The 56,592-nt window shown below is 56.7% G+C and carries 54 protein-coding genes, 1 pseudogene and 1 CRISPR repeat array (1 of these 56 only partly in view); of the genes and pseudogenes, 37 read left to right on the top strand and 18 right to left on the bottom strand.

Annotated features, from left to right (window positions below):
- A protein-coding gene (locus INT33_RS03445) for a sirohydrochlorin chelatase (RefSeq protein WP_193091104.1) crosses the window boundary here: on the top strand, nt 1-738 show its 3' portion. It extends 126 nt beyond the left edge of the window; only the last 738 of its 864 coding nucleotides appear in the window; the start codon falls outside the window, past its left edge; its stop codon occupies nt 736-738.
- A 79-nt stretch (nt 739-817) separates the two neighbouring features.
- Entirely contained in the window at nt 818-2,407 is a 1,590-nt protein-coding gene (locus INT33_RS03440) for an ABC-F family ATPase (protein ID WP_193091103.1), read from the top strand.
- Nucleotides 2,408-2,409: 2 nt separating this feature from the next.
- Here the strand turns inward: INT33_RS03440 and INT33_RS03435 are convergent, their stop codons facing one another.
- From INT33_RS03435 to INT33_RS03410, 6 genes are all read right to left on the bottom strand, one after another.
- On the bottom strand, nt 2,410-3,015 hold the full coding sequence (locus tag INT33_RS03435) for a cell division protein ZipA C-terminal FtsZ-binding domain-containing protein (protein ID WP_192536626.1): 606 nt from the start codon (nt 3,013-3,015) through the stop codon (nt 2,410-2,412).
- A gap of 252 nt (nt 3,016-3,267) precedes the next feature.
- Entirely contained in the window at nt 3,268-4,386 is a 1,119-nt protein-coding gene (locus INT33_RS03430; RefSeq protein ID WP_193091102.1) for an alkene reductase, read from the bottom strand.
- Nucleotides 4,387-4,557: 171 nt separating this feature from the next.
- Nucleotides 4,558-4,929: a hypothetical protein gene (locus tag INT33_RS03425; RefSeq protein ID WP_193091101.1), complete on the bottom strand. Its 372-nt coding sequence runs from the start codon at nt 4,927-4,929 to the stop codon at nt 4,558-4,560.
- A 143-nt stretch (nt 4,930-5,072) separates the two neighbouring features.
- Entirely contained in the window at nt 5,073-5,813 is a 741-nt protein-coding gene (locus INT33_RS03420; RefSeq protein ID WP_018917043.1) for a sulfite exporter TauE/SafE family protein, read from the bottom strand.
- 24 nt (nt 5,814-5,837) lie between these two features.
- Nucleotides 5,838-6,518 (bottom strand): transglycosylase SLT domain-containing protein, encoded by a 681-nt coding sequence (locus INT33_RS03415; protein ID WP_193091100.1) that lies wholly within the window; start codon nt 6,516-6,518, stop codon nt 5,838-5,840.
- 88 nt (nt 6,519-6,606) lie between these two features.
- A complete protein-coding gene (locus tag INT33_RS03410) occupies nt 6,607-8,025 on the bottom strand; it encodes an aminotransferase-like domain-containing protein (protein WP_193091099.1) in 1,419 nt (472 codons plus the stop codon).
- A gap of 138 nt (nt 8,026-8,163) precedes the next feature.
- Here INT33_RS03410 and INT33_RS03405 point away from each other — a divergent pair, with 138 nt between their 5' ends.
- On the top strand, nt 8,164-9,615 hold the full coding sequence (locus tag INT33_RS03405; protein ID WP_192536620.1) for an NAD-dependent succinate-semialdehyde dehydrogenase: 1,452 nt from the start codon (nt 8,164-8,166) through the stop codon (nt 9,613-9,615).
- An 11-nt stretch (nt 9,616-9,626) separates the two neighbouring features.
- Nucleotides 9,627-10,898, top strand: a complete 1,272-nt coding sequence (gene gabT, locus INT33_RS03400; protein WP_192536619.1) for a 4-aminobutyrate--2-oxoglutarate transaminase — start codon at nt 9,627-9,629, stop codon at nt 10,896-10,898.
- A 9-nt stretch (nt 10,899-10,907) separates the two neighbouring features.
- Here the strand turns inward: gabT and INT33_RS03395 are convergent, their stop codons facing one another.
- Nucleotides 10,908-12,488, bottom strand: coding sequence for a cryptochrome/deoxyribodipyrimidine photo-lyase family protein (locus INT33_RS03395; protein WP_192536618.1), 1,581 nt, complete (start codon nt 12,486-12,488; stop codon nt 10,908-10,910).
- 93 nt (nt 12,489-12,581) lie between these two features.
- Between INT33_RS03395 and INT33_RS03390 the strand changes: the two genes are divergently transcribed.
- The 7 genes from INT33_RS03390 to INT33_RS03360 all read left to right on the top strand — a co-directional run bounded on the left by INT33_RS03390 (nt 12,582) and on the right by INT33_RS03360 (nt 17,395).
- Nucleotides 12,582-12,884 carry an antibiotic biosynthesis monooxygenase family protein gene (locus INT33_RS03390; RefSeq protein WP_192536617.1) on the top strand — a complete coding sequence of 101 codons (303 nt, stop codon included), beginning with the start codon at nt 12,582-12,584 and terminating at the stop codon, nt 12,882-12,884.
- Nucleotides 12,885-13,226: 342 nt separating this feature from the next.
- A complete protein-coding gene (locus INT33_RS03385; protein WP_192536616.1) occupies nt 13,227-13,475 on the top strand; it encodes a hypothetical protein in 249 nt (82 codons plus the stop codon).
- A 91-nt stretch (nt 13,476-13,566) separates the two neighbouring features.
- Nucleotides 13,567-13,950: a hypothetical protein gene (locus INT33_RS03380; protein ID WP_192536615.1), complete on the top strand. Its 384-nt coding sequence runs from the start codon at nt 13,567-13,569 to the stop codon at nt 13,948-13,950.
- A gap of 70 nt (nt 13,951-14,020) precedes the next feature.
- Nucleotides 14,021-14,482 (top strand): hypothetical protein, encoded by a 462-nt coding sequence (locus INT33_RS03375; RefSeq protein WP_192536614.1) that lies wholly within the window; start codon nt 14,021-14,023, stop codon nt 14,480-14,482.
- Nucleotides 14,483-14,590: 108 nt separating this feature from the next.
- Nucleotides 14,591-15,133, top strand: coding sequence for an STM3941 family protein (locus tag INT33_RS03370; protein ID WP_193091098.1), 543 nt, complete (start codon nt 14,591-14,593; stop codon nt 15,131-15,133).
- A gap of 110 nt (nt 15,134-15,243) precedes the next feature.
- Nucleotides 15,244-15,666 (top strand): hypothetical protein, encoded by a 423-nt coding sequence (locus INT33_RS03365; RefSeq protein WP_192536611.1) that lies wholly within the window; start codon nt 15,244-15,246, stop codon nt 15,664-15,666.
- A 400-nt stretch (nt 15,667-16,066) separates the two neighbouring features.
- Nucleotides 16,067-17,395 (top strand): FAD-binding oxidoreductase, encoded by a 1,329-nt coding sequence (locus tag INT33_RS03360; protein ID WP_193091097.1) that lies wholly within the window; start codon nt 16,067-16,069, stop codon nt 17,393-17,395.
- 404 nt (nt 17,396-17,799) lie between these two features.
- Here INT33_RS03360 and INT33_RS03355 read toward each other — a convergent pair whose 3' ends face one another.
- Both INT33_RS03355 and INT33_RS03350 read right to left on the bottom strand, forming a co-directional pair.
- On the bottom strand, nt 17,800-19,398 hold the full coding sequence (locus INT33_RS03355; RefSeq protein ID WP_192536609.1) for a hypothetical protein: 1,599 nt from the start codon (nt 19,396-19,398) through the stop codon (nt 17,800-17,802).
- A gap of 49 nt (nt 19,399-19,447) precedes the next feature.
- Nucleotides 19,448-21,037, bottom strand: coding sequence for a hypothetical protein (locus INT33_RS03350; protein ID WP_192536608.1), 1,590 nt, complete (start codon nt 21,035-21,037; stop codon nt 19,448-19,450).
- A gap of 316 nt (nt 21,038-21,353) precedes the next feature.
- Here INT33_RS03350 and INT33_RS21095 point away from each other — a divergent pair.
- Nucleotides 21,354-21,466: pseudogene (locus INT33_RS21095) on the top strand (antibiotic biosynthesis monooxygenase family protein); the annotation flags it as partial.
- Between the two features lie 68 nt (nt 21,467-21,534).
- Here INT33_RS21095 and INT33_RS03345 read toward each other — a convergent pair.
- Both INT33_RS03345 and menA read right to left on the bottom strand, forming a co-directional pair.
- Nucleotides 21,535-23,241: a hypothetical protein gene (locus INT33_RS03345; protein ID WP_193091096.1), complete on the bottom strand. Its 1,707-nt coding sequence runs from the start codon at nt 23,239-23,241 to the stop codon at nt 21,535-21,537.
- 29 nt (nt 23,242-23,270) lie between these two features.
- Nucleotides 23,271-24,203, bottom strand: coding sequence for a 1,4-dihydroxy-2-naphthoate octaprenyltransferase (gene menA / locus INT33_RS03340; protein ID WP_193091095.1), 933 nt, complete (start codon nt 24,201-24,203; stop codon nt 23,271-23,273).
- Between the two features lie 184 nt (nt 24,204-24,387).
- On the opposite strand from menA, the gene INT33_RS03335 reads away from it, so the two are divergent.
- Genes INT33_RS03335 through menH form a run of 4 tightly spaced genes read left to right on the top strand, consistent with a single transcriptional unit; the run spans nt 24,388 to nt 28,794 of the window.
- Complete coding sequence (locus tag INT33_RS03335; RefSeq protein WP_193091094.1) at nt 24,388-24,879, top strand: DoxX family protein; 492 nt, start codon at nt 24,388-24,390, stop codon at nt 24,877-24,879.
- Between the two features lie 50 nt (nt 24,880-24,929).
- On the top strand, nt 24,930-26,258 hold the full coding sequence (locus INT33_RS03330) for an isochorismate synthase (RefSeq protein ID WP_193091093.1): 1,329 nt from the start codon (nt 24,930-24,932) through the stop codon (nt 26,256-26,258).
- 3 nt (nt 26,259-26,261) lie between these two features.
- The gene (gene menD, locus INT33_RS03325; protein WP_192536603.1) at nt 26,262-28,013 is read left to right on the top strand and encodes a 2-succinyl-5-enolpyruvyl-6-hydroxy-3-cyclohexene-1-carboxylic-acid synthase; all 1,752 of its coding nucleotides are present in this window, start codon (nt 26,262-26,264) and stop codon (nt 28,011-28,013) included.
- Nucleotide 28,014: 1 nt separating this feature from the next.
- Nucleotides 28,015-28,794 carry a 2-succinyl-6-hydroxy-2,4-cyclohexadiene-1-carboxylate synthase gene (menH, locus tag INT33_RS03320; RefSeq protein WP_318782728.1) on the top strand — a complete coding sequence of 260 codons (780 nt, stop codon included), beginning with the start codon at nt 28,015-28,017 and terminating at the stop codon, nt 28,792-28,794.
- Between the two features lie 11 nt (nt 28,795-28,805).
- On the opposite strand, the gene INT33_RS03315 is transcribed toward menH, so the two are convergent.
- Nucleotides 28,806-30,254: an anion permease gene (locus INT33_RS03315; RefSeq protein WP_319643912.1), complete on the bottom strand. Its 1,449-nt coding sequence runs from the start codon at nt 30,252-30,254 to the stop codon at nt 28,806-28,808.
- A gap of 313 nt (nt 30,255-30,567) precedes the next feature.
- Here INT33_RS03315 and frdA point away from each other — a divergent pair, with 313 nt between their 5' ends.
- From frdA to menE, 7 genes are read left to right on the top strand one after another with little or no spacing between them, the layout of a single operon-like run.
- A complete protein-coding gene (frdA, locus tag INT33_RS03310) occupies nt 30,568-32,355 on the top strand; it encodes a fumarate reductase (quinol) flavoprotein subunit (RefSeq protein ID WP_192536601.1) in 1,788 nt (595 codons plus the stop codon).
- Entirely contained in the window at nt 32,352-33,119 is a 768-nt protein-coding gene (locus INT33_RS03305) for a succinate dehydrogenase/fumarate reductase iron-sulfur subunit (RefSeq protein WP_192536600.1), read from the top strand. Before frdA ends, INT33_RS03305 begins: the two co-directional genes overlap by 4 nt.
- Nucleotides 33,112-33,507, top strand: a complete 396-nt coding sequence (locus INT33_RS03300) for a fumarate reductase subunit C (protein ID WP_192536599.1) — start codon at nt 33,112-33,114, stop codon at nt 33,505-33,507. The genes INT33_RS03305 and INT33_RS03300 overlap by 8 nt, the downstream gene beginning before the upstream one ends.
- 2 nt (nt 33,508-33,509) lie before the next feature.
- A complete protein-coding gene (frdD, locus tag INT33_RS03295; protein ID WP_192536598.1) occupies nt 33,510-33,917 on the top strand; it encodes a fumarate reductase subunit FrdD in 408 nt (135 codons plus the stop codon).
- 40 nt (nt 33,918-33,957) lie between these two features.
- Complete coding sequence (gene menB / locus INT33_RS03290; RefSeq protein WP_192536597.1) at nt 33,958-34,818, top strand: 1,4-dihydroxy-2-naphthoyl-CoA synthase; 861 nt, start codon at nt 33,958-33,960, stop codon at nt 34,816-34,818.
- Nucleotides 34,818-35,759: an o-succinylbenzoate synthase gene (menC, locus tag INT33_RS03285; protein ID WP_192536596.1), complete on the top strand. Its 942-nt coding sequence runs from the start codon at nt 34,818-34,820 to the stop codon at nt 35,757-35,759. The genes menB and menC overlap by 1 nt, the downstream gene beginning before the upstream one ends.
- Before the next feature lie 31 nt (nt 35,760-35,790).
- On the top strand, nt 35,791-37,209 hold the full coding sequence (menE, locus tag INT33_RS03280; RefSeq protein ID WP_192536595.1) for an o-succinylbenzoate--CoA ligase: 1,419 nt from the start codon (nt 35,791-35,793) through the stop codon (nt 37,207-37,209).
- Between the two features lie 109 nt (nt 37,210-37,318).
- Here the strand turns inward: menE and INT33_RS03275 are convergent, their stop codons facing one another.
- Both INT33_RS03275 and INT33_RS03270 read right to left on the bottom strand, forming a co-directional pair.
- The gene (locus INT33_RS03275) at nt 37,319-38,176 is read right to left on the bottom strand and encodes a PhzF family phenazine biosynthesis protein (protein WP_192536594.1); all 858 of its coding nucleotides are present in this window, start codon (nt 38,174-38,176) and stop codon (nt 37,319-37,321) included.
- On the bottom strand, nt 38,173-38,364 hold the full coding sequence (locus tag INT33_RS03270) for a DUF1127 domain-containing protein (protein WP_192536593.1): 192 nt from the start codon (nt 38,362-38,364) through the stop codon (nt 38,173-38,175). The genes INT33_RS03275 and INT33_RS03270 overlap by 4 nt, the downstream gene beginning before the upstream one ends.
- Before the next feature lie 156 nt (nt 38,365-38,520).
- On the opposite strand from INT33_RS03270, the gene INT33_RS03265 reads away from it, so the two are divergent.
- The 13 genes from INT33_RS03265 to INT33_RS03205 all read left to right on the top strand — a co-directional run bounded on the left by INT33_RS03265 (nt 38,521) and on the right by INT33_RS03205 (nt 52,455).
- Nucleotides 38,521-39,954 (top strand): aminotransferase-like domain-containing protein, encoded by a 1,434-nt coding sequence (locus INT33_RS03265; RefSeq protein WP_192536592.1) that lies wholly within the window; start codon nt 38,521-38,523, stop codon nt 39,952-39,954.
- Nucleotides 39,955-40,206: 252 nt separating this feature from the next.
- A CRISPR array of direct repeats spans nt 40,207-40,479; the repeat unit is 29 nt; unit sequence CCGTTCCCCACAGGCGTGGGGATGAACCG.
- A gap of 118 nt (nt 40,480-40,597) precedes the next feature.
- Nucleotides 40,598-40,876 (top strand): type II toxin-antitoxin system RelE/ParE family toxin, encoded by a 279-nt coding sequence (locus INT33_RS03260; RefSeq protein WP_192528222.1) that lies wholly within the window; start codon nt 40,598-40,600, stop codon nt 40,874-40,876.
- Nucleotides 40,877-41,023: 147 nt separating this feature from the next.
- On the top strand, nt 41,024-41,308 hold the full coding sequence (locus tag INT33_RS03255) for a HigA family addiction module antitoxin (RefSeq protein WP_225735997.1): 285 nt from the start codon (nt 41,024-41,026) through the stop codon (nt 41,306-41,308).
- Between the two features lie 388 nt (nt 41,309-41,696).
- Nucleotides 41,697-42,071 (top strand): type II toxin-antitoxin system HicB family antitoxin, encoded by a 375-nt coding sequence (locus tag INT33_RS03250; protein WP_225735996.1) that lies wholly within the window; start codon nt 41,697-41,699, stop codon nt 42,069-42,071.
- 240 nt (nt 42,072-42,311) lie between these two features.
- A complete protein-coding gene (cas3, locus tag INT33_RS03245) occupies nt 42,312-44,990 on the top strand; it encodes a CRISPR-associated helicase Cas3' (RefSeq protein ID WP_192536591.1) in 2,679 nt (892 codons plus the stop codon).
- Between the two features lie 83 nt (nt 44,991-45,073).
- Entirely contained in the window at nt 45,074-46,771 is a 1,698-nt protein-coding gene (casA, locus tag INT33_RS03240) for a type I-E CRISPR-associated protein Cse1/CasA (RefSeq protein WP_193091092.1), read from the top strand.
- Nucleotides 46,768-47,463, top strand: a complete 696-nt coding sequence (gene casB / locus INT33_RS03235; protein ID WP_192536589.1) for a type I-E CRISPR-associated protein Cse2/CasB — start codon at nt 46,768-46,770, stop codon at nt 47,461-47,463. Before casA ends, casB begins: the two co-directional genes overlap by 4 nt.
- Before the next feature lie 69 nt (nt 47,464-47,532).
- Entirely contained in the window at nt 47,533-48,627 is a 1,095-nt protein-coding gene (gene cas7e / locus INT33_RS03230) for a type I-E CRISPR-associated protein Cas7/Cse4/CasC (protein ID WP_192536588.1), read from the top strand.
- A gap of 11 nt (nt 48,628-48,638) precedes the next feature.
- On the top strand, nt 48,639-49,421 hold the full coding sequence (gene cas5e / locus INT33_RS03225) for a type I-E CRISPR-associated protein Cas5/CasD (protein WP_192536587.1): 783 nt from the start codon (nt 48,639-48,641) through the stop codon (nt 49,419-49,421).
- Nucleotides 49,421-50,119 carry a type I-E CRISPR-associated protein Cas6/Cse3/CasE gene (cas6e, locus tag INT33_RS03220; RefSeq protein ID WP_192536586.1) on the top strand — a complete coding sequence of 233 codons (699 nt, stop codon included), beginning with the start codon at nt 49,421-49,423 and terminating at the stop codon, nt 50,117-50,119. Before cas5e ends, cas6e begins: the two co-directional genes overlap by 1 nt.
- 3 nt (nt 50,120-50,122) lie before the next feature.
- A complete protein-coding gene (cas1e, locus tag INT33_RS03215; protein ID WP_192536585.1) occupies nt 50,123-51,043 on the top strand; it encodes a type I-E CRISPR-associated endonuclease Cas1e in 921 nt (306 codons plus the stop codon).
- Between the two features lies 1 nt (nt 51,044).
- Nucleotides 51,045-51,341: a type I-E CRISPR-associated endoribonuclease Cas2e gene (gene cas2e / locus INT33_RS03210; protein ID WP_106375122.1), complete on the top strand. Its 297-nt coding sequence runs from the start codon at nt 51,045-51,047 to the stop codon at nt 51,339-51,341.
- 574 nt (nt 51,342-51,915) lie between these two features.
- Nucleotides 51,916-52,455 carry a DUF1176 domain-containing protein gene (locus tag INT33_RS03205; RefSeq protein ID WP_192536584.1) on the top strand — a complete coding sequence of 180 codons (540 nt, stop codon included), beginning with the start codon at nt 51,916-51,918 and terminating at the stop codon, nt 52,453-52,455.
- A gap of 173 nt (nt 52,456-52,628) precedes the next feature.
- On the opposite strand, the gene INT33_RS03200 is transcribed toward INT33_RS03205, so the two are convergent.
- A complete protein-coding gene (locus INT33_RS03200) occupies nt 52,629-53,087 on the bottom strand; it encodes an Lrp/AsnC family transcriptional regulator (protein ID WP_192536583.1) in 459 nt (152 codons plus the stop codon).
- 125 nt (nt 53,088-53,212) lie between these two features.
- Between INT33_RS03200 and INT33_RS03195 the strand changes: the two genes are divergently transcribed.
- Nucleotides 53,213-54,142: a nucleoside recognition domain-containing protein gene (locus INT33_RS03195; RefSeq protein WP_192536582.1), complete on the top strand. Its 930-nt coding sequence runs from the start codon at nt 53,213-53,215 to the stop codon at nt 54,140-54,142.
- An 80-nt stretch (nt 54,143-54,222) separates the two neighbouring features.
- Here the strand turns inward: INT33_RS03195 and INT33_RS03190 are convergent, their stop codons facing one another.
- From INT33_RS03190 to INT33_RS03180, 3 genes are all read right to left on the bottom strand, one after another.
- Nucleotides 54,223-54,915, bottom strand: a complete 693-nt coding sequence (locus INT33_RS03190) for a uracil-DNA glycosylase family protein (RefSeq protein WP_192536581.1) — start codon at nt 54,913-54,915, stop codon at nt 54,223-54,225.
- Between the two features lie 34 nt (nt 54,916-54,949).
- Nucleotides 54,950-55,699: a phosphatidylcholine synthase gene (pcsA, locus tag INT33_RS03185; RefSeq protein WP_018917070.1), complete on the bottom strand. Its 750-nt coding sequence runs from the start codon at nt 55,697-55,699 to the stop codon at nt 54,950-54,952.
- Between the two features lie 157 nt (nt 55,700-55,856).
- Nucleotides 55,857-56,465 carry a DNA-3-methyladenine glycosylase I gene (locus tag INT33_RS03180; RefSeq protein ID WP_018917071.1) on the bottom strand — a complete coding sequence of 203 codons (609 nt, stop codon included), beginning with the start codon at nt 56,463-56,465 and terminating at the stop codon, nt 55,857-55,859.
- Nucleotides 56,466-56,592 lie beyond the last annotated feature (127 nt).

Here is a 56,592-nt window from a genome sequence, read left to right as displayed (position 1 = left end):
TCCAATAAGATCCCCGCTGATCAACTCGATGGTACGCCCGCGCTTACCCTTGGCCCTGCGGCTGAGCGCAGCGCTGAGCAAGGAGCCACCGAGATCATCGTGGTGCCGTTCTTTTTTGGTCCAAGCAAAGCTTTGACCGGCTATCTACCCGAGCGCATGGCGACACTGCAGGCAACGTTCCCACGCGTTAGCGTACGCGTCGCCCAGCCGCTGGTAGACGAGCGGGGTGGCAACGATCTGCGTTTGGCTCACCTGTTGGCTGACAACGTGCGTGAGCACCTTAACGGCAAGCCGACTCGCGTTGCTCTTGTCGACCACGGCAGCCCGATTGCTGAAGTGACCGCTGTTCGTAACCGGCTGGCCGGGCAGTTGAGTGCCCTTTTGGCAGACGACGCCGTGTGTGTAGCGGCAGCGTCAATGGAGCGGCGCGAAGGTGAGGAGTACCGCTTCAATGAGCCTCTTTTGGAAAATCTGCTGAACTCCAATGAGTTTCAGGCCGGGCCGGTGATTCTGGCCATGCTGTTTTTGTCGCCTGGCCGCCACGCGGGTGAGGGCGGCGATATCGATGAAATTTGTTGCGCGGCACAAAAGCGTCATTCAGCGCTTAGCGTAGTGACCACAAAGCTTGTAGGTGAGCATCCGGACGTTGTGGATATTCTCTATTCCCGGTTGTGCCAAGCAATTGATGGCGAACGTTTTCTGCTCGAGCTGCCTGCGCTGACCCATACGTCACGTTAGGCGATAGGTGTAACCACGCCCAAGAGCGCGTAGAATCGCGAGCCTTTGTACGCGCAATTCGCCAACCAGGGTCCACATCTTGATCGCTACCGCCAATATCACCATGCAGTTTGGGGCCAAGCCCCTGTTTGAAAACGTTTCCGTCAAATTCAATAACGGCAATCGCTACGGTCTGATTGGCGCCAACGGTTGCGGTAAATCGACCTTTATGAAGATCCTGGGCGGTGAGCTTGAGCCCTCTTCGGGTCAGGTAATGCTGGATCGCAGCACGCGGCTGGGTAAGCTGCGCCAGGACCAGTTCGCCTATGAAAACGAGCGGGTCATCGACACCGTGATCATGGGTAACACCGAGCTTTGGAAGGTTGCCGCCGAGCGTGAACGTATCTATAGCCTGCCGGAAATGAGCGAAGAAGACGGTATGGCCGTGGCCGACCTTGAAGTACGCTTTGCCGAGCTTGACGGCTACACCGCCGAAGCCCGCGCGGGCGAACTGCTTCTGGGTTTGGGGATTCCCATTGAGCAGCACACCGGCCCAATGAGTGAAGTGGCTCCCGGCTGGAAGCTGCGCGTGCTGTTAGCCCAGGCGCTGTTTTCAGACCCTGATGTGCTACTGCTCGACGAGCCTACCAACCACCTGGATATCAACACCATCCGCTGGCTGGAAGATATTCTGACGGCGCGTAACAGCACCATGATTATCATCTCGCACGACCGTCACTTCTTAAACAGCGTATGTACGCATATGGCGGATCTGGATTACGGTGAGATTACCCTGTTCCCGGGTAACTATGATGACTACATGACGGCGGCAACCGCCGCGCGTGAGCGTCAGCACTCGGATAACGCCAAGAAAAAAGCCCAGATTGCTGAGCTTCAGCAGTTTGTCAGCCGCTTCTCGGCGAACGCCTCAAAAGCCAAGCAGGCGACCTCACGGGCGCGCCAGATCGATAAAATCAAGCTCGAAGACATCAAGCCTTCCAGCCGGGTAAGCCCGTTTATCCGCTTTGATCAGAACAAGAAGATTCACCGTAATGCGGTCAACGTTGACGCGATTACCAAAGGCTACGATGACGGTGCGCCGCTGTTCGACCGGTTCTCAATGACCGTCGAAGCCGGTGAGCGTATCGCAATCATCGGCCCCAACGGCATCGGCAAGACAACCTTGCTGAAAACCCTGGCAGGTGAGCTGCGCCCCGATAAAGGCGAAGTGAAGTGGACCGATGCGGCCGACGTTGGCGTATTTGCTCAGGACCACGCCGATGACTTTGCCGTTGATATGACGCTCTTCGAGTGGATGGGGCAGTGGACGCAAGGCGGCGAGCAGGTGGTACGCGGTGCGCTGGGGCGCATGCTGTTCTCAAGCGACGATATCGGAAAATCTATCAAGGTTATTTCCGGTGGTGAGCAGGGGCGGATGCTGTTTGGCAAGCTAACCCTGACCAACCCTAACGTGCTGCTGATGGATGAACCGACCAATCACCTGGATATGGAGTCTATTGAGGCGCTTAACCTGGCGCTGGAAAACTACCCAGGCACGTTGCTGTTCGTAAGCCACGACCGTGAGTTCGTCTCAAGCCTCGCCACGCGCATTATCGATATGCAGCCAGAAGGCATTGTCGACTTCAGCGGCAGCTATGACGACTACCTGCGTAGCCAAGGCGTTGTGTAAGGCTAGCCAATAATCTGCTGGTAAGTCTCTTCGGTAGCGCTTTGATGCTGGGTATCCAACACATCGGCGTTAAACAGCGCTGCCGCTTCTTTCGCAATCGCCACATAGGCAATCATCTGTTGATTGCGGCGTTTGCGTAAAGGTGGCTTAACGATCAGGCTGATGCCTTTGATAGCATCGTCAGCGCTTTCGTCTCTGAATAGATCCGGCAGCTCGCCAGGTAAGAAGGCATTGGCAATGGTAATGGGATTGGCGGGTTGTTGCCCGGCGACCAGAAATATCTTCTTTAACGGGTCGTAGTCGGCATTGATCTGTTTAAGCCACTGGGTAAGCGTCTGCTCGGTGGCTTGCCCGGGTTCCGCAAAAATAATAAATAAAGAGTGCTGAGAAACCTTGGCGGCAGGTTTGGCATGGACAGGGGCGGGCGCGGGCGCTGGTTCGGGCACGTCGCTCACGGCCACTTTCTCTTGCGACTGTTTTTTCAAGGCGGCTTGCGCCTTTTTGCGCTGCCGAATGGGGCGAACGATAAACACGAAAAGAGCCAACGCCACGCAGCCCAATAGCATGGAACCCAGTGCCAGTAGTGTTGCCAGCGATGTATTTTCCAAAACTTGCCTCTCCTTGTTTTTCGATCATCGATACCACCGTCTCCATGGACTATTTCATGATGGCTATTCCATGGCAACAATGGCTGGTTGAGCCGCAAAATGGCGCGAGTAAAGCAAGCGCCTGCCTGGGCACCAACTGATCTATGTTGTGCAACCTCGTAGACTACCAGCCTTTTCCGCCGTTGAAGCATAAAAAAGCACTACCGAAGTAGTGCTTGAGATAGTGCTTTCCAGCCAATTAACGCTTAGGGCCTAGCCAATACGGTCATAACCGTTATCCATGAACGGGTAGTCGGTATAGCCTTTCTCGTCACCACCGTAAAACGTGTCGTGATTGGGTTGGTTAAGCGTAGCCCCTAAACGAAAGCGCTCGGCCAAGTCAGGATTGGCAATATAGGGTCGCCCGAATGCCACCACATCGGTGGTTTTATCGTTAATACGCGCTTCGGCGTGTTCGGCATCGTAGTTACCGCAGTAGATCAGACTGCCGGTAAAGCGCTCACGCATTTGCTCACGAAAGCCATCAGGGAACTGAATGTCGCCACCCGCCCAGTTAGGTTCGTTCAAGTGCAGGTAGGCAAGGCCGCGCTTGGAAAGCTGTTCTGCCATGTAGAAGGCCATCTCTTTCGGCTCATCATCGGTCAGGCCGAACAGTTCGATGAACGGCGTCATTCGAATGCCTACCCGATCCGCACCGTATACTTCAATGACCGCATCAATAACTGCTAGCGGGAAGCGGGCGCGGTTTTCGATTGAACCACCGTATTGATCGGTACGCTGGTTGGTGCCCGTCGCCAGAAATTGGTTGAGCAGGTAAGCGTTGGCCGCGTGTACTTCCACCATGTCAAAGCCAGCGCGCTTGGCGCGTTCGGCGGCCTTGCGGTAGTCGTCCACAATGCCGGGAATTTCGTCGGTTTCCAGTGCACGGGGCGTGCTGGTGGGGTGCTGCCCGGCGGTACCGTCTTCAAACTCAACAAAGCACTGGGCGCCTTCGCCTTTCAATGCGCTAGGTGCCACTGGCTGCTCGCCGTTGGGTTGAACCATTTCATGCGAAACGCGCCCAACGTGCCACAGCTGTAGCGCAATGCGCCCGCCCTTGGCGTGCACGGCATTCACTACCCGCTGCCAGCCAGCTTCCTGTTCGTCGGTCCAGATGCCCGGTGTGTAAACATAGCCGCGGGCGGTCGGGGAAATATTGGTCGCTTCGCTGATAATCAGCCCTGAGCCAGCGCGCTGACCGTAATAGGCTTCCTGCAGCTTGCCCGGCACGCTGTCCGGTGTGCGGGCACGCGTCAGCGGCGCCATGATAATGCGGTTAGGGATAGACAGGCTGCCCAGTTCCAGTGGTTGAAAAAGCGCTTCAAATGCCATTCAGCCAACTCCTTTTGCGTGATTGGATAACAATACAGGTAAGAATAGACCAGTTTACTAGTAAGTGCCACCCACCGTTTTATGCTCCGATACATAAGACCGCACGCATAAAAACAAAACCCCACCTTAAAATAAGATGGGGTTTGGATAATGTATGGAACAAGGGTTTAGTTAGCTACGCTGCCAAAACCAGCGGCGTTTAGGAGGCACTGCCATCATTTGAAGCGCGGTATTGAGCGGCAGCATGATGGCCGCTAGCTGGCGGTAGCACAAGGCGCTACTCAGCACGCCCGGACACTGCTTTAACAACAGCTCGCATTGCTGTGAGGCAAAAAATATCTGCTCGACCGTGGGCGCAGCAAACAGCGGTTTGGCCTGTTGGCTGCAGCGTATCAGCTCGCGCGATAACATCGAAAGCATTCCCGCATCCAGCCAGCAGGGAAGCGGGTCATCCAGACGGCCTGCGATCGAGTGTTGAATCGCTTCAAACGAGGTTCGCAAAAACACGATGGTTTGGCGAAGCTGTCGCTGTTCACTGGTCATGTCGCTTACCTGCGTATTATTACTGGCTAAATGATTTCATAAAGAGATTGTTTCTCATTTTCATCTATCGAAACGATAGCGCCAGACAATTGCCCTGTCAATCAAAGGTGCGAGCTTTGCGTATTGCCCAGCATCTTTAATGTTTAACGGCTAAGCAGGTAAATCCCTTGGGCAAAATAGAACACGCCAATACCGGTGACAATCCAGCGAGTCCATGTGCGGAAGTTGGCATCGGTCAGGCGATGCAGAATGCGTGTGCCCGTTTGGGTACCTAGGATGGCAAACGGCGCTGCCAGCAGTACCATGCCCCATTCCCCAGTGCTAAGCGAAAGTGCGGCACCCAGGTAAAAGAGAATTTTAATACTATGGGCAACCACCTGGATCATCGCCTTGGTGGCCACGACCTGGCGGCGATCCATATGCGAGCGGACGAAGAAGATATCAATCAGCGGCCCCGAAACCCCGGCGGCAATGGTTAACCCGCCAGACGCCATGCCGCAACACAGCGCATGGCTTTTGCGATTAGCGTCCAGATGAAACCAGCGCTTGGGCATCCACACCAGAACCGGCATCAGGCCGATCAGGATCGAGACGGTGGCCGCATTGGGGCTGTAGTTGAACAGCAGCAGTAGGCCCGCCGCACTCAACACGCCCAGCGTCATAAACGCAACGATCCGCCAGACGATAAACCGCCGCGATAGCCAAGCGCGTGAACCGTTGGCGGTAAGCTGGATCACGCCATGCACCGCCATGGCAGTGCCCGCAGGAAAAATAATCAGCAGGAACCACAGCAGCACCAGGCCGCCCGCCATGCCGAAGATGCCTGACAGCATCGAGGTTAAAAAGACAACAAAGACAAACGCTGAACCGATGAGTAGTGACATGTTAGGGCTTCTTAACGTCGGTAATTAGCTACGGCAAAAGGGCCAGACCTGATAAAAACGGCGGCATTGAAACTCGGCTTCGCAGGCGTTGAGCTGGGTCTGGTAACGGCTTGTGCGGGTAGCAATCTGTTGCCCGGCGCGCAATACATGCGGCTTATTGCGGTAAGTGCCGCGCCGATAACCGCCAGCCCCTTCGTGATAGGCGTAGTAGAGGTGTTCTGGGTTGGTCAGCGAAATGCCCGCCTGCTGCTGGGAGCGGCGGTTATACCAGCCGATAAAATCGGTGGCATGCTTCATGCTGGTACGCCGCGCAAACAGGCTGCCGGCCTGGTCGCGGTACTCTCCCCATACCGGGTCCTGGGCCTGGGCATAGCCCTTGGCTGAAGACGGGCGAGGGCCGGGAATAAAGCCAAGGTAGTATTTGCGGTCGGGGCGCACATGGCTTTTAAAGGAAGATTCCTGCTGAATGAACGCCATCTGAGTAGCAATTGAGGTGCCCCATTTTTCCTGAGAATCCCGCGAGTAGTCGTACCAGGTGGGCTGTTCGCGAAATATCTCGCAGATATTGCTCTGATCCTGCGGAGGGTTGGGCGCAAACGTTGCGCAACCTGAAAGCAGTAGAACGGTGCCTATCAGTAACCAGGTGCGTAATGTTATGCACCAAGATAAAGTCGCAGCGGGAAAACTATCAACAGGGCGAAGCATGATGAGTTCCTTGTGGATAATATTGTCGTCACTGACTCTTTTATGATTGTTGATATCAGCTTTTTTATAAACGCCTAGCTATAAGCGGCTAGCGTAACAGGTTTTCCAGACAGCGGCGCAGCCGCTGAGCCTCGCGGGCCAGCGTCTCACCTGAAAGCATACCCACCCCCATGACCAAACCAACGCGTGGGTCATGCGCGGCGCACACCGGGCTTAAAGGGCGCACGATCAAATGCTCCTTAAGCAGTGCCTGGGCAAGCTTTACGTCATCAATAGGCGGTTCAAATTCCACACATAGACTGATGGCGCTACTGGGCGGTGAAATACGCTTCAGTCGAGGCAAGGTACGCAGCTGGTCATGCATTACCTGTTGGCGGCCCAGGTAATCACGCTGAATACGGCGGCACCAGGCATCAAGATCACCGTCAAAGATAAACTGGGCAAGCACCGCCTGATCCAGCATGCGCCCTTCACGAAACAGCTCGCTACGCAGCCGATTCATAGGTTCGGATAGCTGGCGGGGCACCACCAAATAGCCTAGCCGTAGGCCGGGGAACATCATTTTGGAAAAAGAGCCCACCAGAAAGTGACGCTCAGACTGTGGGTCAAACAGCAGATTGGTATGGTCGTCGCGACTGAACTCGTAATCATCTTCAATGATGTACGCAGGCGCTAACGCATCACACAAACGTTGCTTATCGTGAGCGCTGGTAGGCACGCTGAGCGGGTAGTGATGGGAACCTGTGAAATAAGTAAGCTGCACAGGAGCAGATGCCGCGGGCAGGCTATGTCCCTGACCGGGCTGCCACGGCAACATTTCAATATTTAACCCTGCAGCGGTAAATACGTTGCGCGCTCCCCAGTAGCAGGGGGATTCCATTACTGCAGTATCTCCCACATCCGCCAAAGCCACGGCGCACAGCTCAATGCCGTTGTGCGTACCATCGGTAATAATAATCTGATCAATATCGCAGCGAATATTGCGCCAGCGCTCCAGAAAATCGCGTATCGCACGCTTTAACGGCCCGTAGCCGCCGGTCGAGTAGGAGAGCAACAAGGCGTTTTGTGGCACGGTGACGCTAGCATAAAGCTGGCGCCATTTGCGCATGGGAAACTGGGCGATATCGGGAATGCCTGGCACAAAGGCGCCACTTTGAACCAGGCTGGCGCCGGGCCAACGAAGCACCCGCGAAGCACGAGCCGATAGCCGAGCCTTGGTTTGAACAGGAGTATTGTAAACCGCTGGTTTACAACTCCAAGTTCCTCTGCCATGAGATGTTGTTAGCAATTCTTCCTTTACAAGCGTGGCAACGGCCAGAGACAGCGTATGCCGAGCAACATCCAAGTTTATTGCCAACCGCCGATGTGACGGCAGGCGGGTTTGATGAGGCCACTCCTGAGTGACTGCCTGCCTTAAGGCCTGCTCTATTCGTGCCTGTTTACTCAAGTTTTCTGGCTGCTGCGTATAACGCTTTAAAAGTTGCTGTAAGGCTAATTGGTCATCCATTGTCACTCTCTGGTCTCAGGTATATATCCTTTGATCACCAGTAAATCAGAAAAGTGGTCTGGTTGAACGGGAAAGTGGTGCATTCGCCATAGGGCAGTTCCCTGTTAGCGTGTTGAAATACGTTGATAGGAGCATTGTATGAGCTTTATTGAAAAGTGGTTGCACGAAGCCGTCCCCGCCCTGGTAGGCGGCGAGTGGCGCAAGGGCACAGAGACCTTTGCCGTGGACAATCCCGCCACCGGCGAGACCATCGCCCGCGTTGCTGAATTAAACGCAGAGGATACCCGTGATGCGGTCGCCGCCGCTTATGAAGCAGGTAGCGCCTGGCGCGCTACCCCGGTAAAACAGCGCTCGGCCCTGCTGCGCCGCTGGTTTGAATTGATCACTGAACATGCCGATGACTTAGCGCGGCTGATGACCTTGGAGCAGGGCAAGCCGCTTTCGGAAGCCAAGGGCGAGGTCACTTACGGCGCCTCGTTTATCGAGTTTTTCGCTGAAGAAGCCAAGCGTATGGCGGGTGAAACCCTGCCCAGCCACGGCGCCGACAAGCGCCTGTTAGTACTACGCGAGCCGGTCGGCGTTGTTGCCGCGATAACGCCCTGGAACTTCCCGCTGGCGATGATTACCCGCAAGTGCGCCCCGGCGCTCGCCGCCGGCTGCACCGTGGTGATTAAGCCCGCTGAAGCGACGCCCTTAACCGCACTGGCCGCGGCTTATCTTGCCCTGGAAGCGGGCCTGCCTGCAGGCACCATCAACGTGGTGACCGCCTCCAAACCAGCGGAAGTCGGCGAAGTGCTCACCACCGACCCGCGGGTGCGCAAGGTATCGTTCACCGGCTCCACACCAGTGGGTAAGCGCCTACTCGCCCAATGCGCCAGCACCGTGAAGAAGACCGCCATGGAGCTGGGCGGCAACGCGCCGTTTATCGTGTTTGACGACGCCGACGTGGACGCTGCCGTGGACGGTGCCATCGCCTCCAAATTCCGCAACGCCGGGCAAACCTGCGTGTGCACCAACCGCTTTCTGGTCCAGGACGGCATTTACGATGCGTTCATCAGTAAGCTCACCGAGCGGGTGAAAGCCCTCAAAGTGGGCGATGGTCTGGCAGACGGCAGCGTGATTGGTCCGCTGATCAATCAGGCAGCGGTCGACAAGGTGCAGCGCCATGTGGACGACGCCATGCACAATGGCGCCCGCCTTATGTGCGGCGGCGAGCCTCATGCAGCCGGTGAGCGCTTCTTTACACCCACGGTGCTCGCCGATGTGACGACCGCCATGGCCGTGGCCGATGAAGAAACGTTTGGCCCCGTCGCGCCCGTGTTCCGGTTTACGCGCGATGAAGAGGCCATCCAGATGGCCAACGATACGCCGTTTGGCTTAGCAGCCTACTTTTACGCCACCGACTACCGCCGTATCTGGCGCACCATGGAAGCGCTTGAGTACGGCATGGTCGGCGTCAATGAAGGCTTGATCTCGACCGAGCTGGCGCCGTTTGGCGGCGTGAAGGAGTCTGGCCTTGGCCGTGAAGGCTCCCACCACGGTCTCGATGAATTTACTGAATTGAAATACGTCTGCGTCGGCGGCTTATAAGGGGAATGAGCATGACCAATCACGAACTGAACGAACTCAAAAACCGCTATGTGGCCAACGGCGCAGCGACCCTGAACACGGCCTTTGCCGAGCGTGCTGAAAACGCCGAGCTTTGGGATGCCGACGGTAACCGCTGGATCGACTTCGCGGGCGGCATCGGCGTTTTGAATCTGGGCCATCGCCACCCGAAAATCGTGGCCGCCGTTGAAGCGCAGCTGCACAAGGTCATGCACACCAGCGCCGCGGTGATCTCTTACGCGCCATATGTGCAGCTGTGTCAGAAGCTGTGTGAACTGACCCCGGTGCGCGGCCCCGAGCGTAAAGCCATGCTGGTCAACACCGGTGCCGAAGCGCTGGAAAACGCCGTGAAAATCGCCCGCGCCGCCACTGGCCGCACCGGCATCATCACCTTTGACGGCGCCTTCCACGGCCGCACCATGATGACACTCGCCATGACCGGCAAGGTGTTGCCCTACAAGAATGATTTCGGCCCGATGCCGGGCGATGTGTTCCGTGCCCCGTTCCCGAACCCACTGCACGGTATCAGCGAAGAAGCGTCACTCGATGCCATTCGCACGCTGTTCAAGACCGATATCGCCCCGCACCGCACAGCGGCCATCGTGATCGAGCCGGTACAAGGCGAAGGCGGTTTCTATATTGCTTCACCCGAATACCTACAGGCGCTGCGCGCGCTGTGCGACGAGCACGGCATTCTGTTGATTGCCGATGAAGTGCAGTCCGGCTTTGCGCGCACCGGCAAGCTGTTTGCGCTGGAACATAGCGGTATCGAGGCGGATATTTTGACCACCGCCAAGAGCCTGGCCAACGGCATGCCGCTGTCTGCGGTCGTGGGTAGTGCCAAAGTGATGGACGCCTCCGGCCCCAACTCGCTCGGCGGCACCTACAGCGGTAACCCGCTCTCTTGTGCTGCGGCGCTGGCGGTCATTGACGTGATCGAGGAAGAAAACATCCTTGAGCGCAGCGCGCAGATGGGTCGTCTGTTGGCGGAACGTTTTGGCGTCTGGGAAGAGCGCTTCCCCGCCGTGGCACACGGCCGCCAACTGGGCGCCATGGCCGCGTTCGAGCTTTTGGATAGTAACGGCAAGCCCGACACCGCGATGACCCAGCAAATTTGCGCGAAAGCGCGTGAGAAAGGGTTGATCCTGCTTTCCTGTGGCTTCTACGGCAACAGCATCCGTATTCTGGTGCCGCTGACCGTATCTTCCGAGGTGCTGGAAGAAGGCTTGAGCATTATTGAGCAGTCGCTGGAAGCGCTTAGCTAATACGCCGCGTTAGGCATCTTCAGACCCGCCTTCGTCAAACAGCGAAAGCTGCTGGCGACTGGCGGGTTTTTTCGGTTTGGAGTGGCGTTTTGGGGGGCGGCGCTGGCTGGCCAATTTATCCACAATGGCCTGGCTGGCTTCTTTAGCCTCGGGCGTTCGCCTGAGCTCGTAAAGCATCTTTTTCCAGTGGCGAGCTTCGGCTTCAAAATCGTAGGGCAGGGGATAGTGCTCGCCGGGCTGAAAGCCGAAGCGCTTTTGCAGGCTTTGGGGTAGCGCCCAAGGCGTGGCGCGCCACTCGATGGGCAGAACGGTCAGCTCCGGCACCCAGCGAGCGACAAATTCACCGCTCGGGTCGTTGTCCTCTGCCTGTTTGATGGGGTTGTAGACCCGCAGCGCGTTGGTGCCTGTGGCACCTGCCTGCATCTGCACTTGAGGATAGTGAATGCCGTGCTCGAAATCGGTGAACAGGCGCGCCAGATACAGGGCGGGCTCATGCCAGTGCAGCCCGAGGCCAAAGGTGGCGTGGGAAATCAGCATGGCGCGCATGCGAAAGTTGATCCAGCCGGTGTGAATCAGGCAGCGCATGCAGGCATCCACCAGCGGAACGCCGGTCTGGCCCTGTTTCCAGGCGATCAAGTTGGGGTGCGCGGGGTCGCGTTCGCGCAGGCCGCGTAGCGCCGGGTGCAACGTGCGCGACTCTATGCCGGGCTCGCTTTCAAGCTTCTGAATGAAGTGGCAGTGCCAGTGAAGCCGCGAGGCAAAAGCACGCAGCGAGCGACTCCAGGCAGAGTCCACACCATGCTTTTTACGCTGGCGGCGCAGCGACTGCACCACTTCGCGCATGGATAGCGTGCCCCAGGCCAGATGCGGCGAAAGCCGCGAGCCGAATTCCTCGGCCAGTAAAGGCTTAGAGATAGAGCCCCGATAACGCCGCCCACGCTGGGTAATAAAGCTGTACCACAGCGCCCGACCGGCATATCGGCCGCCGGGCTGGCGCTCAGGGCAGGGCGTAGTGTCAAATCCGAGCGTCAGGTCATGAAGCTCGCTGACTTCAATATGATGAAAGGCTTCCCAACCCTGGGCTACTCGGGCATTCGGCGGCGCCGGGCAGGTCGGCGCGGTCATCAGCGCCTCCCACTGGGCTTCCCAGGCGTCGCGGTCAGCCACACGGGATTTCAATCCGCGCACCACGCCATGCTGGCGCGCTTCATGCCAAGGAATATTGTGCTCTCTACACCACGCCTTGACCTTGAGATCACGGGCAAAGCTCCAGGCGTTGCCGGTTTCTTCATGGGAGTGCAGGGCGAAATCGCCATAGTGCGTTTTGAGAGCGGCCAACAAATCACATATATCGCCTTGCCACAGGCATAGCGGCAATCCTCGGATTTTAAGCGCTTGGGTCAGATCCAAAAGCGAATCGGCGGCAAACTGCCAGTGGCGCAGCGCGCTGTCCGGCGCCTGCCACTGCCCGGGTTCGATGGCAAAGACAGGAAGCACCGGCCCTGCCGCGGCGGCGTTTGAAAGCGGCGCATGATCGTGTATGCGTAAATCGCGTTTGAACCAAACCACCTGGATGCCGGTCTTTGCCATAACGCCCCCTTAGGCTACCTTGGGCTATCCGTGCCCGATTGACGACGTTACCATCAAGCACTGCAACGCCACCATCTCAAAAGGAGTAAGCGCATGTATATCGCCATGAACCGTTTCCGGATTGCCCCAGGCCGCGAAGAGGACTTTTTAGACGTGTGGCGCAACCGTGATTCGCATCTGGATGAAGTGCCGGGCTTCAAGGAGTTCAAGATGCTCCAGGGTGCCAGCCAGGAAGACCACACCGTGTTTATTTCCCATAGCGTGTGGGATTCAGAAGACGCCTTCCGTGCCTGGACTCAGTCGGAGGCGTTTCGTAAAGCTCATGCAGGTGCAAAATCGCCGGAAGGTATCTACCTTGGCCCGCCGAAGTTTGAAGGGTATGAAGTGGTGCTTTGAGCCTTGAGCTCCAATCGCGCATTCGATGCTGCCGCTTATGAGCGGCAGTGTTGTATTGGGCTTGCCCGAAATGTGGATGAGCGAAGGCCTACGACCTATGGCTGGCGGCTGTCATCGAATTTACGCGTGACCTAAGGTAAGTTTGTGAATAAAGTATGATTGAATCGAGTAAAACAAGCGGGCACGCGAAGAGTGGATAGGCTGCCTGAAGATTTGAAAATATGATATTTATCAAAAATTTATTGTTTTCTTCGCTGATGGCATAACCCCAATAAACGCGCCAGCACGTTCATTGAGGTTATGCAGACGGGTATATAATCACTGTTAAATGCGGGGAGAGATATGACATCCAAGGAAGAAGCTCAAAATTTCATCGATGAATTAACAGCGAAAGTCGGGGAGCCTGAGGAATTTACTTTTCTTATCCCCGGTTGGGAACCAGTTGATTCAAAGCAGGGCCTTTGGTGGATAACGAGCCAGCTTTGGGAGGGCTTTTATGTTGCCTACCAGATCGACTCAAAAAAGAAGCTGGTATACCTGAAATCTTGGGAATTTGGTGAAGACGAACCCGAGTGGCCGATCTCTGTCTGAGGCATTTAACCAGTGCAGGCACAGCGACGCCCATTACATTGCGCCTTCGGCTCCATTCCATGGGCGCGCATGCTGCAAGCGTTAAAGGCCTATGAGAATTGAACCATTTTCCAAGCTTGATGATGTTTCCCTAAATGCAACCCGTGACGATTTGAGCCGTCTGCTTGGTGCTCCATTGGGCACCAAAGTTAATCGGATAGGCTTGGAGGAATTTGATTATAGGGATCGGATTTTTCGATTTGAGCCAAGTGGGTTTTTGAGTGAGGTGACCATAAAGGCTGAGCGAGTAGAGTTTGACCAAGTGAGTGTTCAGTTTACTGCGCTATCAGGTTTTATCTTCTCTAATGATCCTCAATCATTTGAAAAGCACGGGTTCATAGTGAGTCCAGCTTACGGAGTAGCTTTCGATCCGGAGCACCACCCTTGGGTTACAGTTCTAACCAGAGGAGGGCTGGACGGATGGACAAAGCATTAACAAGCCGCGTAAGTCGGACGCCCCTGACTGGCCGCCGCTTCGCTCCGCGTTGGGCCGCAAGTGAAAAATCATGAGTGAATTCTGGGTTGGTGTTGCCGCCAGTTTGATAGCCGCGGGATTGGTGTATGTCACCAGGCGCTTTCTATGGCCAGTGCTGTGGGAGCGTGTCTTTTACCGCGGCGTTAATCTCAGCGGCGTCTGGCAAATCGTAGAGGAACGCAACGGAGTATCTCGGGTCGTAGGGAAAATTGAGCTTAAACAAATTGGGCGTCGCCTTACTGGTTCAAGCCTTCGTTCACAAACACGCGGCGGGGAATCGTCGAATCGCAAATTCGCGTACACCGGTTCAATGCACGGGCATCAAGCAACACTTTTATTTGAAGATCAGAAGGGTGTGGGTTTCGATGTAGGCACCTACGTTTTTATAGTCCAAAACGATGGAAATACTATGATCGGCAATACGACCTTTCACGGCAAAACGGAGAACAAGATTGTTTCCGAATCTCGAACCCTCAAAAGGGTCTTGGAGTAAGTTGCGGCCCAACAAATCGTTGGAGAGGGACTTTTTTCCGTACGCTGCGCGTACTCCACAAAAGCCCCTCAACTCAGGCGTTAAGCATCTAAAAGAGAATCGGAGCACATGCCTGAAGAAAGAGTAATCGAACTAAATAAGGTAAAAATTATTCTGCTCACGCTTGGAGCATTAGCTTTTGTATTGCTTGGTGTGTGGTTTCTTTTCATGGACATTCAAACCATTGAAAGTCAGAGGAAATTTAATAGCCCAACTTTGGTTTACGGCGTTGGTGTTGTTTCTATTGTGTTTTTTGGCTTGTGTGGCCTTATAGGGGTTAAGAAACTGTTTGATAATTCGCCAGGTTTAATTATTAATTCTGAAGGAGTTTTAGATAATTCTAGTGGTGTGTCAGCGGGAATGATTCCGTGGGATGATATAGTTAGTATTGGTGAATATCAAATCCAAAAGCAAAAGTTTATATCCATTCAGGTGAAAGACGCTGAAATATACGCAAATAATGGAAATGCCTTAAAAAGAATGGCAAATCGTGCAAATATAAAAATGTGCGGAACACCAGTAAATATTTCAGCAAATAGCTTGAAAATTAGCTACGATGATTTGCTTGAAATTATTGATGAGTATTATCATAGAAGCCGTGAAAATGCTTAACTAGTCAAAGCACGCGGACATGGCAAAGCTGTTACCTTTTTTTCCAAAAAAGCCGCCAACTTCACCAAGCCGGTATTTGAAGCGTTAACAATAGGGAAGGTGTTCAGATCATGGAAGATTTGATTCTTGTTTTTCATGGATTGGTTGTCGGTAGTGCCCTTTATCTTGGGTTTTACCTTTTGTTCTTCATGCTTGGGATGCTTATAGACGATAGATCCGGGGTTATGGATAGTTCCCTGATGGATAAATGCATGGACAAGATGCCGTTCTTTTTATACATAATTGCAATGTTCGCATTCCCATTCATTATGTTTATCTTGTCATTTACTCCAATGATGCTGGCTCTTACGTTTGGGCCAGCTTATGTCTTTGAAGTGAGTTCGGTTTTTCAATGCAACGGGATTGTTTTAGGTTCAAGAACTGGAGCCACCGAAATCAATGCGTGTACAAAGGGACCCGTTTGGATAGGCGTGATTTTAAGCTTCTGCCTTTTAGCCTACTTCCGAATTTTCAGGAATTCTAGCAGTGACTAAGAGTGACAAAGGTAAACCTATCTTTTGTCTTGTTAACAAAGCCAGGCATGCGACGCTACTGCATGGCACCTTCGGCTTCATTTCGTAGACGCGCATGCTGGCGGCATTATACGAAACGCATTGTGAAATAGGGAACAATGGCAAATCATCAAAAAGTAAAGGGATTTTATCTTTGGGACTACCCGAAAACGTCGGTGTCTTGGCCTCTCATCACTATGATCAAGAGTCTCTCCGCTACCCAGCTGATGAACGCCCTTTCATTAGAATAATAGGCAATGGAGAAGGCCACACTTGACCCTCTGAATTTCATCTATTTCACCTCGGTAGTACTCCAAGAGACCCGCACTGATGCACTGTAGCCAGCTTAATCAACACAGCGCAAACCCTCTGCCTGGCGGCAGTGCCTCTGGCGCGCTGGCTCGGCCTGTGCGCCTTGGCACTCATGCTGCTGCTTCGCTGCAGCCTTAGTCTAGCCTCGACTCAACAGGACGTCAGCCGCATTGATCGCGTCGAGATCGACCATGTGGTAAGCGTGCGTACCGAAGCAGACGTAATCGGCGCGCTGGAAGATGCGCGCATCGAGGGCAAACAGGTGGTGATTGCCGGGGCAGGGCACAGTCAAGGCGGTCACATTCTGTACCCGAATGCGGTCATGCTCGACATGCGTGGTTATGATCGTGTACTGAATATAGATACCGAGCATAAAACCATCACAGTTCAAGCAGGGGCGACCTGGGCGCAGGTGCAGGAAGCCATCAATCCCCAGCGTCTTGCCGTCGCGGTCATGCAGTCGTCCAATATTTTTTCGGTCGGTGGCTCGATCAGCGCCAACATCCACGGCCGCCATACGCAGCAAGGGCCAATTATCTCCACTGTGCGTAGTATGCGCATCGCACTCGCCAACGGGCAGATCGTGACCGCCAGCCGGGATATTCATCCTGAGCTGTTCAGCGCCGCGATCGGTGGCTTCGGCACCCTTGGTGTCATCCTGGATGCGACCTTGCAACTGGTAGATGACCAGATGCTAATAAAAACCGTCACGCCGGTCGATTTTGAAGGCTATGCAGCGCATCTGCGCACCAATGCCAGCGCCCTCTCGCTGCACTATGGCCGTTGCTCCATCGCACCAGGGGAGCGCTTCTTAGAGGAATGCTTTGCCATCGACTACCGGCCTGCGGGCGCGCAAAACCTGCCTCAGCCTTTGCAGCAAGAGGCCCATGTGGCTCGCGATAGGCTGCTCTTCAATTGGTCCAGAGGCAGTAATATTGGCAAAACCCTGCGCTGGGAGCTGCAAAAGGGGCTATTGGATAAGCCCGGCAGCACCGCATTGATATCACGCAACAACGCCATGCGACCACCAATCCGCTTTCTCGATTACAGCAGTGAGACCGACACTGACATTCTGCAGGAGTACTTCGTTCCTCTCGACGAATTTCCGGCATTCATGCGTGCGCTGAAAAATGTTGTGCAAGAAAATGAGGTGAATCTACTGAGTGTGACCCTGCGCTACGTCCACGCCAATACTGAGAATCTATTGCCTTACGCCACGCAAAACCAGGTAGCAGTGGTGCTTTACATCAACATGGACCTGAACGAGAGCGCTTTAACCCACGCTGAGCAGTGGACTCGTATGTTGGTAGACCGCGCGCTCGAGCACAGCGGGACCTACTATCTTGTCTATCAACGATTTCCTACCATCCCGCAGTTTCAACGCGCCTATCCGAGCTAATAGACTGCAAACTCAATTACGACCCGGGAGGGGTGTTTAATAATCTGTTCTATCAGCATTATCTGGGACGGCTCACCAACGATTAGTCAGTGAACGCAGCCAATAGGTGCGCTGCCTTCAATATGCGCCCAGCAGCGCCATCTCATTCTGCGCAAAAGCTCGTCGCAATGCTGGGTTGCAACGTGCGGCATTCTTCATAAGAAAATAAGCCTAACAAGCTTCTTGAGGCAAAGGGGGTGAAATCTGTGATTCCACTCAGGCGCAACTCAAAAAAGGGAAATGCCAGCTTGGGCAGAGGGCTATATTTAAGACTGCCCAAGTGTGAAGGCTATGCGGAGGTACTTTAAACAAACTGGCGCTTAGCGATGAAGTAAGCATGGAGATGCAGGGCTGCTAATAGGGGACTATAGAATCAAGTCAAGTATAATTAACAATGCCATGATCCCAACACACCCCATCATCCACAGCATGGGCGAGCCGCTTTCATCCTTGATTGGCTGGTTGGTGTTTTCGTGCAGCTTTTTCTCTTCCATACGTGAGATGAATTCTTCGATAACCATCTTATTGCTGATTCGCTCCCCGTGATACCAGTGATCAGGAAAGTCGATAAGTGACTCGGGGATCAAAAGCTTGTCGATTCTGCGCTTTAATTCCACGTATCCGGTCGACCTGTCGATCAGGTCGCTACGATGAGGTATCTGGCGGGGGGCATCTGTTTCCGGCAAAGCTTTTGACGCCAACGGCATGCAGATATAGTTGTCCTTATCCGCCCCCAGCAGCATGACCGGGACTTGGTGTTCGCCAAATGAAAAGCGTGCAAGGCAAGGGAAACGGTTATCTGTGTAGTCCGGCTGAAATTGTCCGCGACCATTGATTATGGAGTATGGAAGGAGTCCGTGGAGGTCTAAAAAGAACCCAGAGAACAAGAAATTAAGGTCACGACCATGTTGAAAGAGCATCCAGGCAATATGCTTGACGATGCGTTGACGTAGTTGATGGTTGGCGCATTGAGTACCGACGGTATTGGGTAGCGCGGCATTTGCCTTGCAAAGCGCAGTGTCGACCAGCTCTGATGCAAAAATGATATTGCCCCCCCTTGGCGAGATAAAACTGACTTGAAGTTCCCAGGAGTTAGCCCTGTCTTGTGCGGAACTTCGCGCTGAAGGATGGGTGACGTTCAGCTTGATATTGATCGCTTTGGGTACAATCTCTTTATCTACCCTTGACAGTAATCGGCTGAAGCTCTTGATTTTTTCCTCAGCCAGCAGTGAATTATGGTAAATAGCGGCTGGGACGGCTGAAGCCTTTGGGGTGTCCCGCTTGATGGGTAGGGGCGATAACTGCATTCGTTGAAACGATTTTTGCGCCATAGTGGGGAGTTGGCTAAGCCCCTTGGCATTATCCGGCAGTGGCGGAAAGCGAGGGTTGGTCCAGTCGAGTCGATCATCAAAGATGAGTAGAGCTTGCTCCTGCTTGCTGGGCCATGGAAGCGTTACCGAGAGGTGGCTAGGCATCCATAGCTGAACAGCCCCTTTGGGCAGGAGGGTTGTGCAATCATCATTTTCAAAAGGGAAAGCGGTGACAGAATGAAGTGATTCTTCCTTTTCATTATCGTCGTAAAGAGCAAGCTCGGCCAATACGCACATAGCATGACTGCCTAAGTTCAAACGATGATCTTCACCGAATATATTGATGCCTAGTTTGTGAAAATTGGCAGTGCAAAATAGCGCTCCAAGCGTCAGCGGCTTGATCACTATTTCTTTAAGATGGGTATATGGCTCGGTGGAGCTTAATATTTGTTCAGCTCCCGCCATATAAGAGGCATTGACGTGACATAAAAGGCGTCCGTGAAATAATAGTGCTACCTCCTCACCTGACGTATAACGAGTAAACGGCACATAAACTTCGTGATCCGCCCAACCTATTATCTTGGCTATTGCATTACTTTCTACATCTTTTCTGAATTGATCAAAAGGAAGTGGGTTGGTGAGTGTTTCTAACATTACCTTTCATCCTTGATGCAGAATACAAGCATTATCTGTTTGGTCTGTATTACAAGTTCATCATCGCTATCACGCCTATCACCACCGCTACACAGCCCGCGATGAGCCATTTGGCCGAGCTACTGGTGGCGCCATCTGCTTGTTCAAGTTCGCTTAAAAACGTGTTTACACGCATGCTCGAAACAAATTTGGATTTGAGGTTTTGATTGCTGAGGCGAATGCCTTCGTACCAGGCTTCTGGAAAGTCGATGAGCGAGGTGGGGAGCACCAATCTTTCCCCAATATTGGAAAGCATCATGGTCTGTCTCGTCATATCGATAAAACTGCTGCGCCCAGGAATAGAGGTAGGGGCGTGCTTCTCTGGTATGTCTACATCCTTTAGTGGCTGACATACGTAGTTGCCGCCTTGCTGCCCCAGCAGCATGACCGGCACAGGATATTCGCCGCACTGAAAGCGGGCCAGACAGGGAAAACGGCGGTCGGTATAGTCCGGCTGGTAGGCCTTGTCACTGTTGATCACTTGATCGGGGAATAGTCCGTCTAGGCATTCGCCGAACCTTGCCACGTCGAAGCTACGACCCCGTTGTAAAAATACCCAGGCGAGGTGATTGACGATACGCTCGCGCAGCGCTTCGCTGGCGCTATGGGTGCCGATGGTATTGGGTAGCTCTGTATTTGCCTGGCACAATGACGCTTGAACCCAGTCCAGATCGAAGAGCGCCTTGATACCTATGGGCGTGGTAAAGCTGACCTTAACTTCCCAGCGTTCAGAGGCATCGGCTGGCTCTCCCTCCAGTTGGACCGTTTTGGCAACCTTAAGGATGATGTCATTCGCCGCTGGCACAATGTCTTGATCCACCATGGCGCGTAGCTGGCTGAAAGAGAGAAGGGGTTCTCCAATCAGGCTATTGTGGTAGAGAAGCTCTGGTTCTATAGGCTCTGCTGGCGCATCGTTCCAGCGCTGTAGCAACGGAAGCCGTGTGCGCTCGAAAAAAGCCTGAGCACTGGGTGATAACGTGCTCAATGGCATGGCGCCTTCGGGCAGGTCAGGGAAAAGAGGGTTGCTCCAGTCCAGTTGATCGTCAAATACGTAGATAGAGGCGGCCTGGCTCTCATCCGACGTGTACGTATGCTTAGGATTGGCATCGTACCAGTACTGAACGGACCCATACGGCAGCATGTGAACGTCATTGGTTGGCTTGAAAAAGAAGATCTCCGCTTCATAGAGGACTTCTTTATTTTCGGGTGTTTCCACCACGGCCTTCATGCCCAGCACGAGTGTAGTGCGGCCTGCGATATAATCACCTTCTCCATCGTCGACTATATGTAGCCCCACACCGTAAAGGTGCGCATTACGAGCCAGTTCGGCCAACGGCAGGGGCTTGATCACTGCTTCACTACCTTCTTCAAGCTTGGCGCTAGCCAATAAATTGTGCAGGGTATCCGCACTTGTTGAAGCGGCGTAGCGAGATTTTTCATCTATCTGAATTACCACCGGCTCCTCATGGCCTGCCGCATTGCGTACCAAGGCCGTATAGAGCTCGCAGTCGGCCCAACGAAGTAACTTGCGCTGATCCGACGATGACAGATCTTTCTGAAATTCGGTTAAAGAGAATTGTGTAAAAGTATCCGTAGTCATGGTTATCATCCCTGAGTTAGATAGCAGTTCAAAGCCCTATAAAACAACAGGCTTTTAAATAGTAATGAACAATAAGAAGCGGCGAGTACGCGTGCTTATTCATCGTGCTTAATCAGACGTGGGCACTGGGTTTTGATAAAATCAATGTTCAGTGTTTATCGCCCAGCGCTTCCGAGCCCTAAGAAAACATAGTTTATTGTTTCTAACTTATTTAGGCAAAATTGATGGGCTCCGCCGGTTAAGCGCTTATGGCATGGTGGGGTAGCAAACTCTAGTGTCAGGCCATGACATTGCTCAGCATGGATATAATAAGCCCTTCCGCGCCTGGACCCAGTCAGAAGCCTTCCGCAAAGCCCATGCGGGCGCCAAATCGCAGAAGGTATTTACCTGGGACCGCCGAAATTTGAAGGCTATGAGATGGTGCTTTAAGCCATAGGCAATATCGTTAGCGCAGGGCAAGCGGCGATAAATGGAAAGGCTAGCAAAGGAAGGGGGGGCTATAAACTCACCCCCAATATTACGCCCAAAACCACTGCCGCACAGCCTGCTATGATCCACTTAAGAGGGAACCTTGCAGTGGTAGTTTGTTCGTTCTCCATTTCGGCGATCATGGTGTTGAAGCGCATGCCGAAAATAAACTGAGATTTGATATGCTGATTGCTGACTCGAATGCCACGATACCAATGGTCAGGAAAGTCGATAAGCGACATGGGAATTATCAATCTATGGTGGTGCTCTGAAAGTATTATACTCTTTGACTCCATGCTTATCAGTTCGCTGCGACGGGGGACCAGCGTGGGCAAATCCGCCTCCGGGATCTCCTCGAACTTCAATGGCATGCATACGTAGTTGCCTTTATCCTGCCCTAATAAAAGCACTGCCACTTCTAGTTCACCGCACTGAAAGCGTGCCAGACAGGGGAAACGTTTATCCGCGTAGTCCAGCTGAAAAGCCCCGTATCCGTTGGTAATGCAATTTGGTAGTAGTCCTTTCAAGGCTGTACCGAACAGTGTTTTTACGAAGCCGCGGCCGTGCTGAAAGAAGCTCCAGGCAAGATGATTGACAATACGCTCGCGTAGTACATCGCTGGCATGATGGACGCCTGTAGTGTCTGGCAGTGTTGTATTGGCTTTGCAGAGAGAAGCATCTAGCCAGTCGGGGTCGAAAACGGCATTAAATCCCATGGGCGTGGTGAAGCTTATCCTTATTCCCCAGCGTTCGGTGCTGTCGGTGCGCTTGTCACGATGCTTGGCGTCTTTTGTGATTGTCAGAGTGATATCGTCGGCAGGCGGTACGATGTCCTGATCGACCATGCCACGCAGTGAGTGGAAAGAGGCGAGATTATCCGCGCCGACAAAAGCGTTTTGGTAGGAAGGCTCTGGGGCCGGAGGCTGTACTGGCTCAGGCTCTGGGCTTTGCAGTGGTGGCACCCTCATACGCTCGAAAAAGGCTTGCGCGTTAGATGAAAGGCTACTGAGTGCCTGTACCTTATCGGGTAGGGTAGGAAATAGAGGGCTGTTCCAGTCCCACTGATCATCGAACACATGCAGTGACTGTTGCTTACTCAGATCTCGGTCAGGGTTGTACTCCAGTTCGCCGTCGTGCCAGTACTGAACAGCGCCATAGGGGATGGGGTCGGGCTCATCAGGCGATTCGAAAGTGAAGACCTCGGCCGCTCGGTAGATGATTTCTTGGCCTTTCTTATCCTCTAGAATGGCCGTTTCTCCCCAGAGTGTCATGATAGAGCCTGAAAAATACATGGCTGCCTGCTCATCGCTCAGGTGGATGCCCAACTGGTGGATATGCGCGTTGCGGGCAAGCTCGGCAAGCGACAGTGACTTGATTACCAGCTCGCTGCTTTCTTCAAAACTTTCTTCAGAACTTTTCTTAGAACTTTTCTCATAACCTTCTCCAGAACTGTCTCCAGAACTGTCTCCAGAAGTTTCGTCTCCAGGGCTTTCTTGAAGGTTCTTTTCACGCTGTATTCGGGCAAACCACGTTTGCATATTGTCAGCACTGGTGGAGGCGACGTAGTAGCGTTGCGCGTTTATCTTTATTACCGCAGGTCGCTCCTTGCCTGATACGGTGCGCCAGAAGGCCACACGTAACTCGCAGCCAGCCCAGGTGAGCATTTTGCGCTGGTTTGATACTGACAATTCTTGGCGAAATTCATTTACCGAGAAAGGCGTAGTAGAGATGGTCATAATTTATCATCCTTGAAACAGAAAGCTTGTTAGCCACTAAAAAATGCCAAGCCAATGGATAGCAGCATGCTGTAAATCAGTGTTGAAATGGCGGTCTTCTTCAGCATACCGGTGAGAGTCTCGCCATCGCGGCTATGGCTTAATGTTCTGGCGGCATCAGAGAGCGGCTTGGCGACCAGCAGGCAGCTCCATCCCACCAGCGGCACCGGAAGTGCAATCAGATAAATCAAGGTAAGCAGCAGTGCCATACCCAGTAATGCCCAGTGGTAGTTGACCGCGTTAGCGCGACCAAGCTTTACGGCCAGGGTGATTTTTCCATTGCGCGCATCGTTCTCGATATCGCGGACGTTGTTCACATTCAGTACCGCAGCCGATAGCAGTCCGCAGGTCGCCGCAGGAAGAAGCGCCAGCCCGCTTAACTGCTGGGTATACAGGTAATAAGTCCCCAGCACGCCAAGCAGCCCAAAAAATACAAAAACCGAGATGTCACCTAGCCCCCGATATCCATAAGGCGTACCGCCAAGCCCCACGGTATAGGTCACCGCCGCTAATAAAGCAGCGGCGCCTAGCAGTACGAAGAGGGCAATATGCCCCCACTGGTTTCCGAAGGCAGTAAGCAGCAATGAAAGTCCTAAAAGCGCAGCAGCCGTGGCTGTGATTACCATTCCTCTACGCATCGTTTGAGGGCTTAACAGGCCCGACGACACCGCTCGAACGGGACCAATACGCTCCTGGTCATCTGCTCCCGATACCGCATCCCCATAATCGTTGGCCAAATTGGAGAGTATCTGGAGTGAGATCGCCGTTAACAGGGTCAGTAAGAATACGCCTGCATTAAAACTATCCTGATAAGAGGCAAGTCCAGTTCCCAGTAAAATGGACGCGCAGGCCAGTGGGAGTGTGCGTGGTCGCGCCGCCAGTAACCAGGCGTGGTAGTGAGGGCGTTTTACAGATTGGGGCATTTATTGACTATTCCTTTTGGCATCAGCGGTAAAGAAACCGTTAGTAGAACCAGCATGCAATAAGCAGAGGCCAAAACATCTCTCTATGTATAATTAAGTGCTAAAAAGTAGACTTAAGTCAAAAAAAGCCGACGTGCTTTCCCCCACACTACTGGCATTCCCCCTCTAATGTGGAGCCTACGGGATGATCAGCGACTTATTTAGAACAAACAAATATGCAGCTTTTGTCTGGCTAGTATTGCGCCTCTATCTGGGTATTACCTGGCTAACGCTGGGGATTGGCAAAATGACCAGCGGCTTTGATGCTCAGGGCTTTTTGAGTAATGCGGTTGCCAACCCTGTAATGCGTGAAGGCAGCATGGTTTATCCTAACTACGTTGCCTTTCTAGACAACGTCGCGCTGCCTTATGCCGATATTATCAATGTCGTTATTCCGTTCGGCGAGGTTCTGGTAGGGCTTGGGCTGATTGTTGGCGTCCTGACCTCCTATGCGGCTTTTTTCGCCATTGTGATGAACATGTCCTTCTTGATGGCGGGCACCGTCTCGGCCAACCCGTGGATGATCGCGCTGACCTTCTTCTTGCTAGTGGCAGGCGCCAATGCCGGTCGCTTTGGCGGAGACCGCTGGGTGCTGCCCTATATCAGAAACAAAATAGTACGCGATCGGCACGCCTGAACCATGCTTACAGCATTGTGAAATGGGTATTTTGAGGAAGTAAGCGTGACATGACGGAATTGGCAACCCCCGTGGTAATACTCAAGCAACGGCTGGATGAGCTTTGTATTGAGCAGCCGCAGGGATTTATACGGCTGAGCACGCCCTGCCAGATAGAGCATTTAATAGGCTGGCTGAATGTGCAGAGCGTGTTCCCGCGCCTTTACTGGAAAGCTCGCGAGCTTGATGCGCCCGAGTACGCAATGGTCGGCGTGGTCAAAGCGCTGGACTCGCTAGCGGCGTTGCACAGCGACCAATACGCGCTGGCGGCCCACCCGGGAGAGCAGCCCGACTATTTCGGTGGTATGGCCTTTGACCCTACTACGCCGGGGTGGGCGAACTTCAACCACTGCTACTTTTTGCTGCCGCGCATAGAACTCAAGCGCTGTGAGCAAGGGACAATGCTGTCACTCAACCTGCGCTTCGATGACCGCGATCGTGAACAAGAGTTGGCTGATGCCCATGCGGCGCTTGATGCGCTAAATCCGCCCAGGCCACTTTCACCACTTTTGCCGCTTTCCCTGGAACGTAACGACTGTCCTTCTCGGGAAGAGTGGGCAGCACAGGTAAGCCGGGTGACCCAGCCAGACCAATTGTGTAGAACCCCCAAGGTGGTTCTTTCGCGGGAAACATGCCTACGCAGTTCTGAAATACCCAGCCCTTGGGCGCTACTGTCACACTGGCAGGCAGGGGCTGCTGACTGTTTCCAGTTGGGTATCCAGTTCACACCCCATGAAGCGTTTATTGGCTGCCCTCCGGAGCGGCTTTACAGGCGCAAAGGTTCTCACTTGGCTAGCGAGGCACTGGCTGGGACGACGCCTCGCGGGCGCACAGCCCAGCAAGATGGTGAACTTGCCATCAGGCTGCTTTCAGATACCAAGAACGGCCTGGAAAATCGGTGCGTGTATCAACAGCTGCTGAGCCAGCTTGAACCGCTTTCGCATCGGATCGACATGGGCGAGGCACATATTGTCACGCTGCGCTCGGTGCTGCACATTCGCCGCCTGATTCACGCCAAGCTACACCCTGAAGTGAGCGACCGGCAACTACTCGAAACCTTGCCTCCAACGCCAGCCGTCGGAGGCGTACCCCGTCAGGCGGCGTTGGCCTTCATCCGCCAGCATGAGCACCACCGGCGCGGCTGGTACGCGGGTGTCTTTGGTCGAATCAGCCACGCCAGCAGTGACCTGGCAGTGGCCATTCGCTGTGCCCATGTCGGTAAAGACTCGATTCGGCTCTACGCCGGTGCGGGGATCGTGAAAGGTTCTGAACCAGACGCGGAGTGGCGCGAGCTGGATAGTAAAATTGCCGATATCATGACGCTTTTGGGAATGGGGTAAGACATGACCGCGCCTGCTTCAATGCCTGGCTTTGCAACGCATCACGCCACCTTCAATCACCTCTGGGCTGCGCTGATGCTGGAGGAGCTTTATCGCCTGGGAGTGCGCGATGTCGTGCTGGCGCCGGGTTCGCGCTCGGCCCCGTTGACGGCGGCGGCCAGCGAACATGCGGGGCTAAACTGCCACTGCCATTTCGACGAACGCGGGCTTGGCTTTCTCGCGCTCGGCATGGCCCGGGGCAGCCATCGGCCGGTCGTGATCATCACGACCTCGGGGACGGCGGTCGCCAATCTCTATCCGGCGATCGTGGAAGCCAAATTGACCGGCGTGCCGCTGGTGGTGCTCTCCGCCGACCGGCCGATCGAGCTATTGGATAACGGCAGCAACCAGGCGATCGATCAGCGGGATATTTTCGCCCGCCACACGGTCGAGCACCGGGATTTGCCGCCGCCAGCCGCAGAGATGCAAGCGGCTTTTTTGCTGAGTACCATTGACCACTGTGTCGATCGACAGCGCCGCACGCCTGGGCCTATCCACATTAACTGCCGGTATCGCGAACCGCTCTACCCAGGCCGCGACTTACTCGATGCCACCCACTACCTTGCCCCGCTAGGCCGCTGGCAGGCAGGCCCCGCCCCCTGGAGTGATTGGCAGGCGCCGGTGGAAACCCCTTCACACACGAGCGCGTGCGATAGCGAGTGGGAGGTATTTTCTCGAAAGCAGGGCGTGATTGTCGTGGGCAATATCGAGGGAAGCGCGCATGCCCCCCATCAGGTAGCGAAAATCGTCGAGCTCTCCAAACAGTTGGGCTGGCCTTTATTGGCGGACCTGCAAAGCCAGATTCGCTTCGATCCGCAGAACCTGGTGTATTTCGACCTGGCCCTTCATGACCCGCAGTTTTACGAAGAGCTTGCCCAGGCCGAGGTGCTGCTGCAGTTCGGCGGGCGGCTGATTTCCAAGCGGTTGACCGGCTTTATCGCGCAAAAGCCCTGGCAGGACACCTGGCTGGTCGATCCGCTGCCGCACCGGCTCGACCCCGATTACGTTATCAAGCGCCGCTGGGTCAGCCCGCCCGACGCGTTCATTGAAGCGTTGCCCACGCCCGCCGAGCGGCCGCCCTGGCACCGGCTGGATCGCCTTCAGCGGCGCACCCGCCAGTGTGTCGAGGCGCGATGTGCTGCGTTTTCCGAACTGGGGGTGTGCCACCAATTAGCGCAACAGGCGAAAGGGCAGCTGGTGGTCGGCAATAGCCTGGTGGCGCGGCTGATGAATATGCTGGGCACCTACCGCGAAATGCCCCTGCGGGTATTCACCAATCGCGGCGCTTCCGGCATCGATGGTCTGACGGCCACGGCCTACGGCCTCAGTTGTACCCATCCAGGGCCCACCACCCTCGTGCTGGGGGACACCAGCGCCCTGCACGACCTCAACAGCCTGGCGCTGCTGAAACAGGCGGCGCACCCCTTGGTGGTGGTCATTCTCAATAACGATGGCGGCAGCATTTTTCATATGCTGCCGGTGCCCAAAGAAGGCGAGCAGCTGGAGCGCTATTTTCGCCAGCCCCACGGGCTGAACTTTGAACATGCGGCGTTGATGTTCGGGCTTGCGTACGCCGCGCCGGATTCGCTCGATGCCTTTACCGCAGCCTACCAGCAGGCCCTCGAGGTCGGCGTTACGCTGATCGAAATCAGCTTGCCTCATCAGCAGGTAGCGGATGAGCTGGCGGCCCTGGGCGTAGCGATTCGAGAGGCCTGACGTGAGCGACTCTTCCAACCATCCTTCCAGCCATTTTTCCAACCCGATCCTGATAATGCTGCATGGCCTGTTAGGCGACCGGCACGACTGGATAAAGGTCCGTGACCAGTTGGAGGGGAAGGGTATCCCGACGCTGGCACTGGACCTGCCCGGCCACGGCGAGAACCACGGCGTGCAGGTAAGCTCTTTCGACGCGTTTCATCACTGGTTGGGCGATACCTTGAACGCCCGGGGCATCGACCGCTACTGCTTGCTAGGGTATTCTCTGGGCGGGCGGCTGGCGCTTTATCACGCCAGCCGCCAACCGCCGGGGCTTCAGGCGCTATGGCTGGAGAGTGCCCACCCCGGGCTACCCGAAAGCGAGCGGCCGGGGCGTCTTGCGCATGATGAACGCTGGGCAATACGCTTCGAGCAGGAACCGCTTCAAAACGTGCTCGCCAACTGGTACCAGCAGCCCGTATTTGCCGATCTCTCCACCGCGGCGCGCAGCCAGCAGTGCAAGCGCCGGGGGCACAATATTGGTAAGTCCGTAGCTTGCATGTTGCGGGCCACGTCGCTGGGGCATCAGCCCTCTCAGTGGCCGTGGCTGGCGAATACCTCGTTGCCGGTCGGCTATCTGTCCGGCCTTCACGACGCCAAATTCAGCGGCCTGGCGACACGCCTGGCAGCGGCGGCGCCCCATATAGCGCATGCCCCCCTCGAAGGGGGGCACAATCTGCATTCCGAGCAGCCCGGCCAGGTCGCGCGGCAGCTGGAAAGCTGGTATCGCGCGCTCCTTTAAGGGCCCCTTGCTCAGTGGATCAGCAGCAGCCACGGAAGCCCGACCGCCAGCCAGACCACCAGAAACAGCAGACCAAAGACCGCCCCCAGCCGCCACCAAAGGCCGCTCGGCAGGTAGCCGCTGCCGTAGTAGACCGGGCTTGGGCCGGTGCCGTAAGGAGTCAGAATGCCCATGAAACCGAGCGTGGGGAGCAGCAGCAAAACGAACAGCTCCATATCCAGCCCCGCGATGCCCGAAGCCGCCGCCAGCATGACCGGCAGTAAAGCCGTCACGTGGGCGGTGACGCTGGCAAACAGGTAGTGGAGCAGATAGAAAATCACGGTGAGCGCGACCATGGCCATCACGGGGTTGAAGCCGCTGATCTGCCCGCCGACCACGCCACCGAACCAGTTGACGAACCCGACCTGGCTAAGCCCGCCGGCCAGGGCCACCAGGGTGGCAAACCAGACAAAGGTATTCCAGGCCGCGCGGTTATCGAGAATATCGTTCCAGTCGATGATGCCGGTCAGCAGCATGGCACAAATGACCACCAGGCCCACCAGGGACGCCGAAATGATATCGCCGCCGAAGATCCACAGCAGCAAGGCCGTGGCCACCATGACGACCAAAAGGATTTCATGGCGGGTCAAGCGTCCCAGCTTGGCCAGTTCCTGGCCGGCCCAGTCGGAAATTTCATTACCCGCTTTTACCTCTGGGGCGCACAGCCAGTAGCACAGCAAGGGCACCAGGAGTAGCAGGAAAATACCCACCGGCGCGACCGCCATGAACCACTGCCCCCAGTGGATATGCAGGCCGGTGGCGCTTTCGGTCAGCGCGATGGCCAGCAGGTTGGGGGCCAGTGCGGTCAGAAACAGGGAGCTTGTGACACAGGTGGACACGATGGCCGTCCACATCAAAAAGCTGCCCATGCGCTTCATGCTGGGGTCGTTGGGGTGGGAATCATAAAGCGGCGGCAGGTTACGAATCACCGGGTAGATGGTGCCGCCGCTGCGCGCGGTGTTGGAAGGGGTAAACGGCGCCAGAATCGCATCCGCGATCATGACCGCGTAACCCAGCGTTAGGGTGCGTTTGCCCATGGATTTCACCAGCCAAAGCGAGATGCGCCGCCCCAGGCCGGTTTTCTCATAGCCAAGGGCAAACATGAAGGCGCCAAAAATCAGCCAAACGGTCGAGTTGGTGAAGCCCGAGACCGCCCAGGCGAAGGCCTGATTGGCCGCATTGAAGCCTTCCACTGCCATCTGCTCCGGCGAAAACAGTACCCATTGCGAAAGTAGCGCGGCCAGCGTCACCCCGAGTAGGCCAATGACTGCACCGGGCAGGGGCTCGAGTATCAGCCCGACCACACAGCCCAGAAAAATGGCAAAAAAGTACCACGCATGCGGTGCCAGTCCCGATGGCGCGGGTATCAAGGCAACGACGATGGCGACGAAAACGGGTGCTAACAACTTCCATAACGGCACGGGTTGAGCACGGCTGGTCATGTTGCCCTCTCTTATAGCGGGTCAGGTCAGAAAATTACCCGTAAATCATTCACGGGAGGAAAAAGTGGGGGTGAGTGGCCTCCTTGTGCGCTGCCTGAAAGACGCCGGCGCAACGTCTCGATGGGTGGAGATATGACTGTAATACGTGTGTCGCTGCCCGTTGTTTGATGTGTGTCAATAGTTCTTTAGATTGGTGCGAGATCAATACTTTGCCTTTCAGGGGTATGGTAATTTCAAACCAGAAGAGGGCGTTGTATCGGTAGTCTTTTAACCTGACCAGCGGGAGGGTGCCATGCGCCAGCAGGATTTCGATATTGTCATCGTAGGGGGCGGCGGTGCGGGGTTGCGCGCTGCGATAGGCGCGGCCGAGGCTGCCAAAGAGCAGGGCGCCTCGCAGCGCATCGCAATGCTTTCCAAGGTCTATCCCATGCGCTCGCATACCGTAGCCGCCGAAGGTGGCGCGGCGGCGGTTACCAGCAGCGACGACACTCACCAGGCACACTTCGATGACACCGTCTCCGGCGGCGACTGGCTGGTCGAGCAGGGCGTGGTGGACTATTTCGTTCATCATGCCTACCAGGAGCTGGTGCAGATGGAGCGCTGGGGCTGCCCCTGGAGTCGTAAGGACGACGGCCAAGTGCAGGTGCGCCGTTTTGGTGGCATGAAAACCGCCCGCACCTGGTTTGCCGCGGATAAAACCGGCTTTCACATGCTGCATACGCTCTTTCAGACCTCGCTCAAATACCCGGAGATCGAGCGCTTTGATGAGTATTTCGTGCTCGACCTGGCCGTTCACGAAGGCGCGGTCATCGGCGTCATTGCGCTGCAAATCGCGACCGGCGAGCTGACCCTGCTGCGCGCCAAGGCAGTGATTCTGGCCACCGGCGGCGCCGGGCGCCTGTTTCGCTTCAATACCAATGCGGGCATCGTCACCGGCGACGGCATGGCGATGGCCTACCGCCACGGCGTGGCGCTGCGCGATATGGAGTTCGTGCAGTACCACCCTACCGGGTTGCCCGGTTCCGGCATTCTGATTACCGAAGCGTGCCGCGGCGAAGGCGGGATTCTTCTTAATAAGGACGGCTACCGTTACTTGCAGGATTACGGCCTGGGCCCGGAAACACCGCTGGGCCAACCGGAAAACAAGTACATGGAGCTGGGCCCGCGGGACAAGCTTTCCCAGGCGTTTTGGCAGGAGCAGCAGGCCGGGCGCACCGGCAAGTTCGGCGACAGCGACGTGGTGTATCTCGACCTTCGCCACCTGGGTGAGAAAACCATCCTCGAGCGCCTGCCGTTCATCTGCGAGCTGGCCAAATCCTATATCAACGTCGACCCGGTGAAGGAACCCATCCCCATTCGCCCCGCCGTTCACTACACCATGGGCGGGATCGAAACCAACCCGCAGTGCGAAACCTCGATCACTGGGCTCTATGCCGCAGGGGAGTGTGCCTCGGTCGGCTTGCATGGCGCCAATCGGCTGGGCTCCAACTCGCTCACCGAACTGCTGGTGTTTGGCCGCCTGGCCGGTGAACAGGCAAGCCGGCGTGCGGCACACACCGAGTGGGCCGATAGCGCTCTTCTACACGCCCAGGCCGAGCGCCAACAGGCCACGCTTGCGCGCCTTTGCGATGGCAACCGCAGCGGCGAGAACTGGGTGGATCTCAAGCACGCCATGGTGCAGGCCATGGAAAGCGGCTGTGGTATCTACCGCACCGAGGAAAGCATGGCCCAGGCGTTGGCACAAATTCGAAAGCTGCGCGCGCGCTACCGCGAGATTCGCGTCAACGATGCCAGCAAGATATTCAATACCGAGCTTTTGGAGTGCCTCGAGCTTGGGTGTGGACTGGATATCGCCGAAGCCTCGTGCCTTGGTGCCCTGGAGCGGCGTGAATCCCGCGGTGCCCACCAGCGTCTGGACGAAGGGATGCAAACGCGGGACGACGTTAACTACCTCAAGCACAGCCAGGTATTTTATCAAGGCGAGGCGCCTGCCAGGCTGCACTGGCAGGAGGTCGATGTACGCTTTTCCGCCCCGGCAGAACGGGCCTATGGGGACGCCGGTAAAGGGGACAAGGTATGAACAAGACCATCAGCGTTAAGCGCTACGTACCCGATAACGCGGCGGAGTCCTACTGGCAGGCCTTTGAGCTGCCGGTTGATGACAGCACGTCGCTACTGGACGCCCTCAACCATATAAAAGAGCAGTTGGATAGCACGCTGAGCTACCGCTGGTCGTGTCGCATGGCGATCTGCGGCTCCTGTGGGGTGATGGTGAACGGCATTCCCAAGCTCGGCTGCAAAACCTTTTTGCGCGATTATGACGGCGAGATCCGTATCGAGCCGCTCGCCCACTTTCCGGTACAGCGCGACCTGGTCGTGGACATGGAGATCTTTCTCGAGCACCTGGCGGCGGTGAAGCCCTATCTAATCGATGACGACCCGGTCAAACCCTTCGACCCCCAAGCGCCGGAAACCTATCGCCAGTCGCCGGCGCAGTTGGCCCGCTACAAGCAGTTCGCCAACTGCATCAACTGCGGGCTCTGCTACTCGGCGTGCCCGCAGTTCGGGCTCAACCCGGAGTTTCGGGGCCCGGCGGCGATCGCGCTGGCCCACCGTTACAACCAGGACAGCCGCGACCACGGCAAAAAGCAGCGTATGGCGGAGCTTAACCGCCACGAGGGCGTGTGGAGCTGCACCTTTGTCGGCTTTTGCTCGAAGGTGTGCCCGAAGCACGTCGACCCCGCTGCGGCGGTGAACCAGGGCAAGGTCGAAGCGGCCAAGCATACCTTGATCGCCTTGTTCAAAGGCGATGAGATGAACGGCGAGGGGAAGGCGCATGAATAAAACATCATCGCAACGCTTGCCGCCACTGAAACGCAACTGGTGGCTAAAGCATCGGTTTTTCAAACTTTATATGCTGCGCGAAGCCACGGTTTTGCCGCTGGTGTTTTTTCTGCTTTGTTTGATGGCGGGAATGGTGGCGCTCGTTCAGGGGGCGGATAGCTGGCAGGGCTGGGTGGGCTTCATGGGCTCGCCGGTGGTGCTGGCGCTGAACCTTCTGGCGCTTGCCGCCAGCCTTTATCACGCCGCCACGTTCTTTGTGCTGTTTCCACGGGTCATGCCGCTGCGCATCGCTGGCCGCAGCCTGCCTGACAACATGATCGTGGCGGGGCAGTGGGCAGGCGTGGTGGTCGTCGCGCTGCTGTTCTTCTGGTTATTGGGGAGGGCCTGAATATGAGCAAGCAAGCCATGAGTAAACCCGGCAGCCCACAGGCGGCATCCCACCAACAAGCCTTCGATGAGCCGCTTTGGTGGGGGCTTTTCAGCGCGGGCGGCGTCTGTTTTGCGGTCCTTTTGCCCGCCGTCATCCTGTTTATTGGCGTTTTGTTGCCGCTTGGGCTGCTGCCCGCCGACGCGCTAAGCTACGAGCGGGCCACGGCGCTACTGTTCAGCGTACCGGGCTTTTTGTTTGTCGGCGCAGTGGTGTGCCTGCCGCTCTTTCATGCCGCTCACCGGCTGCGCCATGGCCTGTTCGATATAAGCGTGGGCCGCGACGGCTTCAACAAGAAACTGATGTACGGCGCGGCTGCGCTGCTGAGTATGCTGGCATTAGGCCTGGTGGTGGCCGGTATGCTGAGCTGACCGGGACGCAGAACGCCTTAACCGATTAAAAGAGACTGACATGATTGACGGACTGACTGAATCAGAACTCTATGCCCCCATCGCGTGGCAGGACGACTCCGCAGACTACCAGGATATTCTGTATCACACCTCGAGCGAGGGCGTGGCTCGTATCACCATCAACCGCCCCGAGGTGCGCAACGCCTTTCGCCCGCAAACGGTCAATGAAATGGCCCAGGCACTCAACCGCGCCCGCCACGACAGCGCTATCGGCGCCATTCTACTCACCGGCGCCGGTGATAAAGCGTTCTGCTCCGGCGGCGACCAGCGCATTCGCGGTGACTATGGCGGCTACCAGGACGAAGAGGGTACCCATCACCTCAACGTGCTGGATTTCCAGCGTGATATTCGTACCTGCCCCAAGCCAGTCGTCGCCATGGTGGCGGGCTACGCCATCGGCGGTGGCCACGTGCTGCACCTGATGTGTGACTTGACCATTGCCGCCGATAACGCGGTATTTGGCCAGACCGGCCCCAAGGTTGGCTCGTTTGATGGTGGCTACGGCGCCTCGTACCTGGCCCGTATTGTCGGTCAGAAAAAGGCCCGGGAAATCTGGTTTCTGTGCCGTCAGTATAGCGCCGCCCAGGCCCTCGACATGGGGTTGGTCAACCACGTCGTACCGCTTGCCGAGCTCGAAAAAGAGAGTGTTCGCTGGTGCCGCGAGATGCTCCAGCACAGCCCTATGGCGCTGCGCTGCCTGAAAGCCTCGCTCAATGCCGACTGCGACGGCCAGGCCGGGCTTCAGGAGCTGGCCGGTAACGCCACCATGCTCTACTACATGACCGAAGAGGGCCAGGAGGGGCGTAACGCGTTCAACGAAAAACGCCGCCCGGATTTCTCTCGCTATCCGCGTAACCCCTGATGCAGCTGTCGCTTTACCGCTACTCCCTCCCGTTGCGCCAGCCGCTGATGTTTAAAGGGCATAGGCTCAAGAACCGGGAAGGGCTGCTGGTTTCCATCAATGGGCAATGGGGCGAGGTCGCGCCGCTGCCTGGCTTCTCGATGGAAACCCTGGCGGAAGCAGAAGCGGAAAGCCTTGCCTGCCTGGCTGCATTAAAGCGCGGCGACACCACCTGCCCGGCGCTACCGTCGGTGCAGTTCGGGTTCGACTGCGCCCAGCGCGCGTGGCCCGCTGATCTTCCTGACCCTTTGCCAGCCTATCCGCTGCTTCAGGGCACGCCCGCGTCTCTGATGCCGTCGCTTTCAGCCTCCCATTGGCAGGCGTCGCCGCCGAAAAGACTCAAGCTCAAGGTGGCACGCTACGCCATGGCAGAGGAACTGGCGCTGATCGAACAGCTTGGCAAGCACTTCCCCACCACCCAACTGATTCTGGATGCCAACGGAGGCTGGACACGGGCAGACGCCCAGCGCTTCTGCGAGCGCCTGACGCTGGAACAGATTGACTACCTGGAAGAGCCTTGTGCTAGCTTTGCTGACACGATCGCGGTCGCGGAAGCCACGGGGGTGGGCGTGGCGCTGGATGAAACGCTTTCCCGCGGAGCCGCGTGGCACTGCCACCCGCAGCTAAAAGCGCTGGTCATCAAGCCTACGTTAATCGGCTCGCTAAATGCCTGCGAAGCACTCGTTCAGCGAGCAAGCGAAGGCAACCTGCGTGTGGTGATTTCCTCGAGCTTTGAATCCGATCTGGGCCTTGGACTGCTGGGCCGGTTAGCCAGCCAGTGGGCGCCCAATGAACCGCCGGGGCTGGACACAGGCCACTGGCTGACGGCGCGGGTTACCCATGTCTCGGGAGAAGTAATGACACACTCACTGCGCTGCCTCTATCGGGCCTCGTCGATATAAACCCTCATAGCCATCAACAGGAGCACTCAGCGTGATCGATACCTGCCCCATACACTTTTGGGCTAAAGAGACCCCTGAGAAAATCGCCATAGAGGCTGGCTCTGTATGCCTTGATTATCGCACGCTCGATCGCCGCGTAGCGTCGTTAGCACAGCAGCTGGCGCGGCAAGGGTTCGTGGCCGGGGATCGACTAGTGGTTCCCGCCAAAGGCTCGCTTGATTCCTTGCTGCTCGCCTGGGCTTGCCTACGCGCCGGGCTGATTTTCTGTCCGCTCAATCCCGCGTTTCCCGTAACCCAGCAGTTGGGTCTGGCCAAGCGACTTCAGGCTGATCGCGTCTGCCAACCGGAGAGTGACCATGCTTATCCCTCGGAGCTTGTGCCGGTCATTCTCGATTTTCTCTCAGAAACCGAGGTGAGCTCGTCGCCGGTGCTTGATGGCAATCAGCTGTGCAACACGATCTTTACCTCCGGCTCCAGCGGTACGCCCAAGGCGGTGCTCCATCGTGTGGGCAATCACCTGGCGTCGGCGCGTGGCTCGGCGTCGTTTATCCCCGTCGATCAGGACAGTGGCTGGCTGCTCTCGCTGCCGTTATTTCATATCGGTGGCTACGCTATCGCGTTTCGCGTCTTTCTCGCCGGCGGGCGGGTGATTCTCGATGATGCGCCGCATACGTTGTCTGCGCGTCTTGAGCAGCAGTCGATCACCCATCTGTCACTGGTGCCCACCCAGCTTTGGCGGTTGCTGCAAGCGGGTTTTACACCCCAGCGCACACAGCTGCGCGAATTGCTGCTGGGCGGCGCGGCGATTCCTGCGCCGCTGGTGGCCAAAATGACCGCGCTGGGGCTGACACCGAAGGTCAGCTATGGGCTGTCCGAGATGGCCAGCCAGGTCTGCACCGGTATCCCGGCAGCACCTGGCGTTGTGGGCGCGCCGCTACCGGGTCGCGAGGTGAGAGTGGATGAAGGAGAGATACAGGTGCGGGGTGACACCCTGTTCAGCGGCTATCTGAATAACGGCGTGGTTGATTCGGCCCTCAACGATGAAGGCTGGTTTGCCACCCGCGACAAGGGTCATTTTACTCCGCAAGGCGCGCTGGTAGTGGAAGGGCGGCTCGATAACGCCTTTATTTCCGGTGGTGAAAATATCCAGCCGGAAGCTATTGAACAGCGTCTGGTCGATCACCCTGGTATCGCTCAGGCATTAGTGGTGCCGGTGCCCCATAGTGAGTGGGGCGAGCGACCGGTGGCGTTTATCGATTGGCACCATGAACCCGTGTCGGAACGCACGCTAGGTGCCTGGGTACGCGAAGCGCTACCCGGCTTCATGGTGCCGGATGCTTGGCTTGCCTGGCCTGAGGGCGTGGGGTTCAAACCCTCGCGCAAGCAGTTTGCTGAGCTGGCGCGAGGGCAGATCAATCCTCTATTGAGTGGTGTCCTCCGCGGTAGGTAGGTAGGTAGTGCTTCATGGCCGAGGTCGCGAACATGCGGGGTTGGATTGAAAGTAGATAGCTTAGCCTCGTCGACCGCTGAAAGCGGCTTGGCGGGTGGGCAAACGAGTATCAATCCCTTAGGTAAATCTCCCCCTTACCCACCAGCACGGCGTTGCCGCCCACCTGAACCCGCTCGCCATCCATGGCGGTTTCAATCACGCTGGGCCGACCCATTTCCACTCCCTGATGAATCATCCAGCGCTTGGCTTCACCTGTGGTTGCCAGGTAACCGCTCAGCGCCGCCGCCGCGCTCCCGGTCGCCGGGTCTTCGCAAAGGCCATGCTCTCTTGAGAACATGCGGCTGCGAAGCACGGTTTCTGCACCGCCCGATGACTCGGCCACATACAGGTATACCTGCTCGGCACCGCTGGGCGTCACCGTGTTGGCCCACTCGGCCCCAGATATGTGTATGTTTTGCAGAGCCGTGAGATCGCCAAGCTCAACCAAGTGAAAAGCCAACCCACAGGAAGAAATGACGGGTGTGCCGACGACCTGATGGCGTTGCAGGCCGAGTAGGGCCGCGGCGCTGGATTGGTCCAGTGGACTTGAGCTGATACTGGCGGGCCGGGCAGTGGTGAAAGTGGCTTTACGGTCCGAAAAGCTGACGAGCAGCTCGCCGACCGGCGGTTGTAGAATCAGCGTCTGCTCGCGGTTTACCAGGCCAAGCTCGGCCAGCAGTTGCGCGGTGCCTACGGTGGGGTGGCCGGCAAAATCGAGCTCCTGCGTTGGCGTGAAGATGCGCATCGGGTAGTGGTTGGCCGCGCTTGCCGCGCCAAGAAATACCGTTTCCGCCAGATTAAGCTCACGGGCCACGGCCTGCATGGTCGCGGTTTCAAGGCTGTCGGCTTCCAGAAAGACCGCTAGCTGATTGCCTGCAAACGGTGTATCGGTAAACACATCCAGAAGGTAGTACTCGGCGCGGTTCATGAACGCTCCTTGTTGAACGTTGTGTGTTGCCAGAAGGTTCTCCGGCCCTCTTGATGGGCCTGGGCGCGGCTGATGCCGATATCCTTGAGCAAGCGGTCATCGAGTGTCAGTAACTGGCGGCGGCTGCGGCGACATTCACGGTAACAGCGCAGCCGGTAGCGAAGCTGAGCGAGACTGAAACGGGGCATGGTGATCTCTCCGATGGTTGGCCATTTCAGGTTACTCAGTAAGTGATTCATGATACAGATATAGGATTATGTATTTCAGGGATACAGATAGCCTATGTTGTGCCGCTGTATGCTTGTTTTAGCCATCAACTGTATGGCGTCAAGAGAGGAAAAGCCATGACGCGCTATGAAGAGGTCGGCGCTGTATTGCGCGAGCGTATCGAGCACGGCATCTACCGCCCGGGGGACCGCCTGCCCTCCATTCGCGCCGTCTGCCTTGAAATGGAGGTGAGCATCTCGACCGCGCAAGAGGCGTATCGTCAGCTAATGGATGCAACGCTGATCGAGTCGCGGCCCAAGTCGGGCTACTTCGTGCTACCTGGCCGGGCGCCGTCGGTACTGCCTTCGATATCCCGCCCGGCTCAGCGGCCGCTGGATGTGTCGCAGTGGGACCAGGTGCTGGAACTCGTCGCCACCCAGCGTGACGACAACCGGCTTTTGCTCGGGCGCGGTGTGCCCAATCTTGAGTATGCGTCGCTCAGGCCACTGTCCAAAATTCTGGGTGGGTTGCACAGAAGTGTCGATCTGCATGGCTTCAACTACGACAAACTAAGCGGCAGCCCCGAGCTTCGCCAGCAGGTGGCCAAGCTTGCCGTGGCATCAGGCTGCTTGCTTCACCCGGATGATATTTTGATCACCACGGGCTGTCAGGAAGCACTTTCCATTGCGCTGCGCACCCTGACCCAGCCGGGCGATGTGGTTGCGGTTGATTCGCCGAGTTTCTACGGCACCATGCAGATATTGAAAGCCAGCGGCCTGAAGGCGCTGGAGATTCCCACCGACCCGCAAACCGGCATCAGCCTGGAAGCGCTCGAGCTTGCGCTGGAGCAGTGGCCGATCCGCGCCATTCAGGTAACGCCGACTTTCAACAATCCGCTGGGCTACACCATGCCGCCGGCGCGCAAACGCGCGCTGTTCCAGCTTGCCCAGCGTTTTGACGTAGCGATTATCGAAGACGATATCTATGGCGACCTGTCGTTTACTCAGCCCCGGCCGCCCACCATTAAATCGTTCGATGACGACGGGCGCGTACTGCTGTGCAGCGGCTTTTCCAAAACGTTGGGGCCGGGGCTGCGGGTCGGGTGGATGGCGCCGGGGCGCTACCGGGATCAGGCGCTGCACATGAAGTACGTCTCCACCGGAGCGTCGGCCACGCTGCCCCAACTGGCAGTGGCCGAGTTCGTTACCAAAGGGCACTACGAGCGCCATCTGCGCGTGGCCATTCGCCAGTATCAGCGCCAGCGCGATGTGATGATCGACTGGGTGCAACGCTACTTTCCGGAAGGCTCGGGCATCAGCTACCCGCAAGGCAGCTTTCTGCTGTGGGTGGAGCTGCCCGCTGCGGTGGACTGCGTGCGCCTCAACGAGCTCCTGGCGCAGCATGACGTGCACGTCGCCCCCGGCTCGCTGTTTTCCGCTTCCGGCAAGTTTCGCCAGTGTCTGCGCCTTAACTATGCCTTTACCCTGACGCCTGCAATTGAAACCGCGGTACGCACGGTAGGGGAATTAGCCGGCAAGATGGTGGAAGAGTCGCGGGCGTCGCTTGTCTGAAAGCGACGGAATCAGCCAGCAAGCACACCAGATGAGCGCCCTTCGCGAGTAATCCGCCGTTGACGAATGCGTATGCTATAAGAGAGGCCACGCTTCTTAAAAAACGCTGCTTGGTGCGATTTTTATAGCTTCCTGCAACGTTCTGATTTTACTGTTCTTTAATAATATTCTTTTGGTCAAAAATTGACCTGAATCGCTGGTAGATTTTCTGCTGTCTATTTTTATCTTGCAGAACAGTTATCTACAATTAGACCGTTCCCCACAGGCGTGGGGATGAACCGGTGTTAGAAATGCTCGTTAGAGTTACTGGCGGCCGTTCCCCACAGGCGTGGGGATGAACCGTGATTGCTTTTATTGAGCATTTGCCTATTGTACCGTTCCCCACAGGCGTGGGGATGAACCGCGTCCGCTGCATTTCTTCAAATGCCGCTTCCACCGTTCCCCACAGGCGTGGGGATGAACCGCCGTGTGGCGCTTCTACTGCGCTATTAGTGAACCGTTCCCCACAGGCGTGGGGATGAACCGTATATATAAAAAGAAGGGGTATAAGGGTGTACACATAATGCCTATTCATTATTGATGCGTGTGGCGTTACGCGCTACAATTTATGCAGGCTCGGCGGCAAGGGAGGCAAAGCGATGCGATGATAAAGAAAATCAAGCACAAAGGCCTGAAACGGCTTTATGAGCGGGGGGAGCCCCAAGGAGTACAGCCTAACCATGTAGACGATTTAAGAGACATACTGGCAGCACTGGATGCCGCAACCAAGCCAAACGATATGGATTTACCAGGTTTTGATTTCCATGGCTTGAAAGGTGATAAGAAGGGCTTTTTTTCAGTGCATGTAAACGGTAATTGGGTAGTGATATTTACGTTTGATGGGGAAGATGCACACCTTGTTGACTATTTAGACTACCACTGACGGCGGCGCTCCTTGATAACCGATACGATACGGTTATCAAGGTCCACCGAATGGGATGGTTTCGCCACTTGAGCGGTAGCCACGATTGCACAGCCTCTAAATATACAGATTAAAAATATTGTGCATGATGATGATGAGGATAACGTGATGACAATGATGAATCCGCCGCACCCAGGCAGCTTGTTACGCCGCCGGATCGTGCCCGCGCTGGGGCTGAATGTCACTGATTTTTCCAAGAAACTAGGTATGTCCCGCACAGCGGTATCCCGCGTTTTGCATGAGCATGCCAGCATTTCCCCTGATTTTGCGGTTAGGCTTGAGCATGGCGGTATTGGTAACGCTAAGCACTGGATGACCATGCAGACCAACTACGACCTATGGCAAGCCGAGCATAAAGAGCAAAATCATATTGAAAGAATCGCTGCTGTTTGAATTAGTAAGTTACTAATTCACCAGTTTAAAGCTCAACGGATCGTGCCGTTGGGCTTTTTTTGCTTGGGAACTAGATAATGGAGGCTATATGAACGTTGATAGGCTCGACTATTTTGCAGGTTTGGCAATGCAGCAATTCCTGATACCGACAATGAACTTGCAATCGATTTCGACCATGGGCAGATAGCGTATGATGCCTATTCACTAGCCAAAGTCATGGCAGAAGAAAGAGAACGACTGGAAGAAGAGGGTTATAGATAATCCGTTCCTCACAGACGTGGGGATGAACCGCTCTTCATGGGTCGCCCTCCGGCATGGATGGCGACTCAGGTAGCCCGGTCGTTCAGGAAGTAAACCATGCAATATCCGATTGCTATCGAATGGGGTGATGAGCACACCGCCACCGGTATCGTCATATCCGGATATTCCCGGGGCCGTGACCGCGGTTGACACGACCGAACACGCCTATGAAATGGCGGTGGAAGTGGCCCATATCCAGCTGGAAGAATTAGCCAACGAAAATAAAGATATCCCCATGCCCCGCAGCATTGCGGAGCATCGTAAGAATCCAGAGTTTGAGGGGTATGGCTGGGGGATTATCGATATTGATATCTCTCCCTACCTGGGTAAAACCAAAAAGGTGAATGTGACGCTGCCAGGTCATGTCATCCGCCAGATCGACAAATACGTTACTACGCACGGTATTAAAAGCCGCTCTGCGTTCATTGCCTCGGCGGCATTGGAAAAGCTGACCCACGCGTAACGAATAGCCTGACTCAATGAGGCAGGCGTATTGATGTGGCGACGCTGAAGCCGCAGGCCAAATGGAAAACCCGCTCTCGACCGAGAGCGGGTTTTTTCATGATGACGCAACGCGTTCACCCAACGGTCGTTTTGGACCTTCCCTTCAACTTGTAGACACGCTATCGTCGGTTTTGGTCAGTTCGCTAATTTTACTGAGCGAGCGTGGCTGTCATCCTGATCAAGGGAGAATGTTCTGGCCATGCCGACTCGATCTTCACGTTTGCCGGTCTATCACCGCTATGCCGGCAAGGCCCTGCCGGGGCAGGCGGGAGATGCTTGCCATCTGCTGGCCTGGCATAGCCTGGATGTAGCGGCCGTTGGTTGGCAGCTACTTGCGCCTGAGCGCCCCTTGACGAAGCAGCTGGCCGCGCAGCTGGGCATCGAGCCCGAGCCATTACGGCAGCTGATGGTTTTTTTATTGGGGCTTCACGACCTGGGCAAGTTCTCCCGCGCCTTTCAGGAGGTGCTGAAACTCTCGCTCGACGGTATGGCGCCGCCGCAAGGCAAGCCCTATCAGCAGCGTCACGACCGTTTGGGTGTGTTGCTCTGGGATGCTTGCTGGAAAGCGTGGCGCAAGGAGGGTGTATTGCACTGGCCAGAAAGGGAGGCGCCTGCCAGAAAGTTGTTGGAACCAATAGATAGTTTGATGGCACCGTTTTTCGGCCACCATGGTCGCCCTGTAGCCACCGGCCAACTGGCGTTTGCGGACTTTTTCGTCAACGACGGCGAGCTTGACGATGCTGTGGCTGCAGGCAGTTTCGTCGCCGACTGGGCCGCATTGGTCGAGCCCGACTGGCCGGTTGAAAAACTGCTGGATGAAGAGTGGCTGGCGCGTTTCAAGACTTTGAGCTGGACAATAGCCGGCTGGGCGACGCTTAGCGACTGGCTGGGCTCGCACCGCGACTACTTTCCCTACTGCCAAAAGGCGATGGCGCTGGGCGATTACTGGCCTAAAGCGCTTTTCCAGGCCGAGGCGGTGCTGAGGGCCACCGGGTTTGGTCGCCCGCCCACGCCGACCCCCTACGCAGGCCTCGATCAGTGGTTTGCAGGCAAGGTGACACCGACCCCGCTGCAGAAGAAGGCAGAAGATCTGCCGCTCCAGGCCGGACCGCAGCTGTTCATCCTTGAAGACGTGACCGGCGCAGGCAAGACCGAAGCCGCCTGCATTCTAGCCCAGCGCCTGCTGGCCGCGGGCCACGGCGAGGGCCTCTATTTTGCCTTGCCCACCATGGCCACCTCCAACGCCATGTACGCCCGCCTGGGCAATCTTCATCATCACTTTTACAGCAGCGCATCAAAGCCTTCGTTGGTGCTTGCCCACGGGGCGCGCGAGCTCAATGAGGATTTCGAGCGCGCGGTGACGGCCACCCAGCCAGAAAACGACGATTACGATGCTCTTGATGCAAGCGCCTCGACCCAGTGCAATCGTTGGCTGGCGGACTCCAACAAGAAGGCGCTGTTGGCCGATGTGGGGGTGGGCACTATCGACCAGGCGCTGATGGGCGGCTTACCGTTTCGCCACCAGTCGATGCGCTTGCTGGGGCTGGCGCGCAAGGTGCTGATCATCGACGAAGTCCACGCCTTCGACCACTACATGCAAACCCTGCTGCATCAGCTACTGGCCCACCACGCCCGCCAGGGCGGTAGCGTTATCCTGTTGACGGCCACGCTGCCACACGCCATGCGCGAGTCGCTTACGGCGGCGTGGCGCCACGGTCTTGGGGTTGAAACCAGCCCACTTGAAGCACACGACTACCCTCTGCTAACCCATTGCGGAAGGAGCGCTACCCACGAAGTGCCCGTCAAGACACGTCCGGAAGTCGCACGCCGTGTGGCAGTCGACTGGCTGGAAAGCGAAGACGAGGCTATCGAGCGTGTACTGGCCGCCGTAGAAGCGGGCGAGTGCATCGTTTGGGTGCGCAACACCGTCGACGACGCCATCCGCGCCTTCCAGCAACTGCGTGAGCACCACCCCGAGCCCGAACGCTGCCTGCTTTTCCACGCACGCTTTGCGATGCTAGACCGCCAGCGGATCGAGTCCGAGGTGATTCGTCGCTTCGGCAAGGAGTCCACGCCGTCACTGAGGCGTGGGCAAGTGATTGTTACAACGCAGGTTTTCCAAGAGAGCTTGGACTGTGATGCTGACCAGATGGTCAGTGACATCGCGCCCATTGACCTCTTGATCCAGCGCGCCGGTCGGTTGCAGCGCCACCAGCGCGGCGAACGTTCCGCGCCCGTGCTGCAGGTACTCGCGCCCGCGTGGAGCGATACCCCCGATGTGGACTGGTTGAGCCAAGCGCACCGCGGCACCCAGGCGGTTTATAAAGACACCTCGTTGATCTGGCTGACCCAGCGCGTGCTGCGCGAGCAGGGCGCCATCACCATGCCGGGTGAGGCGCGCAGCTTGATCGAGGGCGTTTACGCCGCCTCGACGGAGGACCTCCCGGAAGCGTTTGACCTGGCGCACTTCGAGCGCACCGGTATGGATAAATACGCGGTCTCGGTGGCCACCCATAACGCCCTGAATCTGGAAGATGGCTACCGCCTCAATGGCGATTTTGACCCGTGGCAGGAGGAGCGCGAGATGGGCACTCGGCTCAGCGACGAGCAAAGTGTCGAGGTCGTGCTACTCAAGCGTCGGGAAGATGAGCTGGTGCTCTGGGTAGAAGATCACCGCCACGCCGACCGACTGAGCCGATGTCGCCTGACGGAAAGCCAGGCCAGGAAACTAGCTCAACTGCCGGAGCGCTATACCGAGCAGTGGGAAACGCTACAGCAGCGCCACCGCGGGCTGCGCTTCGTGCAGCCGTGGCTGCCTGAGGAGGAGGATACTTGTGGTTACGACGCACAGTGGGGTGTGAGTTTTGAACAAAAATAGACGTTGCCATTTCACTGAAAGACAAGTGATACAAGGTAATCAAAAGAACGCTTAACGCCAAAATTAACGCACGTGAGGTGCCGATGAATCTACTCACAGACCCCTGGTTGCCCTTTCGGTATCGCGATGGCGATGGCCGAATCGCCTACCGCCCACCCTCGGCCCTCGCCGACCCGAATGTGCTCGACCTCGCACTTCCTCGCGCCGATTTCCAGGGCGCGGCCTGGCAGTTTTTGATCGCGCTGCTGCAGACGGCGATGACGCCCAAAAATACCGACGCCTGGCTGGATTATTATCAGACGCCGCCCAGCATGGCAAAGCTCGATGATCTGTTAGCGCCCTTTGCCTCTGCCTTCGAGCTGGATGGCGACGGCCCGCGATTCATGCAGGACCTGGACCCGTTGGACGACGTCAAGGACGCGCCGGTTGCCGGCCTTTTGATCGACTCGCCCGGCGCCAACGGCATCAAGAACAATACCGATTTCTTCGTCAAGCGCGGCCGGGTGGAAACTGCTTGCCCCGAGTGCGCGGCGCTGGCGCTTTATACCATGCAGATCAACGCGCCCGCCGGTGGCGCGGGCATTCGCGTTGGCCTGCGCGGCGGCGGGCCGCTGACCACGCTGATTCTGCCGGAAGACGACAGCAAACCACTGTGGGCGCGCCTCTGGCCCAACGTCATGCCCGCGGATGCGGTGGGCCAGCCGGGGCAGACATGGCGCGCGCCTGAAGCCTGCGATAGCGATCTGTTCTTCTGGATGAAGGATACCCGTGTCAGCGACAAGAAAGGCACCGAGGTTTTGCCCGAGCAGGTGCACCCCTTGCACGCTTTTTGGTCGATGCCCAGGCGCTATAGGCTGCTATTCGACGAGACGCCGGGCGAGTGCGACCTTTGCGGCCGCGAGGCGACACACCCGGTGCGCCGCCTGCGCGCCAAGAAGCAGGGCGCCAACTACGACGGCCCCTGGCGCCACCCGCTCACACCTTATCGCCGCCTTAATCCTAAAAAGCTCGATGAGCTACCGCTTTCCAGCAAGGGCCAGCCCGGGGGGCTTGGCTACCGCCACTGGCCGGGGCTGGTGCTGGAAGATGAAGCCGTTAGCGGCGCGCTGCCCGCCCGCGTGGTCACTCACCATCTGCAAAAGTATCGCCAGGTGGAGGCCGCGCGCGACGATGGCGAAGCGTTCGAAGCGCTGTTCAAGCGTACCCGGCTCTGGGTGTTCGGTTATGACATGGACAACATGAAGCCGCGCGGCTGGTACAGCGTGGAAATGCCGCTGGTGGGCGTGCCCGAGGGGCAGCAGGAAACGCTGCGCGGCTGGGCCAAGCGCTTCGTCGACTTGGCCTCGGAGATCAGCTGGACGCTGCGCAATCAGCTCAAGCGCGCCTGGTTCAAACGCCCTGAAGATGCCAAGGGTGATATGAGCCAGATCGACGCCCAGTTTTTCGAGGCGACTCAGCTGGCATTTTTCAGCGCGCTGCGCGAGATGGGGGAGGCGCTACTCGATGAAACGCCGACGCTCTCGCCCGAGACTCATCGCCAGTGGTACCTGGCGCTCAAGCGTGAAACAGTGGCGCTGTTCGATGCCCAGGCCATCAGCGGTCCGCTGGAAGGCATGAAGATGCAGCAGCTCGAGCGCATCACCAGCGCGCGGCGCTATCTGCTGGCGTATCTGAACGGCAGTGGCAAAAAGGTTGGCAAGACGGTGCAGACATTTGCCGAGATCGGCGATTTTGATCTGAAGGCGCCCAGGATTGAACGCAATGAGGAGAGCCCTGCATGAGTGAGGTAGAAAAAACGCCGCCGCAAGCGCCGGATGAAAAGGCCACAAAGGGCGATGCGGTAGAAGATTACTGCTACGCGCTTACCCCTGATGAGGCATATATGCTGCGTCGCTGGTGGCAGCGGCTGACGCTCGACCCTCCTGCGTTGAAAAAGATCACCGAGGCACCCGGCTATCTGCGAGGCGTACGCGCCGCGTTGCGCCGCTGCGACACCATCGAGTCGGTCATGCTGACCGAAGCATTCCGTCATCTCTGGCAGGCGCTTGAGTCGAAGGCATGGAAAGAGACGCCAACGGGGAGATCAAACCGACAGCGTGCTCAGCGTCTTGAGGTATGGGCGACTATTGCCGCCGTCGCGAGTGAGCTGCGCGCCGAAACGTTCGATGCTCCTCTGGGCAAACGCCTGGGCGAGAAGCGCCCCAATACCGGTGATACCCCGCGAATGAGTGATCTGCGCTTTCAGCAGCTGCTCGATTGCCATGCCTCTGAGGAACTGATTCGCCGTTTTCGACGGGCGCTCAAGCTCGCGGATAACGCCGGCGTCAGCGTGGTGCGTCTGGCCGATATGGTCGCGCTCTGGGATCGCGAGCAGCGCGGGCAGTACCGCGCCGAGGCCACCCAACGCTTCGCCTTCGTCATGAGCGATGCCTATTTCCAGGCGCGAGCGTTAAAGCCGACCACGGGCGACTGAACGGCAACGGTCACTTATCAACAACCACTGTTTCGGCATTCGGCACATTTTTTATTCAGGAATCCCATCATGAGCCACTTTATCCAGCTTCACCTTCTGACCTCTTACCCGCCTTCCAACCTCAACCGCGACGACCTGGGCCGCCCCAAGACGGCGTTCATGGGCGGCGCCCGACGGTTGCGTGTCTCCTCGCAAAGCCTCAAACGCAACTGGCGCACTTCTGATCTGTTTGAAGCGGCGGTCGATAGTCACAAGGGCACGCGCACCAAGCGCTTGGGGGGAGAGGTTTTCAAGCGTATGAGAGCTGCTGGCGCCGACGAAAAGCTGGCGGGTAACAGTGCGGAGAAGATCGCCGGCGTCTTCGGCAAGCTGCGCAAGGTCGACAAGGGCGAAAAGCACGAGTACGAAATCGAGCAACTGGTCCACGTCGGCCCGGAAGAAGTGGCTGCGCTGGAAGCGCTTGCCGATACCCTGGCCGCAGAGAAACGTGAGCCGACCGACGAAGAGCTTAAGGCCCTGCTTGCCCGGCGGCCCACCGCCGTCGATGTGGCGCTGTTTGGGCGGATGCTTGCTGGCGCGCCGAGCTATAACGTCGAAGCGGCCTGCCAGGTTGCCCACGCCATTACCGTGCACGCCGCCGAGGTAGAGGACGACTATTTCACCGCCGTCGATGACCTCAACAGCGGCGATGAAGACCGCGGTGCGGCACATATTGGCGAAGCCGGGTTCGCCGCCGGTCTGTTCTACCTCTACCTCTGTATTGATCGGGATCTTCTGATCGCGAACCTCCAGGGAAATACCGATCTGGCCGACCGTGCCATTGGCGCGCTGGTGGAATCTGCCGTCAAGATCTCCCCCAAGGGTAAGCAGAACAGCTACGGCTCTCGTGCCCACGCCAGCTACGTCTTGGCGGAAAAGGGCGATCAGCAGCCGCGTTCGCTGTCGGCATCGTTTCTGCAGCCTGTCATGAGCGAAGGTCAGGGCGTCGAAGCGATTAGAAAACTGGAAACCCAGGCCCAGGCATTTGATGACGCTTACGGCGCAGGCGCGGATCGGCGCTTTATTCTCTCGGCAACGCCCGAGTACGAAACGCCAGCCCTGAAAGGCGACATTCAGCGCGGCAACCTGCAAGCGTTGCTGACCTTCCTCAAGGGCGACGACTAAGCGGAGGCGATATGCCACACCATCTGGTTTTTCGCCTCTATGCGCCCATGGCGAGCTGGGGCGAGGCCGCCGTTGGCGAGACGCGGCCGACGGCCACCTACCCAAGCCGTAGCGCCATTCTGGGGCTGATCGGGGCGGCGCTGGGTATCAAACGCGACGACGATGACGGTCAGCGCCGCCTGCGCGAAGGCCTTCAGGTCGCGGTCAAGCAGCGCTCTCCGGGGCTTTTAATGCGCGATTATCACACCGTGCAGATGCCTTCTTCGCAATCAAAGGTAACCCACCGCACCCGCCGCGAGGAGTTGGCGGTGCCTAAAGAAGCGCTCAATACCATTCTCTCCTCAAGAGACTACCGCTGCGACGGGTTATGGAGCGTGGCGGTGCGGCTTACCGCGCATGCCTCCTGGTCGCTGGGGGAATTAAAGGCGGCGCTGGAAAAGCCCCGTTTTCCGCTCTATCTCGGCCGCAAGGCGTGCCCTCTGGCCGCGCCTTTGTTACCCACAGTGGTTGAGGCCAGCCATTGGCGCCAGGCGCTGGATCACCGCTTTGAAAGCGCATTGGACCCGGAGCGCACCTGGCTTGCGATGATCGGTAACGAGAAGAAGGACCAGCAACTATTACGCCTGCCCGAGCAAGTGCTTTACGCCTGGGAAGGCGATGCCGATGCACTCGATGGCAGCGATACAGCCAACGAATCTAGCGAGGTGTGGGACGAGCCGCTGCACCGCCGGCGCTGGCAGTTCGGCCCCCGCCTTGAACACCGGCGCACCGAGAAAGTGGAAGGAGAGCGCTAATGTATCTTTCAAGTGTCAGGCTGGATCTCAATAGCCTCACCCGCGCCGAGCTGTTTGATGTACTGGAAGGCGGCGCTTATACCGCTCACCAGTTGCTCTGGCAGCTATTTCCCGAGGTACCCAAAGGCGAGCGGCCGTTTATCTTTCGCCAGGAAATGGAAGAAGACGCCAACGGTAAAAGCGCCGGGTTGCCGCGATTCTATGTCTACTCGACCCAGGCTCCGGAAGCCATGGATGGGTTTGAGGTGCAGTGCAAGGCGTTCTCGCCTCAGCTCGTTAAAGGTGAACGACTGGCCTTTCGTCTGCGTGTTAACCCCACCATCGCGAAACCGGCGGGCGAGGGCCGTCGCTCTTGCCGCGCCGATGTGTTGATGGATGCGCGCTACCCCTTCCCAAAAGGGGAGCGGACGAGCCAGGCCTGCATCGAGGCAATGGACGCGGCGGCGCGCCAGTGGCTTAAAAGCCGTGCTGAAAGCTTCGGTTTCACGCTGCCGGTCAGGCCAGAAGTAGGTGCTTACCGCCAGCACGCGCTGAGCAAGAAAGAGGGCGGGCAACCTATCCGCTACTCCAGTGTGGACTACGAAGGCCTGCTGGAAGTGACCGACCCCGCGCTGCTCAATGAAGCGCTGCAACACGGCATTGGCCGTGCCAAGGCGTTTGGTTGTGGAATGCTGTTGCTGCGCCGCGTACCGGAGTGACCCATGAGCTTCATTCCCCTCAAGCCCATCCCCCTCAAGGATCGCATGTCGATGATCTTCGTCGGCATGGGCCAGATCGACGTGCGCGACGGCGCGTTCGTCGTCATCGACGAGGTCAACGGCGAGCGCATGCACATTCCCGTGGGCTCGGTGGCGTGTTTACTGCTCGAACCCGGCACGCGGGTCTCTCATGCGGCGGTCAAGCTGGCAGCGGTGGTAGGCACGCTGCTAATTTGGGTGGGCGATGCGGGCGTGCGGCTCTACAGCGCCGGCCAGCCCGGCGGCGCGCGTTCCGATAAGCTGCTCTATCAGGCCCAGCTGGCGCTGGATGAAAGCTTGCGGCTCAAGGTCGTGCGCAAGATGTTCGAGCTGCGCTTTGGCGAGGAGCCGCCTTCCCGGCGCAGCGTCGAACAGCTACGTGGCATCGAAGGCGCACGGGTACGCAAGACCTACCAGATGCTTGCCAAGCAGTACGGCCTGAAATGGCAGGGGCGGCGTTATGATCCGAAGCAGTGGGACGCCTCGGACGTGGCCAACCAGTGCCTCTCGGCGGCCACTGCCTGCCTCTATGGGATTACCGAAGCGGCGATTCTAGCCGCGGGCTACGCCCCGGCCATCGGCTTTTTACATACCGGCAAGCCGTTGAGCTTCGTCTATGACATCGCCGATATCGTCAAATTCGAAACCGTGGTCCCGGCGGCGTTTCGCATCGCGGCCAAGAACCCGCCCATGCCGGAGCGCGAGGTACGCATTGCTTGCCGCGATGCCTTCAAGCAGACCCGGCTGCTCCAGCGCATTATTCCCATGATCGAAGAGGTGCTGGCGGCAGGCGAGGTCGAACCGCCACCACCACCGGCCGATGCCGTGCCGCCTGCCATCCCCGAGCCGACATCAATAGGCGATAGCGGCCACAGGAGTCATTAACATGGCCATGCTCGTCGTCGTCACCGAAGCAGTGCCACCCCGCTTGCGTGGGCGGCTCGCCGTCTGGTTGCTGGAGATTCGCGCCGGTGTCTATGTGGGGGATGTCAGTAAGCGTATCCGCGAAATGATCTGGGAGCAGATCGAGGTCTTGGCCGAGGAGGGCGGCAACGTCGCCATGGCCTGGGCCAGTAATCACGAATCCGGCTTCGAGTTTCAGACCTTCGGCGATAACCGCCGCGTTCCCATCGACCATGACGGACTACGCTTGGTGCGTTTTTTGCCACCCATGGATAAGTAGCTGTTTTTAATGCTCTTTAATAATATAGAGCTGTTCAAAAAATGACCAAAATCGCCGGTGGATTTTCCACTGGCGATTTTTCTTTTTGAAAACAATTGACTACAATTAGACCGTTCCCCGCAGGCGCGGGGATGAACCGTTATTCCAAAACCCTGGGAATTGTCTCCAGTACCGTTCCCCGCAGGCGCGGGGATGAACCGAGGATGGGAAAGGGTAGGCTGACCGGCAGGAGCCGTTCCCCGCAGGCGCGGGGATAAACCGGGGCCAGTCCATAGGCTGGCAGGCGTAGCATCCCGTTCCCCGGAGACGCGGGGATGAACCGATATTTCTTTCTGCCAGCCGAGCCCAGGCGCGCCATTCCCCGCAAGCGCGCTGGCCACCGAGAAAGTCGCGCAGGTGTGCGAACACGCGGTTACCTTAACGGGTATGAAATGAGAAACGACGGTGCAACAGGCGGCTTGGGGATGGCGGCCTGGGCGAAATCGGAGTATCAAGTAGCGATGTTTTCAAGCGCGCATTTTCAAGTCGTGGCGAGTGGAAAACACGTCGCGCGAACCGTACGAAGGAGGTGGTCATGATGTTACGTTCACTGGGTTGGATGACGGCGGCGGCCATGGGCCTGTCGATCGGTTTCGCCAGCGCCCATGCCGGCGCGGAGCCAGCGAGCGAAGAGGCGTCAACAATGCCGGAAGCGGTCGCCGCGCAAGTGAGCGCTACCTGTGCCTCTATTGATGAATCGCTGGGTATTGCGCCCCAGCACTATGCGATCGACGATGAGATAGGCGGCGACCTGTGGCTCGTGCCGTGTAATGCAGGTGCTTACCAGATTTCTTATGAGGCGATTTATCAACCCGAAGATGCCGAACCGCGCAAGTTGCTGTTCGCCCTGTGGCGTGATGGCAGCTGGACCGGCACCGAGTTACTTTTCAACCCTGAATTCGACCCCGAAACTGGCGTACTGACCGACCAGTACAAGGACCGGGGCGCCGGTGGCTGCGGCGGCGAGCGCACCTGGCAGTGGCAGGACGGCAATTTCCGGCTGACCGAGTATCGCGCTGTCGAGGCGTGTGAAGACGAGGCCAGCGAGTTTCCCGTGGTTTTCGAAGCTGAGTGATTCTTGATGCATCGGCATATTTAGGGCCGACTTAGAAGCCTTGAATGCTCGCTTTTGATAAAAGCGAGCATTTTTACGCCGGATAAAACCGTGCTTTCACACGCCATATCAAGATTAGAAACGGGTGATGGCATCATGCATGTGTTTCAAGTTTTCCTGCTGGCCTAGCTTAGCTAGTCGCCAAGTGGCAGGGAAATATCAAACTTGTGCCGCTTACGTGAAAGCAAGGTGCGAAATTTACGCATGTTGTCGTCGCTGTAAAGTACCTGGTCACAAAAGCGGTCATATTCGTCCAGGTCTTTCACGATCATGATCAAGATGAAATCGGACTCGCCGGTAACCTGGTAGCACTGCTTTACTTCTGGGGCACTGAGCGCCGAGTTTAAAAACCGCTGATAGAGCGCTTTATTATCCCGTTCCATGGTGACCTCTACCACCATATGCAGACACTGACCCAAGGCATTAGGGTTTAAAAGCGCTACTTCACGATCAATGATTCCCGCCGCGCGCAGTCGATTGACTCTTTTAAGACAGGCCGAGGGTGAAAGCCCTATCGCGTCAGCCAACGCTTGATTAGTCATGCCAGCATCTAACTGAAGCTGATTGAGAATGCGGCGATCAAGGCTATCCATGAAATTTAATTTAAAATCCTGGTCGATTAAGAACAAATATTGATTTATTTGGCCATCTTGGAACGAAGATTCTGCATAGCTCCAATTACTATAACCGTTGTTAAAACAATGGCAATGGGGGAGACATGCAGCACCAAAATTATCGGATAGTTGATTGGGCTAGAAGTATTAGCCACCAGTCGTGGCAGGTTTACGTCAGGCTGTTAAAAATCCTGGTGCCTGCACTGGTGGTCGTAAAGATTCTTCAGCAACTGGGCCTGGTCCAGTGGATAGGTGGGGCGCTTGCGCCCTTGATGGGGCTTCTGGGCTTGCCGGATTTCATGGGATTGGTGTGGGCCGCGGCGCTAATGACCAACCTTTACACAGCGATTGCTATTTTTTATCAAACGGTAGGCGATACGCCGCTAAGCGTGGCGCAGATATCTGTAATGGGAAGCCTTTTACTCATCGGCCATTCGCTCCCGGTTGAAGGCGCCGTTGCTAAATACGCCGGCGTTTCGTGGCGTGCGACGCTGTTGCTACGCGTGGGCGGCGCACTCTTGTTTGCCTGGCTAGTCCATGTTTTTTGTCGCTACGCCAACGTTTTACAAGGCCCAGCGTCGCTTGGCTGGCGGCCCTCGACAACGGTAGAACCTGACATTCTTGTGTGGACGGTCTCACAGCTTCAAACACTAGCTGCTATTTGGGTGGTGATCATTGCGCTGGTGGCGCTGCTTGATGTGCTGAAACGCTGGGGTGTAGAACGTTGGATACACCGCGGCCTGAACCCTTTGCTCAAGCTGTTAGGTATCGGGCCGCAAGCTGCCAGTATCACGGTCATTGGCTTCACATTGGGCCTTAGCTACGGCGCGGGGTTATTAATTCGGGATGTCAAAAACGGTATTTTAAGCAAACGCGATAGCGTGCTGGCGCTCTGTTTTCTAAGTCTTTGTCATAGCGTTATCGAAGATACGCTGTTGTTTGTAATGCTTGGGGCGGATATTTTTATCATATTAGCTGCAAGGCTAGGTTTTGCTGTGGTACTGGTGATGATCATAGCCCGGTGGCGGCCGTAAAAAAACCGACACGCGCCCGACCCACTGGTCCGGATCGGGCGTTCATTAAAAAGCGCGACGGCCTGTGTTCGAATCAAGGTCTATAGCGTCAGATTTCCCTGGCGTACATCCAGCTGTTCCAGACGACTTTTCAAAAGCTCTGGGAAGCGGGCGTACCAGGTCTGGTTGAGCGGCGAGGGGTGGGGGAGCGGGTAGAGCGTAAAATTGCGCGCCTCGCCTTGGGCATCTTCGAGCGTTACCTCGATGCTGCTTTCAAAGCGCTCGTCACTTTTCCAGAACGCCTCCAGGCGGTCGCGTTCTTCTTTTGAGCGGCCAATGCCAAACCACAGGAAAGCCTCGCGTCCCAGCGTGATCAGGTGCTTGCCCTCCCAGCTCGAGATCAGCACCTCGTTCATCAGGTCGTGAAAATGGCGCTTCACCTTCATCGACCACGCCTTGTTGCCTACCGGCTTGTAGGGCACGGTATTGATCCAGAAAAAGTGCTCGCCCACGGCGCGGGAGGCCTCGAAGTCCGGCATCTTCTCGCCATATAGTCGTTCATGAAGCGCCTTTCTCACCAACTGTCCGCCAGCGCCGATAAAGGGCTCCTGGTAGCGGACTTCCTCACGGCCCGGGTCGCGCCCGAAAAAGCCGATGCGCAGGTTCGGCTTGCCAAGGCCGATGATGGGCTCGAGCGGGTCGCGCTCGAAGCGCTCGTAGACCTCGACATCGATTCCTTCTATCTCGGCCGCCAGCGCTCTGAATTTTTTCTCCTGAGCCGGGGTCAGTGACATTGTTCAACCTCCTTGTTGGTTCCCATCGCTTGGTTTAGTCAAACCATTCCTGAGCCGTGCGCCATAAGCACATGCCGAAAAAATAGACGGATGTAAGACCCCATCCCCATAGAGCCCAAACGGCATGCTCGGGGCTCGAGAGGATGAGAAATGTTGCGCAGAGGCACCACACAAGCGTAATGGCGATGTTGAGCGGCATGAACTTGCGTACCCGGAAAGGGTGAAGGAACTTCATGCGCGTAACGGTGAGAATGGCCAGGCCGATAATCGCGGTAAACGTGATCCAGGGTGGGAAATCGAGAATATAAAAATAAGCGGCGGCGATATTCCACGCCGCGGGAAAGCCGACAAAGTAGTTGTCCTGGCTTTTCATATTGGTGTTACAGAAACAGAACATCGACGAGAGCAGGATAATAAACACCGCCAGCAGTGAGAAACCGGCCGGCAAATCGATAAAGTAGTAGATAAACAGGGCGGGAATAAACGCCCAGGTAAGATAATCAATGACCATATCCAGCGTTGAGCCATCGAAGTGCGGCAGGATGGTTTTCACTTCGTACTTGCGTGCCAACGTGCCGTCGAAGCCATCGACCATCATCGCCGCCCCCAGCCAAAGCAGACAAGCCACCGGGTTGTCATCGATCAGGGCCAATAGCGCCATGACGCCCAGCAGTACGCCGCTAGCGGTGAGAGCATGTACGCTCCATGCCTTGCATCGCGATGCGTGGGAGTCTGCTTGCGAAGAGAGCGGTTGAGCCACATTAAACCCCGTTGAGAACGTCATGTTCTGCTGCTGTTTGGTGTATGGATGAGCGTGTCAGTCAATACACTACTACAAGAAGGCGCACCGAGAACACGCAGGCCGTTGAGATACTCTTAGCATGGCCGTTTATCGTGTTATCCGCTAGGCGATAGTAAGAGTCCTAACGTATGTATAAGCCCTAAACGGGCCGCTGAAACTGCAGGCGTGCCTGCTCGGCGCGTTCACGCGTTACGCAGGTAAGTGAGTGGTCATTAAGTAGCCCCATCGCCTGCATCAACGCAAAGGCCGTAGTGGGGCCAATAAATTTCCAGCCGCGTTTCTTCAGCGCTTTGGAGAGCGCGATAGATTCAGGCGAGACGGTTTGGGTTTGCGGCGCTTTTAACGCATCGTGTGCTGGCTCAAAACGCCAGAAAAAGGCTGCCAGTGAACCCTCCTGTTCGACTAATTCCTGTGCCCGTTGCGCGTTATTGATCGCCGCCTCAATTTTGCCGCGATGGCGAATAATGCCCGCGTCTTGCAGTAAGCGCTGCACGTCTCGCTCATCAAAACGTGCGACCTGATGAAAGTCGAAGTGATGAAAGGCGGCGCGAAAATTTTCGCGCTTGTTGAGAATCGTCCGCCAGCTCAAGCCTGACTGAAAGCTTTCCAGGCAGAGCTTTTCAAACAGGCGCTGATCGTTATCAACGGGAAAGCCCCACTCATTATCGTGGTAGGGTAAAAACTCTGGCGCCCCGCCGCACCAGTAGCAGCGTGATTGTCCATCGGGGGCGATAAATTCGTTCGCCATAGTGATTCCCCTGTTTTAGTTATAAAAATATCAGGATTTATAAAGGTGTCGGTGAGTTCAACCGGTCAACGCAAATATGCTTTGCAGCTTCTCCACAGGTGTCAGGTAGTCGAGCGTTTTCCTCGGT

This window comes from Halomonas colorata, assembly GCF_014897985.1.
In the GTDB taxonomy this organism is placed as follows: domain Bacteria; phylum Pseudomonadota; class Gammaproteobacteria; order Pseudomonadales; family Halomonadaceae; genus Vreelandella; species Vreelandella colorata.
Note: the sequence above shows the minus strand (reverse complement) of the source record. Positions and strands in the feature narration are given on the sequence as shown.

Excerpts from the sequence above, each read along its gene's own strand:
- INT33_RS03430 (WP_193091102.1), bottom strand. The coding sequence starts at position 4,386 with ATGGCATTTGAAGCGCTTTTTCAACCACTGGAACTGGGCAGCCTGTCT.
- INT33_RS03425 (WP_193091101.1), bottom strand. The coding sequence starts at position 4,929 with ATGACCAGTGAACAGCGACAGCTTCGCCAAACCATCGTGTTTTTGCGA.
- INT33_RS03420 (WP_018917043.1), bottom strand. The coding sequence starts at position 5,813 with ATGTCACTACTCATCGGTTCAGCGTTTGTCTTTGTTGTCTTTTTAACC.
- INT33_RS03415 (WP_193091100.1), bottom strand. The coding sequence starts at position 6,518 with ATGCTTCGCCCTGTTGATAGTTTTCCCGCTGCGACTTTATCTTGGTGC.
- INT33_RS03410 (WP_193091099.1), bottom strand. The coding sequence starts at position 8,025 with ATGGATGACCAATTAGCCTTACAGCAACTTTTAAAGCGTTATACGCAG.
- INT33_RS03405 (WP_192536620.1), top strand. The coding sequence starts at position 8,164 with ATGAGCTTTATTGAAAAGTGGTTGCACGAAGCCGTCCCCGCCCTGGTA.
- gabT (WP_192536619.1), top strand. The coding sequence starts at position 9,627 with ATGACCAATCACGAACTGAACGAACTCAAAAACCGCTATGTGGCCAAC.
- INT33_RS03395 (WP_192536618.1), bottom strand. The coding sequence starts at position 12,488 with ATGGCAAAGACCGGCATCCAGGTGGTTTGGTTCAAACGCGATTTACGC.
- INT33_RS03390 (WP_192536617.1), top strand. The coding sequence starts at position 12,582 with ATGTATATCGCCATGAACCGTTTCCGGATTGCCCCAGGCCGCGAAGAG.
- INT33_RS03385 (WP_192536616.1), top strand. The coding sequence starts at position 13,227 with ATGACATCCAAGGAAGAAGCTCAAAATTTCATCGATGAATTAACAGCG.
- INT33_RS03380 (WP_192536615.1), top strand. The coding sequence starts at position 13,567 with ATGAGAATTGAACCATTTTCCAAGCTTGATGATGTTTCCCTAAATGCA.
- INT33_RS03375 (WP_192536614.1), top strand. The coding sequence starts at position 14,021 with ATGAGTGAATTCTGGGTTGGTGTTGCCGCCAGTTTGATAGCCGCGGGA.
- INT33_RS03370 (WP_193091098.1), top strand. The coding sequence starts at position 14,591 with ATGCCTGAAGAAAGAGTAATCGAACTAAATAAGGTAAAAATTATTCTG.
- INT33_RS03365 (WP_192536611.1), top strand. The coding sequence starts at position 15,244 with ATGGAAGATTTGATTCTTGTTTTTCATGGATTGGTTGTCGGTAGTGCC.
- INT33_RS03355 (WP_192536609.1), bottom strand. The coding sequence starts at position 19,398 with ATGTTAGAAACACTCACCAACCCACTTCCTTTTGATCAATTCAGAAAA.
- INT33_RS03350 (WP_192536608.1), bottom strand. The coding sequence starts at position 21,037 with ATGACTACGGATACTTTTACACAATTCTCTTTAACCGAATTTCAGAAA.
- INT33_RS03345 (WP_193091096.1), bottom strand. The coding sequence starts at position 23,241 with ATGACCATCTCTACTACGCCTTTCTCGGTAAATGAATTTCGCCAAGAA.
- menA (WP_193091095.1), bottom strand. The coding sequence starts at position 24,203 with ATGCCCCAATCTGTAAAACGCCCTCACTACCACGCCTGGTTACTGGCG.
- INT33_RS03335 (WP_193091094.1), top strand. The coding sequence starts at position 24,388 with ATGATCAGCGACTTATTTAGAACAAACAAATATGCAGCTTTTGTCTGG.
- INT33_RS03330 (WP_193091093.1), top strand. The coding sequence starts at position 24,930 with ATGACGGAATTGGCAACCCCCGTGGTAATACTCAAGCAACGGCTGGAT.
- menD (WP_192536603.1), top strand. The coding sequence starts at position 26,262 with ATGACCGCGCCTGCTTCAATGCCTGGCTTTGCAACGCATCACGCCACC.
- frdA (WP_192536601.1), top strand. The coding sequence starts at position 30,568 with ATGCGCCAGCAGGATTTCGATATTGTCATCGTAGGGGGCGGCGGTGCG.
- INT33_RS03305 (WP_192536600.1), top strand. The coding sequence starts at position 32,352 with ATGAACAAGACCATCAGCGTTAAGCGCTACGTACCCGATAACGCGGCG.
- INT33_RS03300 (WP_192536599.1), top strand. The coding sequence starts at position 33,112 with ATGAATAAAACATCATCGCAACGCTTGCCGCCACTGAAACGCAACTGG.
- frdD (WP_192536598.1), top strand. The coding sequence starts at position 33,510 with ATGAGCAAGCAAGCCATGAGTAAACCCGGCAGCCCACAGGCGGCATCC.
- menB (WP_192536597.1), top strand. The coding sequence starts at position 33,958 with ATGATTGACGGACTGACTGAATCAGAACTCTATGCCCCCATCGCGTGG.
- menC (WP_192536596.1), top strand. The coding sequence starts at position 34,818 with ATGCAGCTGTCGCTTTACCGCTACTCCCTCCCGTTGCGCCAGCCGCTG.
- INT33_RS03275 (WP_192536594.1), bottom strand. The coding sequence starts at position 38,176 with ATGAACCGCGCCGAGTACTACCTTCTGGATGTGTTTACCGATACACCG.
- INT33_RS03270 (WP_192536593.1), bottom strand. The coding sequence starts at position 38,364 with ATGCCCCGTTTCAGTCTCGCTCAGCTTCGCTACCGGCTGCGCTGTTAC.
- INT33_RS03265 (WP_192536592.1), top strand. The coding sequence starts at position 38,521 with ATGACGCGCTATGAAGAGGTCGGCGCTGTATTGCGCGAGCGTATCGAG.
- INT33_RS03260 (WP_192528222.1), top strand. The coding sequence starts at position 40,598 with ATGATAAAGAAAATCAAGCACAAAGGCCTGAAACGGCTTTATGAGCGG.
- INT33_RS03255 (WP_225735997.1), top strand. The coding sequence starts at position 41,024 with ATGACAATGATGAATCCGCCGCACCCAGGCAGCTTGTTACGCCGCCGG.
- INT33_RS03250 (WP_225735996.1), top strand. The coding sequence starts at position 41,697 with ATGAGCACACCGCCACCGGTATCGTCATATCCGGATATTCCCGGGGCC.
- cas3 (WP_192536591.1), top strand. The coding sequence starts at position 42,312 with ATGCCGACTCGATCTTCACGTTTGCCGGTCTATCACCGCTATGCCGGC.
- casA (WP_193091092.1), top strand. The coding sequence starts at position 45,074 with ATGAATCTACTCACAGACCCCTGGTTGCCCTTTCGGTATCGCGATGGC.
- casB (WP_192536589.1), top strand. The coding sequence starts at position 46,768 with ATGAGTGAGGTAGAAAAAACGCCGCCGCAAGCGCCGGATGAAAAGGCC.
- cas7e (WP_192536588.1), top strand. The coding sequence starts at position 47,533 with ATGAGCCACTTTATCCAGCTTCACCTTCTGACCTCTTACCCGCCTTCC.
- cas5e (WP_192536587.1), top strand. The coding sequence starts at position 48,639 with ATGCCACACCATCTGGTTTTTCGCCTCTATGCGCCCATGGCGAGCTGG.
- cas6e (WP_192536586.1), top strand. The coding sequence starts at position 49,421 with ATGTATCTTTCAAGTGTCAGGCTGGATCTCAATAGCCTCACCCGCGCC.
- cas1e (WP_192536585.1), top strand. The coding sequence starts at position 50,123 with ATGAGCTTCATTCCCCTCAAGCCCATCCCCCTCAAGGATCGCATGTCG.
- cas2e (WP_106375122.1), top strand. The coding sequence starts at position 51,045 with ATGGCCATGCTCGTCGTCGTCACCGAAGCAGTGCCACCCCGCTTGCGT.
- INT33_RS03205 (WP_192536584.1), top strand. The coding sequence starts at position 51,916 with ATGATGTTACGTTCACTGGGTTGGATGACGGCGGCGGCCATGGGCCTG.
- INT33_RS03200 (WP_192536583.1), bottom strand. The coding sequence starts at position 53,087 with ATGGATAGCCTTGATCGCCGCATTCTCAATCAGCTTCAGTTAGATGCT.
- INT33_RS03195 (WP_192536582.1), top strand. The coding sequence starts at position 53,213 with ATGCAGCACCAAAATTATCGGATAGTTGATTGGGCTAGAAGTATTAGC.
- INT33_RS03190 (WP_192536581.1), bottom strand. The coding sequence starts at position 54,915 with ATGTCACTGACCCCGGCTCAGGAGAAAAAATTCAGAGCGCTGGCGGCC.
- pcsA (WP_018917070.1), bottom strand. The coding sequence starts at position 55,699 with ATGACGTTCTCAACGGGGTTTAATGTGGCTCAACCGCTCTCTTCGCAA.
- INT33_RS03180 (WP_018917071.1), bottom strand. The coding sequence starts at position 56,465 with ATGGCGAACGAATTTATCGCCCCCGATGGACAATCACGCTGCTACTGG.